This is a genomic window from Aquimarina gracilis (assembly GCF_035285365.1).
Taxonomy (GTDB): domain Bacteria; phylum Bacteroidota; class Bacteroidia; order Flavobacteriales; family Flavobacteriaceae; genus Aquimarina; species Aquimarina gracilis.
This window is the reverse complement of sequence record NZ_JAYKLX010000014.1, coordinates 1-56436: the sequence shown is the minus strand read 5'-3', so window position 1 is coordinate 56436 and position 56436 is coordinate 1. Positions and strand designations below refer to the sequence as shown.

47 protein-coding genes and 1 other RNA gene are annotated in these 56436 nt (G+C 34.4%); 21 read left to right on the top strand and 27 right to left on the bottom strand.

The genetic code is table 11. From position 1 onward, the window contains the following. The 5 genes from U6A24_RS23100 to U6A24_RS23080 all read left to right on the top strand — a co-directional run. On the top strand, positions 1-2479 hold a 2479-nt coding region (locus tag U6A24_RS23100; protein WP_324182402.1), incomplete at its 5' end, for a DUF7507 domain-containing protein. Positions 2480-2548: 69 nt separating this feature from the next. Further along, a complete protein-coding gene (locus tag U6A24_RS23095; RefSeq protein WP_324182401.1) occupies positions 2549-3505 on the top strand; it encodes a PorP/SprF family type IX secretion system membrane protein in 957 nt (318 codons plus the stop codon). A gap of 21 nt (positions 3506-3526) precedes the next feature. Beyond that, entirely contained in the window at positions 3527-5494 is a 1968-nt protein-coding gene (locus U6A24_RS23090; RefSeq protein ID WP_324182400.1) for an OmpA family protein, read from the top strand. Positions 5495-7111: 1617 nt separating this feature from the next. Beyond that, positions 7112-7768, top strand: a complete 657-nt coding sequence (locus U6A24_RS23085) for a TrmH family RNA methyltransferase (protein WP_324182399.1) — start codon at positions 7112-7114, stop codon at positions 7766-7768. A 24-nt stretch (positions 7769-7792) separates the two neighbouring features. Beyond that, positions 7793-8158, top strand: a complete 366-nt coding sequence (locus tag U6A24_RS23080) for a VOC family protein (protein WP_324182398.1) — start codon at positions 7793-7795, stop codon at positions 8156-8158. A 7-nt stretch (positions 8159-8165) separates the two neighbouring features. Here U6A24_RS23080 and U6A24_RS23075 read toward each other — a convergent pair whose 3' ends face one another. The 3 genes from U6A24_RS23075 to U6A24_RS23065 form a co-directional block, all read right to left on the bottom strand. Further along, a complete protein-coding gene (locus tag U6A24_RS23075; protein ID WP_324182397.1) occupies positions 8166-8921 on the bottom strand; it encodes a carboxypeptidase-like regulatory domain-containing protein in 756 nt (251 codons plus the stop codon). A gap of 83 nt (positions 8922-9004) precedes the next feature. Continuing rightward, positions 9005-10768 carry a DEAD/DEAH box helicase gene (locus U6A24_RS23070; RefSeq protein WP_324182396.1) on the bottom strand — a complete coding sequence of 588 codons (1764 nt, stop codon included), beginning with the start codon at positions 10766-10768 and terminating at the stop codon, positions 9005-9007. A 136-nt stretch (positions 10769-10904) separates the two neighbouring features. Next, the gene (locus U6A24_RS23065; protein WP_324182395.1) at positions 10905-11954 is read right to left on the bottom strand and encodes a glutaminyl-peptide cyclotransferase; all 1050 of its coding nucleotides are present in this window, start codon (positions 11952-11954) and stop codon (positions 10905-10907) included. Between the two features lie 89 nt (positions 11955-12043). On the opposite strand from U6A24_RS23065, the gene ffs reads away from it, so the two are divergent. From ffs to fsa, 3 genes are all read left to right on the top strand, one after another. Continuing rightward, positions 12044-12142, top strand: an RNA gene (gene ffs, locus U6A24_RS23060) — signal recognition particle sRNA small type. A gap of 97 nt (positions 12143-12239) precedes the next feature. Next, positions 12240-13064 carry an SDR family oxidoreductase gene (locus U6A24_RS23055; protein WP_324182394.1) on the top strand — a complete coding sequence of 275 codons (825 nt, stop codon included), beginning with the start codon at positions 12240-12242 and terminating at the stop codon, positions 13062-13064. 10 nt (positions 13065-13074) lie between these two features. Further along, positions 13075-13728 carry a fructose-6-phosphate aldolase gene (fsa, locus tag U6A24_RS23050; RefSeq protein ID WP_324182393.1) on the top strand — a complete coding sequence of 218 codons (654 nt, stop codon included), beginning with the start codon at positions 13075-13077 and terminating at the stop codon, positions 13726-13728. A 26-nt stretch (positions 13729-13754) separates the two neighbouring features. On the opposite strand, the gene U6A24_RS23045 is transcribed toward fsa, so the two are convergent. Further along, complete coding sequence (locus U6A24_RS23045; RefSeq protein WP_324182392.1) at positions 13755-15227, bottom strand: TlpA family protein disulfide reductase; 1473 nt, start codon at positions 15225-15227, stop codon at positions 13755-13757. 240 nt (positions 15228-15467) lie between these two features. Here U6A24_RS23045 and U6A24_RS23040 point away from each other — a divergent pair, with 240 nt between their 5' ends. After that, positions 15468-17093: an ABC-F family ATP-binding cassette domain-containing protein gene (locus U6A24_RS23040; protein WP_324182391.1), complete on the top strand. Its 1626-nt coding sequence runs from the start codon at positions 15468-15470 to the stop codon at positions 17091-17093. A gap of 48 nt (positions 17094-17141) precedes the next feature. Here U6A24_RS23040 and U6A24_RS23035 read toward each other — a convergent pair whose 3' ends face one another. After that, positions 17142-17741 carry a TetR/AcrR family transcriptional regulator gene (locus U6A24_RS23035; protein ID WP_324182390.1) on the bottom strand — a complete coding sequence of 200 codons (600 nt, stop codon included), beginning with the start codon at positions 17739-17741 and terminating at the stop codon, positions 17142-17144. Between the two features lie 209 nt (positions 17742-17950). Here U6A24_RS23035 and U6A24_RS23030 point away from each other — a divergent pair, with 209 nt between their 5' ends. After that, the gene (locus U6A24_RS23030) at positions 17951-19504 is read left to right on the top strand and encodes a GMC oxidoreductase (RefSeq protein ID WP_324182389.1); all 1554 of its coding nucleotides are present in this window, start codon (positions 17951-17953) and stop codon (positions 19502-19504) included. 1 nt (position 19505) lies between these two features. On the opposite strand, the gene U6A24_RS23025 is transcribed toward U6A24_RS23030, so the two are convergent. The 7 genes from U6A24_RS23025 to U6A24_RS22995 form a co-directional block, all read right to left on the bottom strand. Next, complete coding sequence (locus U6A24_RS23025) at positions 19506-19709, bottom strand: hypothetical protein (protein WP_324182388.1); 204 nt, start codon at positions 19707-19709, stop codon at positions 19506-19508. 4 nt (positions 19710-19713) lie between these two features. Continuing rightward, the gene (locus U6A24_RS23020; RefSeq protein WP_324182387.1) at positions 19714-19941 is read right to left on the bottom strand and encodes a putative signal transducing protein; all 228 of its coding nucleotides are present in this window, start codon (positions 19939-19941) and stop codon (positions 19714-19716) included. A 10-nt stretch (positions 19942-19951) separates the two neighbouring features. After that, a complete protein-coding gene (locus U6A24_RS23015; RefSeq protein WP_324182386.1) occupies positions 19952-20671 on the bottom strand; it encodes a hypothetical protein in 720 nt (239 codons plus the stop codon). 197 nt (positions 20672-20868) lie between these two features. After that, positions 20869-21984, bottom strand: a complete 1116-nt coding sequence (gene leuB, locus U6A24_RS23010) for a 3-isopropylmalate dehydrogenase (protein ID WP_324182385.1) — start codon at positions 21982-21984, stop codon at positions 20869-20871. A gap of 95 nt (positions 21985-22079) precedes the next feature. After that, the gene (gene leuD / locus U6A24_RS23005) at positions 22080-22667 is read right to left on the bottom strand and encodes a 3-isopropylmalate dehydratase small subunit (RefSeq protein ID WP_324182384.1); all 588 of its coding nucleotides are present in this window, start codon (positions 22665-22667) and stop codon (positions 22080-22082) included. Between the two features lie 2 nt (positions 22668-22669). Further along, on the bottom strand, positions 22670-24052 hold the full coding sequence (gene leuC, locus U6A24_RS23000) for a 3-isopropylmalate dehydratase large subunit (RefSeq protein WP_324182383.1): 1383 nt from the start codon (positions 24050-24052) through the stop codon (positions 22670-22672). A gap of 73 nt (positions 24053-24125) precedes the next feature. Further along, complete coding sequence (locus U6A24_RS22995) at positions 24126-25298, bottom strand: 2-isopropylmalate synthase (RefSeq protein ID WP_324182382.1); 1173 nt, start codon at positions 25296-25298, stop codon at positions 24126-24128. A gap of 208 nt (positions 25299-25506) precedes the next feature. Here U6A24_RS22995 and U6A24_RS22990 point away from each other — a divergent pair, with 208 nt between their 5' ends. The 3 genes from U6A24_RS22990 to U6A24_RS22980 are packed head-to-tail and all read left to right on the top strand — an operon-like array spanning position 25507 to position 28372. Further along, complete coding sequence (locus U6A24_RS22990) at positions 25507-27051, top strand: class I SAM-dependent methyltransferase (protein ID WP_324182381.1); 1545 nt, start codon at positions 25507-25509, stop codon at positions 27049-27051. 10 nt (positions 27052-27061) lie between these two features. Next, positions 27062-27919 (top strand): DMT family transporter, encoded by an 858-nt coding sequence (locus U6A24_RS22985; protein ID WP_324182380.1) that lies wholly within the window; start codon positions 27062-27064, stop codon positions 27917-27919. A gap of 9 nt (positions 27920-27928) precedes the next feature. Further along, positions 27929-28372, top strand: a complete 444-nt coding sequence (locus tag U6A24_RS22980) for a DinB family protein (protein WP_324182379.1) — start codon at positions 27929-27931, stop codon at positions 28370-28372. On the opposite strand, the gene U6A24_RS22975 is transcribed toward U6A24_RS22980, so the two are convergent. Genes U6A24_RS22975 through panB form a run of 3 tightly spaced genes read right to left on the bottom strand, consistent with a single transcriptional unit; the run spans position 28362 to position 30324 of the window. Next, a complete protein-coding gene (locus U6A24_RS22975) occupies positions 28362-29069 on the bottom strand; it encodes an RluA family pseudouridine synthase (RefSeq protein ID WP_324182378.1) in 708 nt (235 codons plus the stop codon). The two genes, U6A24_RS22980 and U6A24_RS22975, sit on opposite strands and share 11 nt — an antisense overlap. Before the next feature lie 35 nt (positions 29070-29104). Then, entirely contained in the window at positions 29105-29455 is a 351-nt protein-coding gene (locus tag U6A24_RS22970) for a four helix bundle protein (protein ID WP_324182377.1), read from the bottom strand. A 50-nt stretch (positions 29456-29505) separates the two neighbouring features. Next, a complete protein-coding gene (gene panB / locus U6A24_RS22965; RefSeq protein WP_324182376.1) occupies positions 29506-30324 on the bottom strand; it encodes a 3-methyl-2-oxobutanoate hydroxymethyltransferase in 819 nt (272 codons plus the stop codon). A 154-nt stretch (positions 30325-30478) separates the two neighbouring features. Between panB and U6A24_RS22960 the strand changes: the two genes are divergently transcribed. Beyond that, positions 30479-30958 carry a nuclear transport factor 2 family protein gene (locus tag U6A24_RS22960; protein ID WP_324182375.1) on the top strand — a complete coding sequence of 160 codons (480 nt, stop codon included), beginning with the start codon at positions 30479-30481 and terminating at the stop codon, positions 30956-30958. 463 nt (positions 30959-31421) lie between these two features. Here U6A24_RS22960 and U6A24_RS22955 read toward each other — a convergent pair whose 3' ends face one another. Next, positions 31422-32846 carry an L-serine ammonia-lyase gene (locus U6A24_RS22955; RefSeq protein WP_324182374.1) on the bottom strand — a complete coding sequence of 475 codons (1425 nt, stop codon included), beginning with the start codon at positions 32844-32846 and terminating at the stop codon, positions 31422-31424. Between the two features lie 317 nt (positions 32847-33163). On the opposite strand from U6A24_RS22955, the gene dnaK reads away from it, so the two are divergent. After that, positions 33164-35074: a molecular chaperone DnaK gene (gene dnaK / locus U6A24_RS22950; protein WP_324182373.1), complete on the top strand. Its 1911-nt coding sequence runs from the start codon at positions 33164-33166 to the stop codon at positions 35072-35074. A gap of 146 nt (positions 35075-35220) precedes the next feature. Further along, the gene (locus U6A24_RS22945; protein ID WP_324182372.1) at positions 35221-35955 is read left to right on the top strand and encodes a head GIN domain-containing protein; all 735 of its coding nucleotides are present in this window, start codon (positions 35221-35223) and stop codon (positions 35953-35955) included. Between the two features lie 118 nt (positions 35956-36073). Here U6A24_RS22945 and U6A24_RS22940 read toward each other — a convergent pair whose 3' ends face one another. From U6A24_RS22940 to U6A24_RS22930, 3 genes are read right to left on the bottom strand one after another with little or no spacing between them, the layout of a single operon-like run. Continuing rightward, on the bottom strand, positions 36074-36745 hold the full coding sequence (locus U6A24_RS22940) for a DNA alkylation repair protein (protein WP_324182371.1): 672 nt from the start codon (positions 36743-36745) through the stop codon (positions 36074-36076). 15 nt (positions 36746-36760) lie between these two features. Further along, complete coding sequence (ggt, locus tag U6A24_RS22935) at positions 36761-38467, bottom strand: gamma-glutamyltransferase (protein ID WP_324182370.1); 1707 nt, start codon at positions 38465-38467, stop codon at positions 36761-36763. 3 nt (positions 38468-38470) lie between these two features. Next, the gene (locus U6A24_RS22930; RefSeq protein WP_324182369.1) at positions 38471-39055 is read right to left on the bottom strand and encodes an acyl carrier protein phosphodiesterase; all 585 of its coding nucleotides are present in this window, start codon (positions 39053-39055) and stop codon (positions 38471-38473) included. A gap of 126 nt (positions 39056-39181) precedes the next feature. Here U6A24_RS22930 and glmM point away from each other — a divergent pair, with 126 nt between their 5' ends. Continuing rightward, positions 39182-40570, top strand: coding sequence for a phosphoglucosamine mutase (gene glmM, locus U6A24_RS22925; RefSeq protein WP_324182368.1), 1389 nt, complete (start codon positions 39182-39184; stop codon positions 40568-40570). A gap of 37 nt (positions 40571-40607) precedes the next feature. On the opposite strand, the gene U6A24_RS22920 is transcribed toward glmM, so the two are convergent. Together U6A24_RS22920 and U6A24_RS22915 are read right to left on the bottom strand one after the other, a co-directional pair. Then, positions 40608-41546, bottom strand: a complete 939-nt coding sequence (locus tag U6A24_RS22920; RefSeq protein ID WP_324182403.1) for a lysophospholipid acyltransferase family protein — start codon at positions 41544-41546, stop codon at positions 40608-40610. Between the two features lie 71 nt (positions 41547-41617). After that, positions 41618-42517 (bottom strand): lysophospholipid acyltransferase family protein, encoded by a 900-nt coding sequence (locus U6A24_RS22915; protein ID WP_324182367.1) that lies wholly within the window; start codon positions 42515-42517, stop codon positions 41618-41620. A gap of 143 nt (positions 42518-42660) precedes the next feature. Between U6A24_RS22915 and U6A24_RS22910 the strand changes: the two genes are divergently transcribed. Further along, the gene (locus U6A24_RS22910) at positions 42661-43311 is read left to right on the top strand and encodes a rhomboid family intramembrane serine protease (protein WP_324182366.1); all 651 of its coding nucleotides are present in this window, start codon (positions 42661-42663) and stop codon (positions 43309-43311) included. 63 nt (positions 43312-43374) lie between these two features. On the opposite strand, the gene U6A24_RS22905 is transcribed toward U6A24_RS22910, so the two are convergent. Then, a complete protein-coding gene (locus U6A24_RS22905) occupies positions 43375-44508 on the bottom strand; it encodes a TlpA disulfide reductase family protein (RefSeq protein WP_324182365.1) in 1134 nt (377 codons plus the stop codon). 335 nt (positions 44509-44843) lie between these two features. Here U6A24_RS22905 and U6A24_RS22900 point away from each other — a divergent pair, with 335 nt between their 5' ends. Further along, positions 44844-47210, top strand: a complete 2367-nt coding sequence (locus U6A24_RS22900) for a GAF domain-containing protein (protein ID WP_324182364.1) — start codon at positions 44844-44846, stop codon at positions 47208-47210. A 48-nt stretch (positions 47211-47258) separates the two neighbouring features. Here U6A24_RS22900 and U6A24_RS22895 read toward each other — a convergent pair whose 3' ends face one another. Continuing rightward, the gene (locus U6A24_RS22895) at positions 47259-48440 is read right to left on the bottom strand and encodes a Pycsar system effector family protein (RefSeq protein ID WP_324182363.1); all 1182 of its coding nucleotides are present in this window, start codon (positions 48438-48440) and stop codon (positions 47259-47261) included. A gap of 57 nt (positions 48441-48497) precedes the next feature. On the opposite strand from U6A24_RS22895, the gene U6A24_RS22890 reads away from it, so the two are divergent. Beyond that, positions 48498-52202, top strand: coding sequence for a metallophosphoesterase (locus U6A24_RS22890; RefSeq protein ID WP_324182362.1), 3705 nt, complete (start codon positions 48498-48500; stop codon positions 52200-52202). Here U6A24_RS22890 and U6A24_RS22885 read toward each other — a convergent pair. The 4 genes from U6A24_RS22885 to U6A24_RS22870 all read right to left on the bottom strand — a co-directional run bounded on the left by U6A24_RS22885 (position 52199) and on the right by U6A24_RS22870 (position 55318). Continuing rightward, positions 52199-53086 carry a hypothetical protein gene (locus tag U6A24_RS22885; protein ID WP_324182361.1) on the bottom strand — a complete coding sequence of 296 codons (888 nt, stop codon included), beginning with the start codon at positions 53084-53086 and terminating at the stop codon, positions 52199-52201. The genes U6A24_RS22890 and U6A24_RS22885 overlap by 4 nt on opposite strands. Then, positions 53064-53513, bottom strand: coding sequence for a Dps family protein (locus U6A24_RS22880; protein WP_324182360.1), 450 nt, complete (start codon positions 53511-53513; stop codon positions 53064-53066). Before U6A24_RS22880 ends, U6A24_RS22885 begins: the two co-directional genes overlap by 23 nt. 99 nt (positions 53514-53612) lie before the next feature. Then, positions 53613-54164, bottom strand: a complete 552-nt coding sequence (locus U6A24_RS22875; RefSeq protein WP_324182359.1) for an NUDIX hydrolase — start codon at positions 54162-54164, stop codon at positions 53613-53615. A gap of 62 nt (positions 54165-54226) precedes the next feature. Next, positions 54227-55318 (bottom strand): M42 family metallopeptidase, encoded by a 1092-nt coding sequence (locus U6A24_RS22870; RefSeq protein ID WP_324182358.1) that lies wholly within the window; start codon positions 55316-55318, stop codon positions 54227-54229. A gap of 119 nt (positions 55319-55437) precedes the next feature. On the opposite strand from U6A24_RS22870, the gene U6A24_RS22865 reads away from it, so the two are divergent. After that, positions 55438-56157 carry a DUF4294 domain-containing protein gene (locus tag U6A24_RS22865; protein WP_324182357.1) on the top strand — a complete coding sequence of 240 codons (720 nt, stop codon included), beginning with the start codon at positions 55438-55440 and terminating at the stop codon, positions 56155-56157. The last annotated feature ends 279 nt before the right edge of the window (positions 56158-56436 follow it).

The following is a 56436-nucleotide window of genomic DNA, read 5'->3' as shown; positions in this document are numbered from 1 at the left end:
TATTACGGCAGGTAGCTTTAGCAACCAGGCTACGGTGAGTGCACCAGATCCCTTAAACCCCACGGGTCCACCGATCACGGATGCTTCTGATGATCCGGATGATGGAACCAATGTAGATCCGAACAACGACGGTAGTCCAGATGATGCTACGGTGACCGATTTACGTCAACCGTTGTTGGATATCACCAAGATAGGAATGTTAAGTGATACAAACGGTAATGGTTTTGCTGATGTTGGAGAGGATATTAACTATGCCTTTGTAGTAACTAACACAGGGAATGTTGATATAACGGGAATAAGTATTACTGATGCTAACGCCACTGTTACTCCAACCACAACAATAGACTTAATCGTTGGAGCTAGTGATAGTACAACATACACAGCAGTTCATACACTTACACAAGCGGATATAGATTCAGGTACTTATACAAATCAGGCATTGGTTACAGGACTAGATCATAATGGAATAACCGTTACTGATGCTTCTGATGACCCTAATGATCCTACTAATGTAGATCCAAATAACGATGGTAGTTTTGATGATCCTACAGTAATTAGTATACCTGCAAATCCTTCTATAGCAATAACCAAAGCTGATAATACTCCGGCAGATGGTTCATTTGATACGCTGGGAGAAGTAATTACATATACCATAGAAGTTATAAATACCGGAAATGTAACCCTCTCCAATATAACACTTATAGACCCTATTGCAGATACGATTAGTCCAAATACTATAACAAGTATTGTTCCTGGACAAACAATTACTGTAACTGCGACTCATGTAATAACCCAGACAGATCTTGATTTAGGAAATGTTACCAATGTAGCTAGTGTGACAGCTGAAGACCCTAATGGAACAATAATTACCGATGACTCTGATGATCCCGATACAGTGATACCTGATGATGCTACAGTAACTACAATTGATCAAAACCCAGAGCTGACATTAACAAAACTTGATAACCCTGCACCCGATGGAGCATATGATACAGTTGGTGAGCTGATCACATATACACTTGAGGTAGTAAATACAGGAACCGTAACTCTTACCGATGTAATGGTATCAGATTCCAATGCAGATGCCGGAAGTATTATACCAGCATTGATTCCAACATTGGCCCCAGGAGATAGCGTAACTTTGGTAGCTGAGCATACCATTACACAAGTTGATCTGGATGCAGGAATAGTAATTAATCGAGCAGAAGTTACTGGAGAGGATCCTAATGGAATCCCGGTAACCGATATGTCTGATGACCCTACAACTCCTGATCCCGATGATGCTACAGAAACTGAAACTGGATTGATTACCGAAGGTAGACTAGCAGTTACAAAGGTAGCAGATCCTATAGTATTCGCAGGTGAAGGCGAAATAATTACATATACTATTGTGGTAGAAAATATGGGCACAATAACACTTAGTGACGTTACTGTATTAGACAATAACGCCACTATTATATCCGGTTCTCCAATTGCAACTTTGATTCCTGGAGAAATGGTAACAGTAATAGCAGAACATGTAGTTACTTTAAATGATGTCCTTGCGGGACAAGTTATAAATGTAGCAGAAGTTTCAGGGATAACACCGCTGGGTGATATCATTATTGAAACTTCAGATGATCCTAATAATCCTACAGATATAGATCCCGATGCCGATGGAGATCCTGATGATCAAACTATCAGCTTCATCGATAGCGATGGCGATGGAATTGCGGATCCAAATGATTTGGATGATGATAATGATGGTATTTTGGATGCAGAAGAACAAAACGGAGATCCAAATTTGGATACAGATGGTGATGGTATAGTTGATAGATTGGATTTAGATTCAGATGGCGATGGTGTACTCGATGTATACGAGTCTGGTGTCGATACCTCTGGACTAACAATTTCCCAAGATGGAAGGATAGATGGAATAGTGGGTACAGATGGTATTCCGGATAGTGTTCAGAATATTGGAGAAACAGATGGAGGTACAGTAAACTACCAAGTTCAAGATACCGATGGTGATGGAATCAATGATGCACAAGATGTAGATGACGACAATGATGGGTTACTAACCATTGATGAAAATGCCGACCCTGATGGAAATGGTAACCCAAATGATGCTTTTGATACCGATGGAAATGGAATTCCTGATTACCTTGATCCTAACGTAACCACAGAAGGAGGAGAAGATGGAATAACCGTATTTACTGGATTATCACCAAACGGAGACGGAGTAAATGATGTATTCGTAATTAGTGGGATCGAAAGATTAGAGAATACATTAGAAATTTATAACCGTTGGGGACTTAAAGTGTATGAATCTAAAAACTATGGTAGAGATAACAACTTCTTTAGAGGTATTTCGGAAGGTAGATCTACCATTGAAGAAAAAGATGAATTACCTGTGGGAACCTATTACTATGTGCTAGAATACATACTTGAATCAGGAGAACGCAAGAGCAGAGCAGGATACTTGTACATTAATAGATAAAGGTAAAAACTAAAGTACCCGCGGATCATATATCTGCGGGTTTAATTAAAAAATATTAAATTAGAGCGGATGAAAAGATTATACGCAAAAATTGCTGCATCACTTTTAAGTCTTGTGTTTTATTCTAATTACGCACAGCAAGATGCCCAATACACACAGTATATGTATAATACAATTAGTGTTAATCCAGCTTACGCGGGTAGTCGCGGAGTAATGAGCATTATGGGGTTGCACCGTAGTCAATGGGTGGGGCTTGACGGTGCTCCACGTACACAAACACTTACCTTAAATACACCAATTGGTGATAATGAGAGGTTGGGGCTCGGTTTTTCTGTTGTAAATGATGAAATTGGACCAACCGATGAAACATATTTTGGCATTGATTTTTCATACACAATTCCAACATCAGAAGAAGGGAAACTAAGTTTTGGATTAAAAGGAGGAGGACATTTACTCAATATTGACTTTCAAAGATTAACTCAGTTTAATGCAAATGACAACTTATTTGAAGCCAATATCGATAATAAATTTAGCCCACAAGTTGGAATAGGCGTTTATTACCATACAGATAAATTTTACTTTGGATTAAGTGCGCCTAATTTATTAGAGACTGATCATTTTGATGAGAGTACGACAAGTAGTGATAGTGATGCAATTAGTTTCTTGGCTGAAGAAAGAATTAACTATTACTTAATTACAGGACATGTGTTTGACCTTAGTGACGATGTTAAGTTTAAGCCAGCTGTGCTTGGTAAATTAGTTTTTGGTGCACCGTTACAAGTAGATCTTTCAGCAAATTTTTTGTTGTATGAACGACTTACCTTGGGAGCCGCATATCGATGGAGCGCTGCTGTGACAGGTCAAATTGGTTTCCAGATTTCTGATGCTATGATGATTGGTTTTGCCTATGATCGTGAAACTACAGAGTTAGGGCAATCACAATTTAACGATGGTAGTTATGAAGTAATGCTGCGATTCGAACTCTTTAAAAAATATAATAGAATGTTAACGCCTCGTTTCTTCTAGAAACAATAAAATTTGAACCCAATGAACTTAAAAAACTACGTTGTACACCTATCTTTATGTGTTTTGGTATCCAGTATGATGTACGCTCAGGATAAACGTCTTGAAAAAGCTGATGAGAGTTTTAACCGTTTTGCTTTTGTTGATGCACGTAAAATATATCTCAAGGTGGCTGAAAGTGGCTATGAATCTCTTGATTTATTTAAAAAAATTGGAGATTCATATTATTTCAATGCACAGTTAGAAGAAGCAGTGCCATGGTATGAAAAGCTAACTAATAATTATGCAGAAGAAATAGATCCAGAATATTTGTTCAGATACTCTCAAAGTTTGAAAAGTGTAGAACGCTATGATGAAGCTGATCAAATAATGGAGAAATTCAATACACTAACAGGAAATGATCAAAGAGCAGAGTTTTTTATGAATACTCGAGATTATTTGAAGTTTATCGAAATGCAATCCGGAAAGTTTCGACTCTTAAAACTGAGTGTGAACTCCAAATATTCTGATTATGCTCCTAGCTTCAATAATCAGGGGCAATTAATATTTGCTTCCTCTAGAGGTGGAAGCGGAATGAGTAAAACCGTACACGAATGGAATGAAATGCCTTTTTTAGATTTGTTCGTCTCAGATATGATTCAAACAAATGGAATACTACAAACACCTAAAAAATTAAAAGGGAAAATTAATACAAAGTTTCATGAGTCCTCAACTTCCTTTAGTCAGGACGGAAAGACCGTATATTTTACAAGAAACAATTATACAAAACGTAAGTTGGGATCAAATACCCAGGGAACTATACTTTTAAAAATTTACAGAGCGACCCTAGATGAGGATAAATGGACCAATATTGAAGAGCTACCTTTTAATAGTAACGAATATTCAGTTGCACATCCTGCGTTAAGTGCAGACGGAAAAAAGCTCTATTTTGCTAGTGATATGCCAGATAGCAGGGGACTATCTGACCTATATGTCGTTGATGTACATGAAGATGGAACTTTTGGGAGTCCAACAAATCTTGGGGATAAGATCAATACAGAAGGTAGAGAAACTTTTCCTTATGTAAGTAATTCAGGGCGACTGTATTTTGCCAGTGATGGTCATATCGGTCTTGGAGGATTAGATGTATTTGTAGCTGTTCCAGAAGAAAGTGGAGCTCTTTCAATACCGTATAATGTTGGGAAACCAGTAAATAGCGATGAAGATGATTTTACGTTTGTATTGAATGAAGATACAAAGATTGGATATTTTGCGAGCAATCGTTCCGGTGGAAAAGGAAATGATGATCTTTATAGTTTTAAACAAACTGACGAGTTAATAACTGAATGCAATCAATATGTAACCGGAATTGTCACCGATGCAACCTCAAAAGATAAATTGGTAGAAGCTGAAGTAATTCTGATGGATGATAGAAACAATGAATTACAGCGCACAGTAACCGATAACAAGGGAAGATATAAATTTGACCTCGAATGCGATACTCCATATATTGTAAGGGCAACCAAAGAATCTTATAATCCTACAGAAACAATTCTTGCAACTAATAATGTGTTAGAGTATGAGCACAGTTTGGCCCTTCAACTTACAGAAGGCGGCTTGGCTGGTAAAGAAGTTAAGCCTGGTGATGACCTTGCCAAATTATTACAATTACAAACTATTTATTTTGACCTCAATAAATCTTTCATCAGACCTGATGCAGAGATCGAGCTTCAAAAAATTATTGCTACACTACAACAATATCCCGATATAAAAATAGATGTAAGATCCCATACCGATAGCAGAGCGGATGATTCGTATAATATGAATTTGAGTGAACGTAGAGCAAAGAGTACTATCAAATATATTATAGAAAGAGGAGAGATCGATAAATCCCGTGTCACAGGAAAAGGATATGGAGAAACTAATTTGGTCAACAAATGTGCCAACGATGTAGATTGTAGTGACGAAGAACATCAACTTAACAGGCGAAGTGAATTTATAGTAATTAAATAGTATTTCGGTGATTAACGTATTTGGAAGAAACACTTTTTAAATATAAAAATAAAGTTGTTCTATTTAGCTATCGGATTACTAGGTTGTTACTGTTTTTTTTAACAATTTTTTTACGGCGTTACAATAGAAAATTGATGTTTTTATATGAACAGATTATCGGATAAAATGATCATAAAAATGTTAAATAGATCTTTTTTGTTTAAAAAAAGTAGAATATTCTTACAAATATAAACTTTTCATTCTTAAGTATAATTGATTTTAAGTAATTGTAAATCAGTTACTTGAAAATAATTTGTTATGATGATTAGCAGTGGTTACTTCCTTTTTTATAGATAAATTTTATTTTTATGGTAAAACCATAATAAATATGTGGTGTTACGTCATAAAGATTTAACAAAATGTGATTATCTTTAAACTGTAGTTTTTTGACATAATTAACAATTTATGTTTTAGTATTGAAAGGTCTATTTTCTAACCCCATCTTAAACCTGTCCTTTTTGATATAACAAACATAATACAACAAATAAATTCAGTTTTACTGTAATTGTCTTAGTATTAATGTAGAATTATAGTGATTTGAATAGCTTTAAATATAATATATGTTTATTCCTTTTCTTTGATAAGAATTTTGGGATTAAATAAAAACAACCCCGCAATTTGTGAAACTTTGGCGAGCCAACAAAAGCAGGGTCTGAATAACGATTAATATAATATTAACCATTATGATTGGATCAGTACTTTGTACGTATATTAGTTTTTTACTTTGTCTTCGTAAAATTCTTAATTCTTCTATAGAAAAAACGAATTTTTCTTTTCAGTTTTTTTTACATGCGAAATATAGAAATTCTATTGATCAATTACGGTCTTACCGTAAATTTTTTAAGATTTTCTTAACAAGAATTTTATCATCCAAAAATCATAATCATTTGGTGTTTATCCATTATGAGTATTCAATGTTCTGATAATGAGATTTTTAATTTTTATATGGTTAAGAAAACAGATTATTTCATTCTTTGCCTAGAAAAGTGTAACAAATTGTTTAGAACATAATGATTCATATTACTTACTCAATGCAGGAGTATTTGAGAATTTTTAAAATATAAATCAGTGCCTTTGAAGACTCTGATTAGCAGTACATTTTGACGATGTGTTTACTTTTAAACCCCCTGTTTTTAGGGGTAATTTCAGGGGGTTTTATTTTTGAAACAACGTCACAAAAAATTAAGTATCTGGTAAAATCCAGATAGTTGTAACGATACATTTTGACGATGTGTTTACTTTAATCCCCCTGTTTTTAGGGGTAATTTCAGGGGGTTTTAAATTTATCGTAGCAGATGCATGGTGAAATAGGAGTATTACCAAAACGGGTTAAAATCAATGTTTACGTAAATTGTTTATAGACTTTCTTGTAATAGATGTTAGTCAAGACAAGCTTGCTTTTGATAAACAATATGTTAAGGATTGATAAACCTTTTTTTCATGATGTGGCCAGTAAATAACTTGTCACTTTTTGAGTGTTTTTTTAATTGAATGTAGATTTCGGGAGTGCTGCCTGGGTTTTTATTAATCCGGCGGCACTATTTTATTTAATTAAATCCTATTAGTATTTTAGCGGCTATGATTGATCATAGACTATTAGAATATTTAGAGTCTTTCCTTACTCCAAGAAGGCTTGATTTGTACAAAAAAGTACTATCAAAAAGAACAAATCATTTTACAGTTGCTATAGAAGATGTTTATCAATTGCATAATACAAGCGCCGTGATACGAAGTTGTGATGTTTTTGGTATTCAAAATGTTCATGTCATTGAAGAAGTTAACAGAAAACGAATTGATCGTGAGATAGCAATGGGGGCACAAAAATGGGTCGATGTAAACCGATACCCAACTACCAGGGAGTGCCTTCGAGAGCTTAAAAAAAATGGATATCAAATTGTGGCAACTACACCACATGATGTTTCTATGGCGTTAACAGATTTTGATATAACCAAACCCTCAGCTTTTTTCTTTGGTCGGGAACAACAGGGACTTAGTGAAGTAGTACTCGAGGAAGCAGATTGTAGATTGCACATTCCAATGGTTGGTTTTACTGAAAGTCTTAATATATCGGTTTCGGCAGCGATAATTTTACAACACGTTACATCAGAATTGAGAAAAACTTCAATAGATTGGAAGTTGTCTGAAGAGGAAATGCTGGAAAAACGTTTCGATTGGACCAAGAAAGTCCTTAAAAGCCATGAACAAATTATTGCACGATACGAGCAAAATAAGTAAATTACTAAAAAAATAGCAAGTAGTATGGTTATTTGGTTCGAAATACCGGTTGTTAATATGGATAGGGCAAAGGCTTTTTATGAAAAGGTTTTTAATATTCAGATAAGTTTACATAAAATGGAAGGTATTGAAATGGGTTGGTTTCCTAATAATAATGAAACGGGTGTAGCGACAGGTACTTTGATAAATGCTGGAGACCACTATAAACCTAGTGATGATGGTGTGTTGGTGTATTTTTCCTGCCAAGATGTTGCAAATGAAATTGGTAGAGTAGAAGAGGCAGGGGGAAAAGTTGTTTCAGCCAAAAAGCAAATATCTGAAAGTCATGGTTATATGGCCTACTTCATAGATTCTGAAGGAAACAGAATCGCATTACATTCTTCAAAATAAATTGTTCTTACTTTCTGTCAAGAATTTTGTATTCTTCATAGCATTCACTTATGGCGTCCAAAATCTGAAGGTCATTTGCAAATTTTATGAAGTCTGTAGAATAGTTACAATTCCTTAAAATTTCATCAATATCCAAACGTTCAACTTGTAAAAGAGCCATAAGTGTCTCTCGATCAAACTTGGTTTCAAGTAGATTCCGGATTTCGTCATCCTTTTTCATTTTGCGTAACTTCCGGAGTTCTTTAGATCGTTTACTGAATATGTTGTAAAGAAAATCGGCCGGATTAAAGATAGCTCCCAATACTTTATTTACAGCACCAGGTTGTCTGTTTCCTCCTTCATATCCTGTGTTTAGACCAGAGATGCTATATCTGTAATTGTTATATACAGGGATTCTCTTTGCGTCAATTTCGAGATATCCAGTTAGTTGTACATCTGCTACAACAACTTCTTCAAGGGCAATACCGAGTTCGGTCATTTTAATTTTAACCTCTCCAAACTTGATCCAGTCATTTGTTACTCGCACTCTTAGGGGTTTGTATCCTATGTATGAAAAATACAAAGTATCGTTTACTTTTGCCTGAATTGTAAAATCCCCTTCATTGTTGGTAATAGTACCAATTACCTGGGTAAGGTTTACAATATGAACATTTTCAAGTTTTTGATCGGTTGATGCATTAAGAACCTTTCCTGAAACCGTTTCTTCTTGGGCATAAGCAGTTATGCCAAGTATAAGTAATATGTATAATAATTTTTTCTTCATACAATAATATGACGTTCAATATATATTAAGATAACATAAAAATCGCGCCAAAAATCATATTACTATGTTAATTAATATATGATTTATCTACGATCACTACGTTTTCTGCGATCTCTTCTTTTGTTTCCGCTGTCTCGATGGTCTTTGCCAGAGTCAAAATGTTTTCTGCCTTTGGGCTTAAAACCTTCGCTTCTTCTTTTTCCTTTAAAGCCACCGTTACCGTCTCGACGACGTTTTCCACCTCTTCTACCGCCAGAGCCTTTAGAAATCTCAACGTTTACTTTACGCCCCTCCATTTTGAAATCTTCAAAAATAGTAAGAACTCTCTCCTGATACTCGGCACTGGTATTAAAAAATGAGAAACTCTCTTTTACATCTACACGGCTTAAAGAATCACTTCCTAATTCTAATACTTCTTTAAGGAAATCCTTAAGAGTCATCCAATCGAATCCGTCTCGTTCCCCTACATTAATAAAGTATCGAACACTTCCATCTCCGCCAGAATCTCTTCCTCCGTCTCCAGCTGTCGCATTTAGATCTCTTGCATTTTTGTAGTAATTATGGAAACGTGAAAACTCAACAGAAAAGAATTTTTTGATCAATTCTTCTTTTGTAAATTCTTCTAAAACTTCATTTATCGATGGAAGATATGTATCTATTTCGTGGTTAATTTCAGCTTTTGCGATATCACTTGCCAAATGAAACAATTGTACTTGACATATTTCTTCTCCATTAGGAATTTCTTTTCTTTCGAAACTCTTTTTTATAATTCGTTCTACCGACTTTATTTTTCTAATTTCACTTTTGGAAACGATGACCATGGAAACGCCACTTTTCCCGGCACGGCCAGTTCTTCCGCTGCGGTGGGTATAAGTTTCTATTTCATCGGGAAGTTGATAATTGATAACATGAGTAACATCATCTACATCAATTCCGCGAGCTGCCACATCTGTTGCTACCAACATTTGTATTTGTCGATTTCTAAAACTTTTCATGACCAAATCACGTTGATTTTGACTTAAATCACCATGCAAAGCAGCAGCATTATATCCATCTCCTATGAGGTTTTCGGCAACTTTTTGAGTATCTCTTTTGGTGCGACAAAAGACAACAGAAAATATATCGGGATTGGCGTCTGCCAGGCGTTTTAAGGCCGCGTATCGATCACGAGAGTTAACTACATAATATTCATGAGAAACGTTCTTAGAACCTGTGTTTTTATGCCCAACAGTGATCTCAAGAGGGTTTTGCATAAAGCGTTTTGCAATAGTGGCAACCTCTTTAGGCATTGTTGCCGAAAATAGCCAAGTATTTTTATCTTCGGGAGTATGGGATAGAATCGCATTGATGTCTTCATAGAACCCCATGTTTAGCATTTCATCGGCTTCATCCAAAACGCAATAACCAATATTACTAATATCAACCATTTTACGATTGATCATATCTTGCATACGTCCAGGAGTAGCAACAACTATTTGCGCTCCACGTTTTATTTGCTTGGCTTGCTCTGTAATACTGGCTCCACCATAAATAGCTACTGTATTAAGCCCCGGAATAAATTTTGAGTAGTTTTTAAGCTCATTGGTTATTTGTAGACAGAGTTCTCTGGTAGGAGAAAGGATAAGTCCTTGTGTAATTCTACTTTTGCTATCAATTTTCTCGATTAAAGGAAATCCAAAAGCAGCTGTTTTTCCTGTTCCGGTTTGTGCCAAGGCTACAATGTCGGTATCCTTATCTAGTAAAACAGGAATGGCCTTTTCTTGTACTTCACTTGGGGTTTCAAACCCCATTTCGATCACCGCCTTTATAATGGCTTCACCTAGGCCTAACTCTTCAAATTTGTTCATATAGTAAAAATAAGCCGCAAAGGTACGGTTTATTATTTGTCTATTACAATAACGAGGTAGTTATTATCATGTTGCAGTATATTGCACCGAAATTAAGAATCGAAATTTGTTTATTATTTGCTATCCAGGTAATCTGTTACTTTACTATTTCGATCTCAAAAAGTTTGTTCCAGTTCTTTCCTGTTACAAACAATTGTTTGGTGTCTGCCTTATAGGCGATACCATTTAAAACATCTAGATCATCATGACGAGAAACTTTGTTTCGTAAGCCAGATAGGTCGATTACGGCTTCTAAGGCTCCATTTTTAGGGTTAATTATAGCAATTCCATCTTTTTGCCAGGTATTTGCATATATTTTACCTTCTACCCATTCTAATTCGTTAAACTTTGATTTTACTCCTTTATTTGTGGTAACTTCTATATAATCCTTTTCGGCAAGTGTTGTAGCATCGAGTGTCCATATTTTTTTGGTGCCATCACTTTTATAGATGTGTTTACCATCGTTACATAATCCCCAGCCTTCTTTACTATTATTATAGGCAAAACCACCTATTTTTTCTAGGGTACTTAGGTCATAAATAAACCCTTCTTTTGATTGCCATGTTAATTGAAAGATTTTATTGTCTAGAATGGTAATTCCTTCAGCAAAAAATTGTTTTGGGATATCTTTCTTGATCAGGATTTCACCGGTTTTGTAGTTTATTTTTCGCAATGTGGATTTACCTTTGTGTCCTGTGCTTTCATACAAAGTGTCACCGTAAAACTCTAATCCTTGCGTAAAAGCATTTCTATCATGTGGGTATTCTGCAACAATTTTGTATTTATATAATTTAGGCGCGACGTTGTTAAGAAAGACTATTTTTTTTGTAATCGTGTCAATATTCCCATCATAAAAAACCTGAGCAGTGAGGATATGAGTTCCTAATTTCTCATTATCTATTTTTTCATTGTAGACAAATTTATCATTGGCTCTGATTCGTTTATTATTGAGTATATATGCAACAGAGTCAATTTTGAGATTTTGATTGTTTTTTATGGATGCTTTTATGGTTTCTCCTAGCTTAAATATGGTCTGATTATTCTCTGTAACTATAGAAAAGTATTTTTTTTTCTTACTTTGATTGCTTCCACAAGAAAAAAGTAATGTGCTTAAAATAATGATGACGAAGGAGTTACGAATATTCATTTTGGTAATTAAATTTTGAAGCAAGATATTTATTTTAATTGGCTTTGAAAAATGATTGTAATATTAACTAAAGGTTGTATCTTTGCACCCGGCAAGTCCTACACAACCAGCTCCTGTTGAATCCTCCAGGGCGGGAACGCAGCAAAGGTAAATGGTCGTAGCGGTGTGATGTAGGTAGCTTGCCTTTTTTTGTACCCAATAGTTATCTGCATATTTTTGATTTCTTATTAATAATTCAAAGATCTTTAGTCAAAATTCGCAAATCATAATTGTATATTTGCGACCATGAATACAGAAAATAATACTACTGTAGTTTTAATTACCGGGGGCTCTTCGGGCATAGGAAAATCAATTGGGACATTTTTGGCAAATAAAGGGTATATTGTATATGGTACTAGTCGTAATCCTTCAAAATTTGATGATTTCCAGCCATTTCGGCTCTTGCAATTAGATGTTGCAGATACCAAAACAATAGAATCTGCAGTAAATGAAATTGCAGAAAAACACGGTAGATTGGACATTTTGATCAATAATGCTGGGGCAGGGATTATGGGAGCAATTGAAGAAGTACCACATGATGAAATCCTAAAGAATTTTACTACAAATTATTTTGGACCTATTAACGTAACAAAGGCTGTTTTACCTTTAATGCGTAAACAAGGGAATGGATTGATAATCAATGTTACTTCTATTGCCGGTTATATGGGATTGCCTTACCGCGGAATTTATAGCGCATCAAAAGCAGCTCTTGAAATTACAACCGAGGCTTGGCGTATGGAGTTGAAGAGTTTTAATATTGAAATGACCAATGTAGCACCAGGGGATTTTGCAACCAATATAGCTGCAGGACGATATCATGCACCAATTCTTGAAGGTTCTCCGTATGAACAATCTTATGGAGATGCTTTAAAATTAATGAATGAACATGTTGATGCAGGAAGTGATCCCCAGGAAATGGCAAAAGTGGTTTATAATATTATTAAGACGAAAAAACCAAAAGTGCATTATAAAGTAGGAGCGTTTATGCAAAAATTTTCAATTGTATTAAAACGTATTCTACCTGATAAAGTATATGAAAAACTATTAATGAATCATTATCAAATTAAATAAACACAACAAAATGAAATTTTTTATCGACACAGCAAATCTTGACCAAATTAAAGAAGCGCAGGACCTAGGTGTATTAGACGGAGTAACTACAAACCCTTCTTTGATGGCAAAAGAGGGTATTACCGGTAAAGAAAATATTATTAATCATTATAAAAAGATATGTGAGATTGTTACTGGAGATGTTAGTGCAGAAGTAATTGCTACAGATTATGAGGGGATTATCAAAGAAGGAGAGGAGTTGGCAAAACTTCATGATCAAATTATAGTAAAAGTTCCTATGATCAAAGATGGTGTAAAAGCTATCAAGTACTTTAGTGATAAAGGAATTAAAACTAATTGTACTTTGGTGTTTTCGCCAGGGCAAGCGATACTGGCAGCAAAAGCAGGTGCGACATATGTTTCGCCATTTATTGGAAGATTGGATGATATCTCTACAGATGGGCTTAATTTGATTGCCGAAATAAGAATGATTTATGATAATTACGGGTTTAATACTCAAATTTTGGCAGCTTCAGTTAGGCATACAATGCATGTAATTGATTGTGCAAAAATAGGTGCAGATGTAATGACAGGTCCTCTGTCTTCGATTGAAGGATTGTTAAAACATCCTTTAACTGATATTGGATTAGCCAAATTTCTGGCAGATTATAAAAAAGGAAACTAAATAATTGTAATTATTTTAAAGAAGAGCTACTTTTTGACTAAAGAGTAGCTTTTTTTATTTGCGATACTTGCTAATCTCGAATATTTCATAAGTTGTTTCTCAAGTTTAGAAGAAAACAATTCTGCCATGGCGTTTATAATTTTTCCTTCATGATCAACAAGAATTACTTTATCACGATTGTAAATCACAAGTTCTTCTGAAGAACATTTGGGATATTTAAATTCATATTCTTTTCCTAAATTGTAATGGTGTCGTTTGATTGTTTTTAACCAGTTTTTTGTTTGTTCATCATCTGTATTAATGGCAATAAAATCAATTTCGGGATACAAGGCATTTAGGTAAGAAGCTTTTTTATGTGCTTTTATAAAGTGATCTTTTCTATCCATTGACCAAAAATATAAAGCAGTAATGGGTTTGTTAAAGAGTGATGAAAGTTTAATAATTTCTCCATTCGCTGTAATGAGATCCTGATCTGGAAGATGATTACTGGGTCTAAGCCTGGATATTGATCGATATAATCTTCTTAATTCTTTTTGCGACTTTTTATTAGAACTTACAGACAGGTAATGTTTCAATACTTTGTTAGAACTATAATCATTTTTACTTTCCAGAAGAAAATTGGTGGTAACACGTCTCAATAAATTATTTTTAATGTAGGGGTTTTGTACCAAACTGTCTACCAAGTCTAACTTATAAACAGTACTTCCTATTTTTCCTTTATACCGAGAGAACTCATTGTTATAGTCGGTAAGCGAGGAATTTGTAAAGTAATAATTAAGGTATCTATTGTATGAGTATAAACGCTTTAACTCATCATCATTAAAATCAACACTCCTTCGGTAATCGAAAAAAGACTCTGGGAGATCCTTTGCAGCATCCAATCCACCAATTCCATAACGACTATGAAAATATAATTCATGCCTGGTAAAATAATCAAACATAAAACTCGCGTACGAAGTCTTTTTAGCCAATGGGCTCAAAGTATATTTATTTACAAGTTTTTCGTAGGCATTTAATTTGCTTCTTAGCAAAGAATCTTGTTTTCTTTTAAAATAAGCTGGGGATAATTGTAGTTCACTTCTTCTTAATTTTTCCCTTTCTTCTTCATTTTGGAGGTACATGTCTATTAAGAAGTTGTTTTTTCTTGCCCCATCCCCTGTAAAAACAAGAGATTCATCGAACTCCAGCGTATTTAATCGAATTAAAATACTGTCACCTTTTTCTAAAAGAACAATTTGATTTTCGGGATTATGTCTAAAGAAGTAAAGGCCATCATCAATATCTTCTAGTTTATGAAGAAACCTATTGTTCCTATCTAATTGAATGGTGTCGTTTACTCCGTTTTCTTTATATAGAATAACATAATTCGTATTGGGATTTACAATTTCTCCTCCAAAATAAGTGTATTCTCTTGTCGTTTTTTGAAGGTCATTACAACCACAAAAAAAATAACACAGAAAAGATACTTGAACAAGATATGTTAATGAAGAAAATCGCATTTTGGGAACGGTAATTAACTAAATTGTTTTGCCCAAAAGTAACGGGAAACCATTGTTACACTTGTTAATTATACGTTAATTCTTTAGATATTAGCATATTATTATAAGTCTCGTTTTACAATTTTATGTTCTCAAAATAAGATTATGCAATATGTATTCAAATTAATCGTAGATTTCTTCTAGTTCTAGATGCAATTGTCTACTTTTGCGGCAAATTCAAATTTTACAACTTTTTTAATCATGTTATCAGTTTCTAATTTATCGGTTCAATTTGGTAAACGAGTGCTTTTTGATGAAGTAAATACTTCATTTACGCAGGGTAATTGTTATGGGATTATTGGCGCTAATGGTGCAGGAAAGTCCACTTTTTTAAAGATACTTTCAGGAACGTTGGAAGCTACTTCCGGACATGTTCATTTAGAGCCGGGAAAACGTATGTCGGTTTTAGAACAAAATCACTACGCCTATGACGAATATACTGTGCTTGAGGCAGTAATTATGGGTAATAAACCCCTTTATAAGATTAAAAAAGAAATTGATGCGCTTTATGCAGATTACACCGATGAAAATGCCGAAAAGATAGGAGAGCTTCAAGTTCAATTTGAAGAAATGAATGGTTGGAATGCAGATAGCGATGCTGCTGCCATGTTATCTAACCTTGGTATTAAAGAGGATTTGCATTATACTCAAATGTCAGATCTCGATACCAAACAACGTGTGCGTGTATTATTGGCACAGTGTCTTTTTGGTAGCCCCGATGTTTTGATCATGGATGAGCCTACAAACGACTTGGATTATGAAACAATTTCGTGGTTAGAGGATTTCTTGTCAAATTATGAAAATACGGTTATTGTGGTTTCTCACGACCGTCACTTTTTGGATGCCGTATGTACTCATATTTCTGATATTGATTTTGGAAAAATTAACCATTACAGTGGTAACTATACTTTCTGGTATGAGTCATCACAGTTGGCGGCAAGACAAAGAGCGCAACAAAACAAAAAAGCTGAAGAAAAGAAAAAGGAACTACAGGAGTTCATCGCTAGATTTAGCGCCAATGTTGCTAAGTCTAAACAAGCCACATCTCGTAAAAAAATGATCGAGAAACTTAATATCGAAGATATTAAACCTTCCAGCCGTCGTTATCCCGCTATCATTTTTGAAAGAGATAGAGAAGCAGGAGATCAGATCTTAAATGTAGAAGGCCTAGAGGCTAGTCTTGAAGGCGAAACATTATTTAAGGGTATAGATATAAACCTTGCCAAAGGTGATAAAGTTGTTGTTTTCTCTAAAGATTCGAGAGCAACAACTGCTTTTTATCAAATTCTGAATGATAAACAAAAAGCTGATTCTGGTAAGCATTCCTGGGGAATCACAACCACACAGTCTTATTTGCCAGCAGACAATAGCGAGTATTTTCAAAATGACTTAACGTTGGTAGATTGGTTACGCCAATGGGCAACTACCGAAGAAGAACGTGAAGAAGTCTTTATTAGAGGATTTTTGGGAAAAATGATCTTTAGTGGTGAAGAAGCTTTGAAGAAATCGAATGTACTATCGGGTGGAGAAAAAGTACGTTGTATGCTTTCTAAAATGATGATGACCAGAGCGAATGTATTGATGTTGGATGAACCGACGAACCATTTGGATCTTGAATCGATTACAGCGTTTAATAATTCACTTAAGAAGTTTAAAGGAACTGTATTGTTTACTACACACGATCATGAATTTGCCCAGACAGTGGCCAATCGTGTCATCGAATTAACGCCCAACGGAGTTATCGATAGGTATACTACCTTTGATGAGTATATGAATGATGCAAAAATCAAAGACTTGAGAGATAAAATGTATGCTGTTAATGTATAAGGAGCAAATACTATTTGATAAATATAAATCCCGCCTTTGCGGGATTTTTTATTTCATAAGACCTTCAAATTTTAGAAACATATAATCTTTTATTGTCGACTCTAACGTTTCTTTGCTATTCGAGAAAAAAGCATCATCTGTAATTAACTGTAAAATGAAATACTGATCTAGTTTAATCATTAGATCGACAGAAATAGGTTTAAAAAGATTGTTTTTTATTCCATAAACATAAAATTGTCTTAGGTCTTCCAAAAGATCTTGCATGAAATCCTCGATGATTTTCCAGGCTGTTGGATAATGTTTCTGTAATTGCTTTAAATAAAAAGCTGATATGTCTTTTGCGCCCTCGGTAAGAATGGTGGCAAGCGTTTCATATTCATAATTAAGTTGTAAAATTTCCGAAGTTATTTCATTTTTATAATCATACAAACGATTAATTCTTACCTGCGTTATGTATTCGAATACTTCTTCCTTGGTTGTGAAGTATTCATAAATAGTAGATTTACTTTTATTCATTAATAGGGCAAGGTCATCCATAGTAAGATTTCCAAGGTCGGTACGTTTCAATTTTGGTAGTATGGCCTGTGTCCATTGTTCAACCTTTTTACTTTTTTCCTTTCTTTTTTTGGCAATAGATTTTCTTCCCATTCTTGGTATTTAATTAAAAGCGAACTATATTTGAAAAAATAGTTCGAAAAATACAATTCCTTTTTCAAACTTAATCATTTAGTTTATGAACAATCAAGCACTATGGTAAAAATATTCGGGAAACGAAGCTTTCGGAAATATATTGCTATTTTTTGCTTGTATAATTTATCCTGAATATGTAAACCAAAAATAAGGTTAATCTTAAAGTTATGAATGAAGAATATGACTATGTTATCGTAGGTAGTGGTTTTGGAGGATCTGTAAGTGCTTTACGGCTTTCAGAAAAGGGATATAAGGTACTTGTGATTGAAAAGGGAAAATGGTACGATTCTAAAGATTTTCCAAAATCAAACTGGAACCTTAAAAAATGGCTCTGGATGCCTTTTTTTAGATGGTTCGGGATCATGAAAATGTCTTTTTTTAGGCATGTGGTGGTAATCTCGGGAACCGGAGTTGGTGGAGGATCATTGGTATATGCAAATACATTGCCTGTGCCAAAAAAAGAATTCTTTACCTCGGGTAGCTGGAATAAACTTACCGATTGGCAAACAGAATTGGCACCGTTTTACAAAACAGCTTTGACCATGTTGGGTGCACAGAAAAACCCTAAGTTTTTTGATGGTGATAAGGCACTGAAAGAACTGGCCTCTAAACTGAATATAAAAGAGAACTTTGAGCCTACTGATGTTGCCGTTTTTTTTGGAAAACCTAATGAAACAGTACCTGATCCATATTTTGATGGTAAAGGACCAGATCGTACAGGTTGTAACTATTGTGGTGGATGTATGACAGGATGTAGGTTTGGAGCAAAAAACACCTTGGATAAGAATTATTTATACCTCGCTCAACAATTAGGGGCCCAGATTTTGGCAGAGAAGGAGGTCTATGATGTTACCCCTTTGGGAGAAGGATATGAGGTTAAATTTAAGTCTTCTACCCGGTTTTTTAAATCCAAAAAATCTGTAAGAACAAAGGGTGTGATTTTTTCTGGAGGTGTACTAGGTACAGTAAAACTCTTGCTTAAACTTAAGAAAAAGTCTTTACCAAAAATTTCTGATAGATTGGGCTATGATATCAGAACCAATAATGAAAGTTTAATAAGTGTTACCAATCTGGATGGTAAAAAAGATATGTCCAAAGGAGTTGCCATTGGATCTATTCTTAATACAGATGAAAATAGCCACCTAGAAATAGTGCGATATGCCAAGGGCTCTGGTTTTTGGAGATTATCTCATCTACCGCTTACTCATGGAAAAAATACTATCGTAAGAGTGACCAAAATGATTACCAGTTTTATTAAACATCCTGTTGCTTATATTAAACTGTATACGACCAGGGATTGGAGTAAAAGCACGGTAGTTCTTTTGTTTATGCAAACATTGGATAGCACTCTTAAATTCAAGCGAAACAAATTTGGAATCATGAATACCAGGGTAGCCGAAGGGAAGAAACCATCTGCATTTATTCCAGAATCTTTGAGTTTGGCAAAACAATATGCTGCTATTGCCAAAGGAAAAGAAACAGTTTTTGGTTTGGAACCTTTGGCTGGCATACCATCGACAGCTCATATTTTGGGTGGGGCTGTAATGGGAGCAAATGCTACAGAAGGCGTAATCGATAAGAACAACAAAGTATTTGGGTACGATAATATGTATATTTGTGATGGTTCTATGATATCTGCCAATCCCGGAGTAAATCCATCATTATCAATAACAGCAATTTCTGAAAGAGCAATGAGTAAAATTCCCGAAAAGAAAAGTTAGCTTAATCTTTTGGGTTATTTTGAAAATATCTAAGAATCAAATAAAGTCCAAAAACAATAAAAAAAACAATAGAAAGAGTACCTATACCCCAATCTGGAGCTTCTTTTAATCTATTGTATAATCTTAAACTACCTAGAAGTACGATCGAAATTCCAATCATCAAATTCCAGGTTCTTCGCGAAGGATTATGATCTTGATCCTCCATAATATTATGAAAGGCTTTTTTCTATAATAGGAATGGCTTCTTCTACATCAGTCTTTTTTACAAACAGTTGGATATGGTCCGGGATTCCGCCTCCAAAACCTGCTATCATACCCGATTTCATGTCATCTCGAGTAATAGAATTAATTCCTCTGTCTTGAAGCATGGTCTGTAAAAATTGAACATTGATCAAACTACCGGTATATACTCTTTCGTATTCGCTTTCGGGGAACATAATTTCCTATTTATGCATTAAAATATTTGCTATTCCAAATCGCAGTATTAAAGTTTTTACCAAGTGCAAAACCATAAAAAATTACAATCGCAGCAACCGATTTAAACATGAACAAAAATACCATGATAAACGTTGCGGTGTTATTGGTTTTACTAAACAAACCATTTGGAACCATAAATGTAAGCAAAAGACTTACTAAAAAGGTAAGGAAGAGTAAATTTTCAAAACTTTTAAAGAACCACATCATAATTTTACGAAGCGGATGCAAATCATTACCCCATTTTTCAACAAGATAGAAATAATCATTTCCCATTGGTGCAAATAGGAGAGGATCATCTGCATTTTCTAATTTAAATAGCTTTGATGGGGCTATAATTTTAAACCCTTTAAGTTCTGTTTTATGTTTCTTTTCTAATTCTTTTATGGATGATAAAGCTTTAGAAGGAAGCTTTCCCTTGAAATATTTGGCATCCAAAAAACGCAAGCGGTAATCAATACAGATTTTCTTGATTTGATCCAGGTGATATATTCTATGGGTTTCCAATTGATCAAAATCAAAAGTGTTTGTAACCAAATCAGGTGTGGTATTTAGATTTTGAACAATACGCTCTTCATGCCTTAGATCTTCTTTAAAAACCTGTTCTATTTGAGTTTTCCAGCCGGACGGGTCAAACTCTTTGTCTCTTCGCTTACTTAGTTTATCCTGAATATTTGTTCTGGGAAATAGCATTTTCTTTTTTCTTTAGCCCTACTAAATTAAGAATTTAGGTCTAGGTTTGAAAATATTAACTAAGCTAATGTTTTGATGTAGAGCAGTTTTAACGATTGTTGAAGTAAAGAAATATTAAACAACAGGAGAGTAATATTATAAAAAAGCAACCATGACTTTTCATGGTTGCTTTTTCAAAACAGAAATATTACTAAAAACTAGATAATCGTAGATTGCCCTACGTGTATATTTTCAAAATTAATATTAGAATCCTCTGGATTCAAAATGTAATCTGCAATGAAATCTCCAACTTTTTCTGTAGTAAGAGGGTTTTCATTATTTAAATCTGGTGTGGTAAGATTCAATTCTAGTGCTTTCTCTACCGCATCTCTAATGGCTTTAGCTTCTCCCAAAAGATCGAAGTGTTCTAATAGCATAGCTGCAGACAATATAGCGGCAATAGGGTTGGCGATACCTTTACCTGTAGCTTGTGGATATGACCCATGAATAGGTTCGAACATACAACATGTATCTCCAACAGAAGCTGATGCTAAAAGGCCTATAGATCCCCCAATCACACTAGCTTCATCAGAAATGATGTCACCAAACATATTTTCAGTAAGAATTACATCAAACTGGCTAGGATTCAATATCATTTGCATAGCGGCATTGTCTACAAATAAAAAGTCCAAAGTGACATCCTTATATTGCTTGGCAATTTCACCAACTACTTTTCTCCATAATCTTGAGGATTCTAAAACATTGGCTTTGTCGACCAAGGTTAATTTCTTTCTTCTTTTTTGTGCTGCTTTAAACGCTAGATGAGATATACGCTCAATTTCTCCTTTAGAATACTCACATAAGTCTGATGCGACAGTTCCGTCTTCACTTAAACTTTTCTTTCCAAAATATATTCCTCCTGTAAGTTCTCGGTAGATAGAAATATCGGTTCCTTCAATAATCTCACGTTTAAGAGGAGATTGGTCAAGAAGAGTACTATAAGCTTTTACAGGACGTATATTGGCGTAAAGGCCAAGTTCTTTGCGTAATTTAAGTAACCCTTGTTCTGGGCGCACAGGTGCACTAGGGTTGTTATCGTATTTTGGATCTCCAATAGCTCCAAACAAAACTGCATCTGTATTTACACAAAGTTCCAGAGTTTTGTCGGGTAGGGGATTTCCGGTCTTATCGATAGCAATAGCTCCTACTAATGCTTCTTTAAATATAAAAGAATGGTCAAAGCTATGGGCAACCGCTTCTAACGCTTTAATAGCTTGAGCAGTTACTTCTGGACCAATTCCGTCTCCTGATAATACAGCTATGTCTAGTTTCATATTTTTGTTTTTTTGTAACACCAAATGTGTCGAAGTTTTTTATTCTATTATTATTTAGGCTTCGACAAGCTCAGCCTTACAATTTTTCTATTTGCTTATACTCTTGAGTCCTCAAAAGCTTCTATTTCGGTTTTATTACTTATTAAAAAGTCTATATCATCATAACCATTAATAAGACACGTCTTCTTGTAAGGATTAATTTCAAACATTGAAGAATTGCCAGTAGCAAGAATTGTTATTTTTTCTTCTTCAAGATCTACTTCAAATCTGGTATTAGGATCTTTTTCAATTTCATTGAACAGTTCTTTTAAGAAATCTTGAGATACCTGTATCGGTAATACACCATTGTTAAGTGCATTTCCTTTAAAAATATCTGCAAAAAAACTCGAAACAACTACTTTAAATCCATAATCATGAATTGCCCACGCAGCATGTTCTCGGCTTGATCCACAACCAAAGTTATCTCCTGCTACCAAAATTTTACCACTATATTTGGTATTGTTCATAATGAAATTTTGATTTAGACTACCGTCTTTATTATAACGCCAATCTCTAAAAAGATTTTCGCCAAAACCATCACGATTGGTGGCTTTCAAAAAACGTGCGGGAATGATCTGATCTGTATCTACATTTTCAATAGATAATGGTATTGCAGAGGATGTTAGTTTTGTAAACTTATCCATGATTAATTCAAATGTTTAGTAATATCAATAATTTTTCCTTCAATTGCAGTAGCTGCAGCTACCAGTGGACTGGCAAGAATCGTTCTCGAACCTTGACCTTGGCGTCCTTCAAAGTTTCTATTTGAAGTCGACACACAATATTCGCCTTCAGGTATTTTGTCATCATTCATGGCAAGGCATGCAGAACAACCGGGCTGGCGTAATTTAAAACCTGCTTCTTCAAAAACTTCATTAAGACCTTCTTCTACAATTTGTTGTGCCACTTGTTGTGACCCTGGTACGAACCAAGCCGTTACGTTATCGGCCTTTTTCTTCCCTTTTATATAACTGGCAGCGACCCTAAAATCTTCAATTCGACTATTGGTACAACTTCCAATAAATACGTAATTAATTTCCTGATTAATGAGAGATTGTCCCTTTTCGAAATTCATATAGGCCAATGATTTCTCGAAAGAAGCATTATTCTCTGTCGGAATGTTTTCTGAAATTTTGATTCCCATTCCTGGATTCGTTCCATAAGTAACCATTGGTTCGATATCTGCAGCGTCAAAGTGGTATTCTTTATCGAATACAGCGCCTTCATCTGTAGGTAAAGTTTTCCAATAAGCTACTTTTTTATCGAATTCATCTCCTTTTGGAGCAAATTCTCTTCCTTTTATATATTCGAAAGTAGTTTCATCTGGAGCTATCATCCCACCTCGAGCTCCCATTTCAATACTCATATTACAAACGGTCATACGTCCTTCCATAGACATTTCTTCAAAGACGTTTCCTGCATATTCGCAGAAATAACCCGTACCGGCATTGGTGCCTAATTTTGCAATGACGTATAGAATAACATCTTTGGGTAGAACACCTGCCTTTAGTTTTCCAGTTACATTTACTCTAAGGCTTTTAGGTTTTTGTAATAACAAGCTTTGGCTTGCAAACACTTGAGCTACCTGACTAGTACCAATTCCAAAAGCGATAGCACCAAAAGCTCCGTGTGTCGAAGTATGGCTATCTCCACACACCATGGTCATTCCGGGCTGAGTGATCCCCAATTCTGGAGCCATTACATGTACAATTCCATTATATTTATGACCCAAACCGTAAAGAGTAATATCGTTTTTCTTACAATTTTCTGTAAGTTGTGCCAATTGATTTCGGGATAACTCATCTTTTACTGGTAAGTGCTGATCTACAGTTGGTGTATTGTGATCTGCGGTAGCCACTACTTGGTCTGGTCTAAAAATTGGGATTCCACGTTGTTCTAATTCTGCAAATGCTTGCGGACTAGTAACTTCATGGATCAAATGCTTGTCTATATATAATATTTGTGGACCGTCTTGTATTTCTTTGACCACATGCGCATCCCAAACTTTATCGAATAAGGTTTTCTTCATCTATGTAATTTAAAGATACCTCCTAGGTTTTACAAGAACTTAGGAGGTATATTTCATAATTGTATACTTTTATTTATGCAACAACAGCAGCTGTTACATTTGTGTTTTTCATAATTTGATGGATATCCTCGTCGATGACTTCTTTCTTCTTGTCTGCAAAGTTCAAAAATTCTTTATACACTTTATCCAACTGAAGTTTTGTCAATTCATATCCTACCTTTTTGGCTCTATAAGCCAACGCTGCTCTACCACTTCGGGCCGTAAGAACGATAGCAGATTCGGTTACGCCAACTTCTGCAGGATCGATGATTTCATACGTTTCCCGATTTTTAATTACTCCATCCTGGTGTATTCCTGAACTATGTGCAAAAGCATTGGCTCCAACTATGGCCTTATTTGGTTGCACAGGCATACCCATATTTTCTGAAACCATGCGACTGGTATCATACAATAATTTGGTGTCAATATTGGTGTTTAAATTTAAGTAAGGGTGTTGACTCATAATCATCACCACCTCTTCTAAGGCTGTATTACCTGCACGTTCTCCGATACCATTTATTGTACATTCTATTTGTCGAGCTCCATTTATTGCTCCAGAGATCGAATTTGCAGTGGCTAATCCTAAATCATTATGGCAATGACAAGAAATTATGACATTATCAATTCCTTTTACATTTTCTTTTAAATATTTGATCTTGGCCCCATATTCTTCAGGTAAACAATATCCTGTTGTATCAGGAATATTAAGAACGGTCGCTCCGGCTTTGATCATAGCTTCACAAACTCTTGCCAAAAACTCATTGTCGGTGCGACCGGCATCTTCAGCATAAAATTCTACATCTTCTACAAATGATTTTGCATATTTCACAGCGGCTATACCACGCTCGATTACCTTTTCCTGAGTAGAGTTGAATTTATATTTTATATGAGATTCTGATGTTCCTATTCCAGTATGAATTCTAGGTCTTTTGGCGTGCACGAGAGCTTCTGCAGCTACTTTTATATCATTTTCTACTGCTCTTGTAAGTCCGCAAACAGTAGCATTTTTTACAATCTTGGCAATTTCGGTTACCGAAGCAAAATCACCAGGGCTAGAAACAGGAAATCCTGCTTCGATTACATCGACTCCCAAAAGATCTAATCGCTCTGCAATAATTAACTTTTGTTCGGTATTAAGTTTACAACCAGGGACCTGCTCTCCATCCCTTAAAGTAGTATCAAATATTTGGACTTTATTATCGCTCATGAGAATTCTATATGTTATTAGTTTTCTACTTTTAAGAAATGATCATCTTTTTTTAAATAATCTTACAAGATGTTTCTTAAATCTCTTACGAATTTATATTTTGGGAATTCAAAAGGGAAGTATTTGGATATTAGTTTTACAATGCTAAACTATTTTAATAACAATATAACTTTCTTTTAATCAATTAATTACAATATATTTTCTTACAATGACTACTGATCAAAAAGATCCTTTGTTTGTTTTAATTAAATCGCTTTCTAAATCTGAAAAAAGGCAGTTTAAAGTATATGTAGGTCGATTAGGAGTAAATACGGATTCAAAATTTTTGGCACTTTTTAATCATTTAGACAAGAGTGACATCTTGGATGAAGAACTTATTATAAAAAAGGGGATCGTAAAAAAGCAACAACTTTCTAATCTAAAAGCTCATCTATACAAACAGATTTTGATTAGTATGCGATTAAGTCCGTTGCATCAAAATATTCGGTCTCAAATACGAGAACAGTTGGATTTTGCTTCAATTTTGTACCATAAAGGACTATACAAACAAAGTTTGAAGATGCTTGAAAAATCTAAAGCATTGGCTAAAGAAAATCAGGAACACAATATTGCATATGAGATTGTAGAGTTAGAAAAAATTATCGAAACGCAATACATAACAAGGAGTATAAATAGCAGAGCAGATGAATTAACTGTTGAAGCCAAGATGTTGAGTATGAAAAATGTACTCACCAGCAGGCTGTCTAATTTGTCTCTTCAACTTTATGGATTAATGCTCAAGAGCGGATATGTAAGAAGCGATAAAGAACATAATGTAATTACCAACTACTTTCACAGCAAGTTACCCAAGTATGAATGGAGCATGATGGGTTTCAGAGAGAAACTATGGTTATACAAAGCGCATTTGTGGTATAGCTTTATAGTACAGGACTTTTTGTCTTGTTATAAATACTCCAAAAAATGGGTTGATTTGTTTTATGAGCACCCGAAAATGATGACTCAAAACCCTGTTTTCTTTTTAAGAGGAAATCATTATTTATTAGAATCCTTATACCTAATCAAAGATAAAACACAGCTTCAAGCAACATTATCTGAGTTTGAAGAGGCAATTACTAGGGATACTTTTCCCAAAGATGATAATATTGAAGTATTGTCATTCCAGTTTATTTATAACAATAAGCTTAATATTCATTTTTTGGAAGGAACTTTTGATGAAGGAGAGTATCTCGTTGAAGAGATATTACATGGGATTGAAAATTATAAGAACAGAATTGATGATCATCATATCATGGTATTTTATTACAAGATTGGTTGTTTGTATTTTGGCATGGGCAATCATAGAAAGTGTATAGAATATTTGGCAAAAATTATCAATAATAAGTCCTTGAAAATGAGGGAGGATCTTATGTGTTTCTCCAGAGTGTTAAGTTTGGTAGCGCATTATGAGGCCGGAATGGATTATCATCTTGAGACGCAATTAAAAGAGACATATAGGTTTCTTATTAAAATGGATGATTTGTACGAAGTACAAAAAGAGATGATCAAATTTCTAAAAAATCTGGGAGATATTTTTCCTCATCAGATCAAGGATGAATTCAAAAAACTTCATAAAAGACTGAAGCAATATGAGGATCACCCTTATGAGAAAAGAGCATTTTTGTATTTGGATATTTTGTCATGGTTAGAAAGTAATATTGAAGGAAGACCTGTTGCCGATATTATTAAGGAAAAAGCTAAAAAATCGGTTCGATAAATCATTCTACATGCAAAAAAGTCTACATCTACGTAATATTCTAGAATTAAATTTGGCAATGCTCTTAATAAGTACTTCGGGAGCATTAGGAAGGTATATTGATATGCCAGTGCCCGTTATTATTGGCTTTCGTGCTTTGATGGCTGGAGTCTTATTGTTTATTTTTTGTAAATGGCAAGGAAATTCGTTTAGAACAAGTAGCAAGGATCGACCTACAATCATCCTGAGTGGTATATTAATGGGGCTTCATTGGATTACCTATTTTTATTCGCTTAAATTATCAAATGTTGCCATAGGGATGTTGTCTATATTTACATACCCTGTTATTACTGCTCTTTTAGAACCACTGCTGCTTAAGACAAAATTTCAAAAAGTACACCTGTTACTGGCGTTATTAGTATTGTTGGGAATCTATTTTCTAGTTCCTGACTTGGATTTTTCAAACTCATATACAAAAGCTGTAATCCTTGGTATTATTTCGGCATTATGTTACGCATTGCGTAATATCATCATGAAAACCAAAGTGGGGGATTACAATGGTTCTGTTTTAATGTGGTATCAACTTGTGATTGTAAGTATGTTTTTGCTTCCTTTCTTATTTATAATGGATAGCTCTGGTATCAAAGATCAATGGCTCCCAACATTAACTTTGGCATTATTGACTACGGCGATTGGACATACGCTATTTTTGGCTAGCTTTAAGCGGTTTTCTATTACAACTGCGAGTATTATTAGTAGTGTGCAACCTGTCTATGGGATCATTATTGGAATAATATTTTTAGGAGAAGTCCCCGTGTTATCAACCATTATTGGTGGGATTTTAATTTTAACTTCGGTGGTTATTGAAAGTGTACGAACCTATAAATAATGCTATTTTATGAAAGATCTATTAGAGAAATTAGAAAAACTTATTGTAAAAGGTCGTCAAACCATAATAGAAATGGATGGCGAAATTCTGGAATACAAAGAATCAGAAATGAAATGGTCGAAAAAAGAAATTTTAGGTCATCTTATAGATTCTGCTATTAATAATCTACAGCGTTTTTGTGAAGTTCAATTCATACCAGAACCTTACGAAATAAGAAAATACAACCAGAATGAACTGGTTAAAGTAAATTTATATCAAGAACTCGATATAGAAACCTTGTTGACACTATGGATTTCTTTAAATCAACAAATTGTTGTGGTTACCAGTAATATAGACAAAAAGACATTAGATCACTCTATTAAGCTTGACGGAAATGTTGATAAGACGGTTCGTTGGTTAGTAGTTGATTATATTGATCATATGGAACATCACATGAAACAAATTAAAGAATAGATGATAAGCAATCATCCCAAATAGGATCAGACGGAGGAGGAGCGACGATAGTAATAGGTTCTTTTTTAACTGGGTGAACAAAAGATAGTTTACGAGCATGTAAATGAATGCTACCATCTTTATTACTTCGATTAGCACCATATTTTAAGTCCCCTTTAATTGTACAATCTATAAAGGACAGTTGCGATCGTATTTGATGATGCCGACCAGTATGTAAATCAATTTCTAGGAGATAATAATTATTTAATTTTTTTATGATCTTATAATCCAGAACTGCCTTTTTGCTATCAGGTACCTCATTTTTATGTGCATAGGATTTGTTTTGTTTTGGATTACGTTTTAACCAATGGGTTAGTGTGTCATTATCTTTTGGAGGTTTATTTTTTACTACTGCCCAATACGTTTTTTTTGCCTCTTTGTTGGCAAACAGTTTGTTGAGCCTAGGTAATGCCTTACTCGTTCGGGCAAATACAACAATACCACTGGTAGGACGATCCAAACGATGTACTACACCAAGATAAACCGCACCGGGTTTGTTATATTTTTCGGCTATGTATTCCTTTACAACCTCACTTAGTGGTTTATCTCCGGTTTTATCGCCCTGTACAATATCTCCAGCACGTTTGTTGATGATAATGATATGATTATCCTCATAGAGAACTTGAAGATTGTTTTTATTGGAGAGCGTTTTGGGCATTGATTTTTAGATTCTTGGATTTTTAGATTGTTGGATTATTTTAAAGTAGAATTGAATTTTGAAGTCATTTTAATGATAGCCTCTAATTCCTTTGAAAGTGAGTCAAGTTCTTCTTTATTAATAAAGCTTAAATCATAAGAAATTAACAATTGTGTTTCTATTTCATAGGCCGACCCCAAAGTAATTTGCAAGAATCTAGAAAAATCTTTGTTTGACTTTCTTGAGGAACCTTCAGCTATATTAGATGGAATTGAAACAGCAGCCCTTCGTAGTTGATTTGTTATTCCGAACTTTTCGGATTCTGGAAATTTAGAGGTGGTAGAGTAAATTTTAGAACAGAACTCTCTACTTTTTTTCCAAATTTCTAAATCTCTAAACCTGTGCATAGTAATAATTCTAGAAATCTAACTTGTCCAAATATCGAAATGCTCTAGAACTAATACTGTTCATTTTCATTAGGAAAATCGACAGATTTTACATCACTTACATATTGTTTGAAGGCATTTGTCATTTCTGTATACATATCCAAGTAACGTCTTAAAAAACGAGGATTAAACTCATGAGTCATACCCAACATATCATGGGTAACCAATACTTGCCCGTCAACACCGTTACCCGCACCAATACCAATAATTGGAATTGTAAGGCTTTCTGCTACTTCTTTGGCCAATTTGGCAGGAACTTTTTCTAAAACAATGGCAAAACAACCGATTTTCTCAAGCATCAAAGCATCTTCCTTTAATTTATGGGCTTCTTCTTCTTCTTTTGCTCGTACTGTATAGGTTCCAAATTTATAGATAGATTGTGGTGTAAGTCCTAAATGTCCCATCACAGGAATACCCGCATTTAAGGTTCGTTTGATAGATTCTTTTACTTCTTTTCCTCCTTCCATTTTAACCGCATGGGCTCCCGATTCTTTCATGATTCGAATAGCAGACCTAAGTGCTTCTTTAGGATCACTTTGATAACTTCCAAAAGGAATATCAACAACAATCAATGCTCTATCTATAGCTCTTATTACCGAAGAAGCATGGTAAATCATTTGATCCAATGTAATAGGTAGGGTAGTTTCATGACCTGCCATTACATTAGAGGCCGAATCACCTACCAAAATTACATCTATCCCAGCACCATCCACAATTTTGGCCATTGTATAATCGTATGCTGTTAACATTGATATTTTTTCGCCGTTGGATTTCATTTCCACCAAAGACTTTACCGTAACGCGTTTGTAATCTTTTTTTGCTGTTGACATTTGCTATCGTTTTTTAAGGATTGTAAAAGTAATCATTTAACAATATCGTAACAAGTCTATTTTTATATTGATTTTCTTTTATACTCCCTCTGGGGAAATTAAGAATTCCATAAATTAATTAAAGTCTTACATTTATAAACCAAAAACCATCATTATGTATAAAATATCGACAGCAATAGTTTTGTTTTTCTTTTTGAATTTGGGCTACTCGCAAAAGGATATGTCTAAAGATAATAGTAGGTATAAAAATGAAGTGAAGACTACAATTTTAGAGTTTTTTGAGGGCTTTCATGCCGGAGACACATCAAAAATCAATAAAACCATAGACGTAAATATGACGTTGCAAACGGTAGTCAAAACTAAAGATGGGACAATCAAAATAGTGAAAACAGATACTCAGAAGTTTTTAGATGCCATTCATAATAGACCTGTTGAGCAACGTTGGGATGAACGATTGTTACTTTTTAAAATTGAAGCAGATTCATCAATAGCCAATGTGTGGACTTCATATGAGTTTTATCTTAATGACAAATTTAGTCACTGCGGTGTCAATGTTTTTCAATTGTATAATGATGGTACATCTTGGAGGATTCTGGCTCTTACAGATACTAGAACAAGAGAGGGATGTAAATAATAGGTTTGAGGTTTGAGGCTTGGAGTTTGAGGAAGTCTGGATGCACTTTGTAGGTGTTCAAACTAATTTGGTCGCTGCTTGGATGTACTTCATCGATGTATAAATGGGGTTGGTTTCTGCTTGGATGCACTTCATCGATGTATAAATAGGGTTGATTGCTACTTGGATGCACTTCATCGATGTATAAATGGGGTTGGTTGCTACTTGGATGCGCTTCATTGATGTATAAATGCAGTTGGTTTCTGCTTGGATACACTTCATCGATGTATAAATGGGGTTGGTTTCTGCTTGGATGCACTTCATCAATGCGTAAATAGGGTTGGTTGCTACTTGGATGCACTTCATCGATGTATAAATGGGGTTGGTTGCTACTTGGATGCGCTTCATTGATATTTGGAATTACAGCATACCTTTGTTAGGTATGGTCATTGCTGTTTGTACTTTGTGCCTTTGCAACTTACACTTAACAATCACTCAAACTCACTTTTACCGCCAAGCCACCTTCGCTGGTTTCTTTGTATTTGGTATGCATATCCTGAGCCGTTTCCCACATAGTTTCAATAACCTTATCAAGAGGAACTTTGGCATTTGCAGCATCGGTATCCAATGCCATTTCACAAGCATTGATAGCTTTGATAGCGCCCATAGCGTTTCTTTCTATACAAGGAACTTGTACCAACCCGGCAATAGGATCGCATGTTAGCCCCAGGTGATGTTCCATTGCGATTTCACTTGCCATAAGAACTTGCTCGGGGGTTCCACCCATAAGTTCGGTCAAGGCACCAGCAGCCATGGCTGAAGAAACTCCTATTTCAGCTTGACAACCTCCCATCGCAGCAGAGATTGTAGCACCTTTTTTGAATAAACTGCCAATTTCTCCTGCGACCAACATAAATTGTTTTACATCGTCAAAGTTGGCATCGTGGTTTTCGATTACCATATAATACATCATGACAGCGGGGATAACTCCGGCACTTCCGTTAGTGGGAGCAGTAACTACTCTTCCTAGTGAAGCGTTTACTTCATTTACAGCCAAAGCGAAACATGAAACCCATTTTAGGATTTGTCTAAATTTTACTTCAGTATCTCTAATGGCCTCGATCCATTCAGTAGGATTATTGTAAGGGGTATCACCGATTAGTTTTTTATGAGTGTCATAGGCTCTTCGTCTCACGTTAAGCCCTCCTGGCAAAGTACCTTCGGTATGACATCCTGTATACATAGATTCTAGCATGACATTCCATATTTTAGAAATGCGCTCATCTATTTCTTGATCATTAAGTAACGATCGTTCATTTTCAAGTACAATTTCAGAGACTTTTTTGTTTTTGGTATCACAATACCTTAATAAGTCAGTTGCCTTTTGTATAGGAAGCGGAAATTGTTTAAAAGCAGTAAGTTTTTTTTCTTTTCTTTTTCGTTCTTCCTTGACTACAAAACCACCACCAATAGAATAGAACGAAGATGAAACTTTGGTTCCGTTTTTTAAAGTGGCATGATATGTAATGGCATTGGGATGAAAATCTTTAAATTCTCTGTTAAAAATTATTTCAGTTTCAGGGTCAAAAGAGACCTGTTGCTCATTATTCAAAAGAAGTTGTTTCTTTTCTTTAATCGTATCAATAATTAAAGAAATTGATGATACATCAATAGTTTGAGGATCGTAACCGCACAATCCTAAAATTACAGCAATGTCTGTGGCATGTCCTTTTCCGGTAAGAGACAAAGAACCAAAAAGGTCTACCTTAATAGATATTACAGATTCAAATAGTTTTTCTTTTTTTAATTCTGCTATCCATCTGCGTCCAGCGCGCCATGGTCCTAACGTATGTGAGCTGGATGGACCAACCCCTATTTTCAGCATATCAAAAATACTGATACATTCCATAATTCGTAATTATTGAAATAATTTGAGGGGTAAATATAGTTTTTTGATAGATATGAACCGTATTTTTTATAGAATACTTAAGACTATAGCTTATGAGTATGTGAGAATGTGAGTGGATGAGTCAGTTGTAATTGAAAACTAAAGCCAAAAGTTAAATATGAATAATTGGTAGACAATGAATAGTAGTAAAAGTTGTTTTAATTTGCTAACAACTAATAACTAATAATGACATCCTGTCAGACAAACTGCAATGGCATAATCATTGACCTAAGAGGAGTAAATTATTATGAATAAAATTATAACAATTAAGTATAAAGATGAGTAAAATAATAGGAATAGACTTAGGGACAACCAACTCTTGTGTTTCCGTAATGGAAGGTAATGAGCCTGTAGTAATCCCTAATGCTGAAGGTAAAAGAACCACTCCTTCTGTAATTGCTTTTGTAGAAGGAGGAGAAATTAAAGTGGGTGATCCTGCAAAGCGTCAGGCGGTTACCAATCCAACTAAGACTATCTCTTCTATAAAGAGATTTATGGGTAATAAATTCTCTGAATCGGCAAAAGAAGCTGAAAGAGCTGCTTACAAAGTTGTAAAAGGTGACAACGATACGCCACGTGTAGATATCGATGGGCGTTTATATACTCCTCAAGAATTGTCTGCAATGACACTTCAAAAAATGAAGAAAACTGCAGAAGATTATTTAGGACAAGATGTTTCTAGAGCAGTGATCACTGTGCCTGCTTACTTTAATGATGCACAGCGTCAAGCTACAAAAGAAGCTGGAGAAATTGCAGGCCTTAAAGTAGAAAGAATTATTAACGAGCCTACTGCTGCTGCATTAGCATATGGACTTGATAAAAAAGGAACTGATCAAAAGATTGTTGTATTTGACTTTGGTGGAGGTACCCATGATGTATCGATCCTTGAGTTAGGAGATGGTGTATTTGAAGTATTATCAACCGATGGTGATACACACTTGGGAGGTGATGATGTTGATCAAAAAATTATTGATTGGTTAGCTGAAGAATTTAAAGCCGACGAAAATATGGACCTTAGACAAGATCCAATGGCTTTACAACGTCTTAAAGAAGCTGCAGAAAAAGCGAAGATCGAATTGTCTTCTTCTGCACAAACAGAAATCAATTTACCCTATGTAACTGCCACTGCGTCTGGACCAAAACACTTGGTAAGAACGTTAAGCAGATCTAAATTTGATCAATTGATCGATGACTTGGTAAAACGTACTATCGAGCCATGTCGTACAGCACTTAAAGCAGCTGGATTATCAACTAGTGATATCGATGAAATTATACTGGTAGGAGGATCTACTCGTATCCCTGCAGTACAAGAAGCGGTTCAGAAATTCTTTGGAAAAGCACCAAGTAAAGGTGTAAATCCAGATGAGGTTGTAGCCATTGGGGCCGCTATCCAAGGTGGTGTACTAACAGGAGATGTAAAAGATGTATTATTATTAGATGTAACACCGCTTTCTCTTGGTATCGAAACTATGGGGAATGTAATGACCAAACTTATTGATGCCAATACTACGATCCCAACCAAGAAATCACAGATTTTCTCTACCGCAGCAGATAATCAGCCATCTGTAGAGATCCATGTGTTACAAGGTGAGCGTCCTATGGCAGCAGATAACAAAACAATTGGTCGTTTCCACTTAGATGGGATTCCACCTGCACAACGAGGGACACCGCAAATCGAAGTTACTTTTGATATTGATGCCAATGGTATTATCAAAGTATCTGCTACAGATAAAGCAACTAACAAGTCTCAGGATATTCGTATCGAAGCATCTTCTGGATTAACAGAAGAAGAAATCGAAAGAATGAAACAAGAGGCAGAAGCCAATGCTGAAGCTGATAAAGCTGCAAAAGAGACTGCAGATAAGCTTAATGAAGCTGATGGAATGATCTTCCAAACTGAAAAGCAATTAACTGAATTTGGTGATAAATTATCTGATGATAAGAAAAAACCAATCGAAGAGGCTTTAGAAGAATTGAAGAAAGCTTATGAGTCTAAAGACCTGGCAGTTATCCAACCAGCACTTGATAAAATCAATGAAGCTTGGAAAGTAGCTAGCGAAGAGATGTACAAAGCACAAGCCGAAGCACAACAAAACGGACAACCTGGTCCTGATGCCGGAACAGATCAATCTGGCGGAGGTTCTGAAGGTAGCGATGTTGAAGATGTTGACTTCGAAGAAGTGAAGTAATACATAAGTAAATTATTTTTATATAGAATGCACGGTGTAAAGCCGTGCATTTTTTTTATAAAAAATAAAACTGTAACAAAAAATACCTTTTATAGTCTATTCTTATGTAGTAACACTTATTTAAAAATCAATCAAAAAACTATATCATGCAAATCACAAAAGAAATTCACAAAATACTAATCTTCACAATGCTTTCTCTGTTTTGTGTAAGCACTACTTTTAGTCAAAAAAATATCAAAGGAAATGGTAATGTAATCAAACAAGAAAGAACCGTATCATCGTTTGATGAGATTATCATTAAAGGAGTGTTCAATGTTCATTTAGCGCAAGGAAATGAAGAATTTGTAATGGTTGAAGCTGACGAAAATCTGCAGCCTATTATTACAGTGGAGAATCAAGGCAACGCGTTAGTTTTAGGCTGGAAAAAAGGAAAAAATGTTAGAAATAAAACTAAAATGAATATTTATGTTACTTTAAAAGATATCCAAAAATTAAAAATAGAAGGAGTGGGGAGTGTTAAGACTGCATCAACACTTTCATTAAAAAAACTAAAGCTAATGGTTAGCGGCGTAGGAAATACAGCGTTGAAACTTAATTGTGATACTTTAGATGGAAACATTAACGCTTTAGGAACCTTGACATTGGAAGGAAATGTTGATCGGGTTACATTAAATAATAGTGGAATAGGGTATGTAAAGGCCTTTGACCTTATTGCCAAAAAATTAGAGCTCAATAATTCGGGTATAGGAAAAGTTGAAGTTTATGCCGATGAAACTATCGATATAACTTCATCCGGAATTGGAAGTGTTCGTTATAAAGGAAACGCTCAAAATAAAAATATTGATTCAAAAGGATTAGGGAAAGTAACCAAAGTGAATTAAATCATCTCTATTAGGTGAATGAACAAAAAAAGCTTTGATTGAAGTCGTTTTATAGTGTATTTATACTCTGTGTAATGCTATAAGATAATGCCTTGAGTTTTTATTGTGTCGTTTTACTTTAAGTAATTCGTTTCAAGGCTTCTTTTCTTGATAGAGGTTTTAGGTCGGTTTTTGAAACAAATTCTTTTATCGCCTCTGGATGTACTTTTGAATATTCTCGTAGTGCCCATCCAATTGCTTTTTGGATAAAGAATTCATCTGATGATTTATGTTGATCGCAAAGTTTAAATAACAATTTTGAATCTGTATTTTCTTTATATCCTAACTGGAACAAAATGGCACTTCGGTTGAGCCACATATTTTTTGAAGAAGAAAAACTTGTAATTACCGTACTAATTTGATCGGGATATTGAAGTAAATAATTGCCTAAGATATGCTTTGCAATTATATCAACCGAATCCCACCAGGAATTTGTCGTGATTAACTTTTCGATGAATTTTATATCTTCTTTGCGATACTTTTTCTTAAGAAAACGGTCTACCAGTTCTATGGCACAATAATGTAACTCTCGATGAAGATTTTGGTATAATGCATTAGCTATTTTTATTACGTTTTCTGGTCTAAGTTCTTCCTTAAATTCATTAATCACTTCTTTTAATAAAGCTTTTCGCATCGGTGCTTTTATTCCATAAAAAGAGAAAAGATCCTTCATGTAAGCTTCCATTGCCCGAGCTTCTTCGGCATTTGCCTTACGTTCAAATTGTTTGATTAATGTAGCAACGAACTTCATTTTCTTATTTCATTATTAAAAACCTATGGCAGTATCATCTCCTCGTTTATCGGCACCACCTTCCAATGTGCCATCGGGAAGCGCTAAAATCCCATCAACTTTTCCAATGATTCGGGATTCTTCTTCATTGATTTTATATCCTTTGGCTTTTAAATTATCCAAAAGCTTATTGTCAAACGAATTGGGCTCAAAAACAACCACATCAGGTAACCATTGATGATGAAAACGAGGTGCATTTACAGCATCCTGCATGGTCATACCATATTCTCTTACATTAAGTATGGTTTGCAACACTGAAGTAATTATGGTCGAACCCCCAGGCGTACCCACAGACATCCAAAATTTTCCATCTTTTTCTACTAGGGTAGGCGTCATAGAACTTAACATTCGTTTTTCTGGAACAATAGCATTGGCTTTGGCACCAATTAGTCCAAACATATTAGGTACTCCGGGTTTAGCACTGAAATCATCCATTTCATTATTTAAAAAAGTACCTACTTCGGGTACAAAAAGTTTAGAACCGTAAGCTCCATTAAGCGTAATAGTAACCGAGATTGCATTTCCAAATTGATCTACAATAGAGTAGTGGGTGGTCTCATCACTTTCATATCCAGTAATGACTCCGCAGTTGATTTCATTTGAAGGAGTAGCTTTGTCAAAGCGAAAGTCTTCTATCCTTGTGGTTAAATATCCTTTACTTATAAGAGTGTCAATGGGTATGTCTACAAAATCGGGATCACCAAGGTAATATGCTCTATCGGCATATGCTCTTCGCTCTGCTTCTGTGATTATCTGTATGCTTTCAAGTTGGTTATGACCATATTGTGAGATGTCAAATGGCTCTATCATTTTCATGATCTGGGCAAGACAAACGCCACCGCTGGACGGTGGAGACATTGAAATAACAGACAAATCTTTGTAGTCAAACCGAACAGGATCTCGCCATCTTGCTTCGTATTTGCCAAGATCTTCCATAGTAATAATACCACGATTGGCTTGTATATGTTCTACAATTTTTTTTCCGGTTTCACCTTGGTAAAATTCAGATTTTCCGTTTTTAATAATCCGTTTTAGTGTTTGGGCAAGTTTTATATTTTTTATAGTGTCACCGGCTCTATATTCCTTAGCAAATAGTATAGTATCTTTATTAACTTCAAAAAATAAATCTCTCTTTTCTTCAAATCGTTTTTGCTGTTTTTTAGTAATTGTAAAGCCATTATTAGCCAATTCTACAACAGGTGTTAGAATTTCTTCAATCGGCATAGTGCCAAACTTTTCATGAACTGCAAAAATTCCTGCAATGGTCCCAGGGACACCAATTGCCAGGGCACCTAACTGACTTTTTTCGGGGATGGGATCACCTTTTTCATCCAAATACATATCTCGATGTGCAGCCAAGGGTGCTTTTTCTCTATAGTCTAAAGCACCTATTTCTCCGTCGGCTTTGCGATACACCATAAAACCACCACCACCTAAACTCCCTGCAAAAGGATAGCTAACTGCCAGAGCCATTTCGGTGGCAACCATTGCATCAAAGGCATTACCTCCTTTTTTCATAATAGCCGCACCAATCTTTGAAGCTTCTTTCCTAGCCGACACCACCATTGCTTTTTGTGTAATTACACCACGAACGGGTTTATAAACCTTGACTTCTTTCTTTGTACTGGTTTTGCACGAGATGAAAAATAAAAAGGAAAGTAATAGGTATAAGTAGCTTTTCATGATTTAAAGTTTTCTCATTTCATTTTTGGTAAACAGTTCAAGTTCTTCAAAAAAAGAACGAAACTCTTTTTCGAAATCAGTGTAGTACTCTTCAAGTTCGATAACTGCAAAATTCATTTTGGATCTATTTTTCGTTCTTCGATTCATACCCGATAATACCGAACCAATACCTGCAACTGTCGCATAACTTAATAACCAATTATCCCTAATCATATACGGCAGAAAATGTTGAATTGGTTTGGGAAGAATTTTATAATGATCCTGGAGTAAATCATAGAAACTTAAGGTGTAATCTTCCAAAGGAATACTAGAATATTCTTTCCAATTGGCAGCCAAAAAATGATCATATAGTATATCTACAATGACAGAGCTATAACGACCGTATTTTGATGATAATCGACTTATACTTTGTTTTACAATTTCATGCGAATCTGTATAAGAGTCTATTTTACGATGTAATTTTATCCCTTGGGAAATTCGTCTTGGGTATTCTAGAAATTTTTTGCCTTTTACAGAATCGGCAATAAAATTACCTATTTTGAGTTCGGGGTCTTCATAAGAAAGATAGATGTGAGCAAGGAAATTCATTAGTGAAATTTACAATTTTTTGATAAGTATGTATTGTTTTTTTGTAAACTTTAATAGTAAAGTTGTACTAGTGTGTTATAGCTTGTACATTTGCGACCAAATTTGGACCAATCAATCAATAATAATATGACATTAATAAAATCAATATCTGGAATTAGAGGGACTATAGGAGGAGGAGTAGGAAATAATCTTACACCAGTAGATGCAGTGAAATTTGCTTCTGCCTATGGGAGTTGGCTTAAAAAAGAAACTAATAAAGAACATCCTATTGTAGTGGTGGGGCGTGACGCGCGTATTTCTGGATCTATGATACAACAATTGGTAATGAACAGTCTTGTTGGATTAGGAATACATGTTGTCGACCTTGGGCTTTCTACTACACCGACTGTAGAGGTGGCAGTACCTCTTGAAAACGCAGATGGAGGAATTATTTTGACCGCCAGTCACAACCCAAAACAATGGAACGCCCTAAAACTTCTGAATAACAAGGGAGAGTTTCTAAATGCCGAAAATGGAAAGAAGATTCTTGATATTGCCGAAAAAGACGCATATATCTTTGCAGAAGTAGATGATTTAGGAAGTATTACCGTAAATAACACCTATATTGATAAACATATTGAAGAGGTATTAAATCTTACTCTGGTAAATGCAGATATCGTAAAAGAGGCTGGTTTTAAAGTTGTTGTAGATGCGGTTAACTCAACCGGTGGAATTGCAATTCCCAAACTTCTTAAAAAAATGGGTGTGGATGTAGTGGAACTTTACTGTGAACCTAATGGGCATTTTCCACATAATCCAGAGCCTCTGAAAGAGCATTTAACAGATTTGTCTGAATTGGTGGTTAAAGAAAAAGCAGATTTTGGACTTACTGTTGATCCAGATGTAGACCGTTTGGCATTTATGAGTGAAGACGGTGAAATGTTTGGAGAAGAATATACGCTGGTAGCATGTGCAGATTTTGTATTGGGGAAAACTCCTGGTAATACAGTTTCTAATCTTTCTTCGAGTAGAGCCCTCAGAGATGTTACTCAAAAGCATAATGGAAATTATGAAGCAAGTGCAGTAGGAGAAGTAAATGTTGTAGAAAAGATGAAAGCCAATAAAGCCGTTATTGGGGGAGAAGGTAATGGAGGGATTATTTATCCGGAATTACACTATGGACGAGACTCACTCGTTGGAGTAGCGTTGTTTTTGACGCATTTGGCAGAAAAAAAATGTAGTGTAAGCGAATTAAGAAATAGCTACCCGTCTTATTTTATGAGCAAAAACAAAATTCAACTTACTCCCGATTTGGATGTTGATGCAATTTTGGATGGTTTTCATAAAAAACATGCATCCGAAGAAGTTTCAACTGTAGATGGCGTAAAAGTAGATTTCGCAGATCGTTGGGTACATTTAAGAAAAAGTAATACCGAACCAATAATTCGTATTTATACCGAGGCTTTTAGTCAGGATAAGGCAGATCAATTGGCTCAAGATACCATTTCAACTCTAAAAGAAATTGCTGGTATTTAAGACTTAAAAAAAGCGAGATTTTTCAATCTCGCTTTTTTTAATCTATTGTAGCACCTTCGGGTTTTTCTGCATTGCGATGTTTCCATCGTTTATGTGACCAAAGGTAATATTCGGGATTGTTTTTAATTTGCTTTTCGAGCATTCGCAAATAGCTTTTTACAATGAAGTAATCTTCACAGTTTTTCGAATCTTCGGTAATTGGTACAAATTCTGCTTCATAATATCCCCGCTTAATTTTTTCTACTTTCAAGTAGTATACATTCATACCCGATCTTTTAGCTAGTACTTCGGCACCTAAAAAGGCAGGCACCTTGATCCCCATAAAGTCGGTCCAATACATGGCATTATAAATCTTTGGGGATTGATCTGAAACCAGGCCATACATGTACAGGCCATCATTCATTTCCTGATCTTTGGTGATTTCTTTCATTGCATTTTTTGTAGTAACCACACGAGAACCAAAACGAGCTCTTATTCGACGTACTAAACGGTCAAAGTATTTGTTTTCAATTTTTTTATAAATACCTACTGCTTGAAAATTTGTTTGTATATCAACAACATTAGACCACTCATAACTGGCATAATGTGCCATAAAGACCATGATGTTTTCTCCTTTTTTCTCAAGTTCGTGTATTTTATCAAGGTTCGTGATCTTAAAACGCTTTTTCATCTCATCATTAGAGATAGAGATTGATTTTATCATTTCTAAAAACATGTCACACATATGCCTGTAAAAACCTTTTCGTATTTTTTTGATTTCATCATATGCCTTTTCAGGAAAGACAAGTTGCATGTTTTGAGTAACTGTTTTTCTTCGGTACCTAAAGATGTAATAAATCAAGAAAAAGATGGAAGTAGAAAAAGCATAAAACAAACGCCATGGTAGTTTTGAAATAAACCATAGTAGTGGATAAACCAAACAATAAACAAATAACTGCATATAAGGGTAGGATTTGGACCGCGAAAATACATGTATTTTGTTAAATACCTCTTATAAGATGTTAAAAAAAACTAAATAAATTGAATTAAACAAGAGTATTAGTATTCCTAATCGAGTATTGCTCCTTTTGGAATTTCGGCGTCTCGATGTTTCCATCGTTTGTGAGTCCAGAGGTATAATTCTGGTCGATTTCTAATCTGTTCTTCGAGCATTCTGATGTATGTTTTGGTTATGTAATGCTCTTCGCAGCTTTTAGCATTATCAGTTATAGTAACAAATTTTGCTTCATAATATCCACGTTTTACTTTTTCGACTTTTAGATATGCTACTGCCATGTCTAATCGCTTGGATAGTACCTCGCCTCCAGTAATCACGGGTATTTTGATTCCCATAAAATCTGTCCAATAATGTGCGTGTTTTAATTTGGGAGATTGATCAGATAGCATGCCATAAGCACATAGGTTTTTGTTTATTTTATCTCTTGTGATTTCTTTAATTACCTTGTGACTTTCAATAAGCCTGTTATTAAACTTACCACGAATTTGATGTGCCAATTGATCAAAATATTTATTCCTAATTCTTTTATATACGGCTACTATAGGAAAATCTAATTCAAACTGAGCTGCTATTGCCCATTCATAATTCGCATAATGCCCCATCAAAACAACGATACTCTTGTTTTTTGCTTGTAAATTCTTGAAATCTTCGGGCTCTATAATTTTAAACCTTTTAATCATTTCTTCTTTAGAAATCGACATACTTTTGATCATTTCCATGAAGAGATCACACATATGCTTATAAAAATCTTTCCGTATTTTTTTGATTTCCTTTGCCGACTTTTCGGGAAATGCTAAAGAAAGATTAGTGCTAACGATTTTTTTTCGATAACCAATTATATAATAGATAAGAATATAGATGCAAGAAGAAAGCATATAAAATAGTCGCCAAGGCAGTTTAGAGATAAGCCACAAAATGGGATATACCAAACGATATACTATAAGTTGCATGAAGAATTAAATTAAGCCCACAAAGATAAAATTATTCAATTTTTTAAATCATAAAGGAATGCTAATACATGATTTTAAATCAAAATAGATTTTATGTGGTTTAATACGGCGGGATATTTATATTTGAATAAAAATACAAATACATGGGAAACCTTGATCTTGTTGTAATTATTATTATTGGAGCAAATATATTGATGTCGTTAAAGGGATTTAATGATTTTTCTTTTTTTGAAAAATATAAATTTAACATAGGAGGGATACGAAGGGGAGAACAGATAAGAATGTTAACCTCTGGGTTTTTACATGTGGATTTAACTCACATGTTCTTTAATATGTTTACACTGTATTTTTTTGCGCCGGTCGTGCTTAGTTTTGTGGGGAATGTTAAATTCTTAATTGTCTATTTCGGAAGTTTGTTGATGGGGAATTTGTTTTCACTTTTTTTTCATAAAGATGAATACTATTATAGTGCGGTAGGAGCTAGTGGAGCAGTTTCTGGGATAATATATGCAGGTATTTTGTTTCGCCCGGATATGAGTTTATATTTGATGTTTATACCCATTCCGATTCCGGCTTATGTTTTTGGAATAGCGTATTTGCTTTATTCTATTTTTGGTATGAAGAAACGTTCAGATAATATAGGTCATGATGCTCATTTTGGAGGAGCAGTAGGCGGATATATTATTACATTGATTTTGGCGCCCTGGCTTTTTCAGGAAAATTTATTAATGATAGGATTGTTAGCAATACCCATTGTTATTCTTTTTGTTTTACAGAAATTAGGAAAGCTATAAAAAGAAAAAAATGACCCGGAGAGGGTCATTTTTTTTTCTTATTCTTAAGAGTGTTTTTTTTATTTACAATGATCCTCCCAGTAATTCAGAAATCTTTTTTTCTAGCGCAGGACCACGAAGGTTCTTTGCAATTACATTGCCTTTCTCATCCAAAATAAAAGTAGCAGGAATTGAACGAACTCCATAGGCTCTTGCTATTGGATCTTGCCAGAATTGTAAATTTGATACGTGGTTCCATTCTAATTTATCATCTGCAATAGCTTTTACCCAGGCTTCTTGTTTTTTATCCAATGAAACTCCTATAATATTAAGACCTTTGTCGTGATACTTGTTATAGACTCTTACTACATTTGGATTTTCCATTCGGCAAGGCTTACACCACGACGCCCAAAAATCGATAATAGTAACCTTCCCCATAGATTCTTTCAAAGAAAGTGTTTTTCCATCTGGAGTAGGGCCAGAAAAGTCCTGAGCTTCACTGCCAATATCAATTCTTTTTTGAGAAGCGCTTGCTATAGCATTATTAATACGGGCATTGAGGTCTTTTCCAATTCTTGAACTTTTTAATTCATCGCTTAAAATGTCATATTTTTCTTTTGCATCTTTTGGAGTAAGAATTTTCATATTCATTAAATCTCCTAATGCTATTAAACCAACCAAAGAATTAACATTCTTCTCTGCTATTTCTGTTCGGTATTCTTTCTCTTTTTCATTGATCTCTTGTTGCTGAATAGCTATTTTGGCTATTTTTTCTGCTTCATTTAATTTTGCTGCAATTTGATATTGAGTGTTTAACTTTATTTTTTCATCAGAAAATGCTCGTATTTTTTTGATATACCCAAAGAATAGCTCGTTTTCTGATCCGCCTTTTACAACTGAAGATCTCAGGCTATCCTTATAAATAGTAATTTTGATAGGATTGTTCTCTGCTAGATATAGTACATTTCCTCTAACATTTTTAAAAGTAAGATAATTGAAATCATGACCTTCTGGAGGGGGTAGTTTGATTTCAAACTTCTCTTGTTTAATAACCGCAGTATCTATAACTACAGGTCTATTGGATTGGCTAATGGCATTAATGTAAACTTCGGTGCCATCATCAAATCCGGCCGCATCTGCAGATATGATATATCCAGTTTCTTCTTTTTGACATGAGGCAATTAGCATGATTATAGCTAGTAGGGCTATTCTTTTCATAGTTCTTACTTTTTTTAGTAGGCGTAAAAATAAAGAATCCTAGGTATATACTCCAAAAATTAACTTTTTGATATCACATTTGTTAATGACTTCTAATAAACACTTAAAAAAGATTAAAAATTAGGTTAGGGTGTAACAAAATTCTAAACTATTTAGTCTTACTTTTAATAGATTTTCTATGTTTAATTAAAAAAAATATGGACTGGGGTCTGGTTTTTGACAAATAATTCGTCATTATATTGAATGATCTTGAAATATATTTTAATTAATTGTTAATGTTTGTTTAAGCAAATTTGATTATATTATTTTTGTTAAATATTTGTAAATAGGGGCATATGAGGGTGTTAGAGCAGGATTTTCCGCTAGACATATGGATAAGTTTTTCAAAGTTTTTTGAACAGTATAGAAGTTTTTTAAAAAGTGATAATGAACTTCTTAAGGATCGTGCTACGCGTGTTTTAAAAATCCTTGAAGAATATCCAGAGCTCGAAGAAGGGATTAAAACTGAAGAACGTGTGCAAGAATTGTTACCTCAAATTCATTTGGTGCTAGAAGACTCTTTTGCACAGATATTACAATCAAACGAAATTAAAATAGCTACAATACCCTTTAATAATACAGTGTTACAATCTTCACTACGTTATAAGAACATCGTAAAAGATGCAGGTGAAAATTTTGAGCCTCAAATAAAAAATCTTGATGAAGATCATTATTTTATAATGGGATGTAGTATTATCCTAAACAATTATTATGGTTATAATATAGATTTCAGAAGGCCATTTTTTTATGACATACCAGATGCAAATGGTATAATGAGACACTACAGAATAATGTATAATGCCGATTTTATAGAAATAATAAAGACTGAAAAGGCAAGGGATATTACCAAAGAAGATGTAGCAGAGCTATTAGATAATTTTGATAACGTAGATATCTGGAAAGAAAAATTCACTCCAAATAGTTGGGTGTTTAAGGGTATTGTATTGGCCAATATGTTTGATGTAACCACCGATGTTTCCTTATCAGATTTTAAAACCAGTCTTATACGTTATGATAAAACACAAGGAGATTTTGTTGGTAGTTTTCAGGAAATTTTTAGGGCAATATTTAATCTGAGAGAGATTAAAGTTGGTTTCTCAAATTATAATCCTGAAGAAGAAGTCATCGAAAGAGTGCCTCTTAAAAATATTGATAGTTATATTCTATATAATAAATTCTCTGATAAGTGTGATAAAGCACTATGTGGTGGAACATTCCATTATTTGTTTGAAGAATCGAAGTATTTTGCTATTTCTGATGTAAAAAAATATCAGAAATCCACTCCAGATGAATTGATGTATAAAAATTTGGTAGCTCAAGGTATTAACAGTGCAATTCTTGCTCCTATAAAGAGTGAAGGGAAAATGTTAGGTATTCTTGAAATAGTTTCGCCAAATATTCATGAATTAAATAGTATCAATGCAAATAAATTACAAGATGTAATGCCGTATTTGGTTGATTCTGTATTACGCAGTAAGGCAAAAGCCGAAAATGAATTAGAGCTTATTATTCAGCAAGAATGTACCTCGATACATCCTAGTGTACATTGGAAATTTAGACAAGAAGCAAAACAGTTTATTAGGGCTATGGTTGAGGAAGCACCGGTTTCTTTTAAAGAAGTTGTATTTGATAATGTCTACCCTCTATACGGTCAGATTGATATTAAAGGTTCTTCTGAAGCTCGTAACCAAGCCATACAAAAGGATCTTGTATTACAACTTAATGGTATCTCAAGAGTGATTAATAAAGTGTTAGAAGCAGATACTTTACCAATCTATGAGCAGCTGAAATATAGAACTACACGTTATATTGAATCTATAACAGAACAGTTACAAGTTGATAGCGAGCAAAAAATAATCAATTTTATTAAAAAGGATATCACTCCTTTATTTAAACATCTAAGAAGAAAAAATAAAGACCTTGAAGTTGCGGTAGAAAAGTATAATACGTTACTAGATAATAATTTAAAAACTGTTTATAAGCATCGCAAAGCCTATGATGATTCTGTGATGATTATCAACAAAAAACTGGCAGCATTACTTGATCAAAAACAGGATGAAGCTCAGGGAATGTACCCTCATTATTTTGAGCGTTTTAAGTCTGATGGAGTAGAACACAATATGTATATTGGAGAATCTATTACTAAACATAATACCTTTAACAAGGTATACCTATATAACTTGAGATTGTGGCAATTGCAGATAATGTGCGAAATGGAGAATGCATATTATCAAATGAAAAAGGATCTGCCTGTCGCTTTGGATGTCGCTTCTATGGTATTGGTGTTTAATACCTCTTTGTCTGTACGATTTAGAATGGATGAAAAACGTTTTGATGTAGATGGGACATACAATGCCAGGTATGAAGTTGTTAAAAAACGAGTAGACAAGTCAAAAATTAAAGGTACAGATCAACGTATAACAGAAAAAGGGAAACTGGTAATAGTGTATTCTCAAAGTTCTGATGAGAGAGAGTATATCAAGTATATTAATTTCTTGCAATCCAAGAATTATCTCGAAGAAGAAATAGAAATTGTAGAAGTAGAAGATCTTCAGGGGGTAACGGGGTTAAAAGCTTTACGTGTTAATATTCTTTATCATAAAGACGAAGAAGACAAAGAATATTATACTTATGAAGATTTGATGAAAGAATTAAACCTATAAACCATATAAAGTCCCGCTTTTATAGCGGGATTTTTTTGTCAGAAACTTTTATTGCAAGGTATTAAAAGCTATTACAAATGAAATTACAGAGGATACAATTCCAATCATAAAAACGGTATACGTAATTCGAAGAATCTTATATTTTTTGTGTAATACTCTACCCAAGAAGTAAAGATCTTTAATCATTGTGTCATAGATATATTCTTTATCCATCATAAGTTCTGTCATGGCAGACTTATATTCATTCAAAGGCATTTTGTGAAAGTTTCCGAAGAATAGTAAGTTCACTTTTTTCTCTTCAATCTCCTTACGCGTAAATTCTCCACTAGTCACGTTTGGGCGCGTTGCCAGAACCGATAGTACAATAGAGGCTATACTAAAGATTAAGAAAATCATGGTTGGATAAATAAGATATTGATTAGATGGGTTATCCAATTTTGGGATAAGATTTGATAATGCAAGTGAAATAATAATAGCATTTACCGAAAGTAAAATATTGGCTTTCGTATCAGCAATATCACTTAATTTTAAATGGTTTCTAAGAGTAACTCTAAATAATGTTTGAATACCTTTTTCAGGGCTTTCTTCTTTGTACAGTTTTTTTAATTTTTCTTTCTCTTTTTTCTTTTCTTTTTTAAGCTTTGCTTGCTCTTCCAGCATTTTGGAAAGATTTTCTTCCTTTTTGGGTTGCCAATGTGTTAAGGCATATTCTGTATAGTAATGATGCTTATTTTGAAACAAATCGATATTGGCTTTTAACCATTCAGAAGCACTTAAATTGTTTACATTGTTAAGTTTAAACTCTTTACGTAAAAGTTCGCTGGTCTCGCCATAGTAATCTTTTGCAAAATGAGAGGCATCAGCATCTCTAATAATTTCTTCCATCAAATTAGTGGGTGCATGTTCCATTTTAGTGGCCATAATTTGTTGGCACACTTTTTTAATAATTTCAGAAGAAACTCCGTTTTTTGATAAAAATTCTTTTGCTATTTCTACACTGTGTTCTTCGTGATTTTCAGAGCTTTTAGAGTATCCCGTATCATGCAACAAGGCAGTTAACAATAAAACTTCTTTATCTTCATTAGATATATTAGTATTATCAAGGATTTCTTTTGTACTTTTAAATACTCTTTTGGTATGATCGTAATTATGATAAATACACGAGTTAGGTAGCTCTTTTTCAAAAAGCTCCAATACAAAGTGATCTGTTTTTTCAATTAATGAAGACATGCTTTTATTTTTTCGATAACCAAAATAACTAAAAAAAAGAGATTGTACTCCGCAACAATGAATAAATATAATAAGATTCTATTTATTTGCACAGCTTTATTATTTGCATCATGTGCAACATATTCTCCTCAGTATAAAGTCGAAAATTTTTCACAAACATTACCAAATCAGGAAATTGAGAAAACTTTTTTTCTGGTTGGCGATGCAGGTTATGCCAAATTAAACAAAAGTACTGAGGGTTTGTCTACCTTGACCAAGATAATTGACACTGTTCAGTCAAAGGATGATTATCTGATTTTTTTAGGAGATAACATTTATCAAAAAGGGATGCCAGATAAAAATTCTCCTGAAAGAGCATTGGCCGAGCATAGAATTAATGCACAAATCGATGCGGTAAAAGATTTTGATGGGAAAGTGATTTTTATTCCAGGAAATCATGATTGGTATAACGATGGATTAGAAGGTTTAGAAAGGCAAGAAAAATACATTAAAAAGAAAATGGGCAGAGATGACGTCTTTTTACCGTCTAGTGGGTGTCCTATAGAAAGTGTCGAAATAAGTGACAAGGTACATTTGTTAATACTTGATACACAATGGTACTTGGTAAATTGGGACAAGCATCCAACTATAAATGATGATTGTGAAATTAAAACTCGCGAAAAATTCTTTATTGAGTTGGAAGGAGAGCTAAAAAAGCATAGCAAAAAAACTATACTTATTGCTATGCATCACCCTTTGCTCACCAATGGACCACATGGGGGTAAATTTAGTTTTGACAAGCACATTTTTCCTTCAAAAAAGAAAATTCCATTACCAATTTTGGGATCTCTGGCTAATATGATTCGCGCTCAAGGAGGGGTAACAGCACAAGATATATCAAATAATCGCTACAATATTTTAATAAGAAGGCTTAAAACTATGACCAAAGCTATAGATAGAGTAGTTTTTGTGTCTGGGCACGAACATTCATTACAATATTTGGATAGTGATGGGTCAAAACAGATTGTGTCGGGGTCAGGAGCCAAAGTTTCACCGGCTTCTTTGGGTAAAGATGGCCTGTTTTCATACCCCGGTCAAGGATTTGCGATCCTTGATGTTTATAGAAACGGATCTTCAACTGTTCGTTATTATGGTAACGAAAATGGAAACTCTAAGCTGGTGTATCAAACCCAGGTTCATGAAAAAGAAGAAGAATTCGATTTTGGTGGTCTCTCGAATACTTTTGATGACGAGATATCTGCTTCTATTTATAAAAAGGATGAAGTTGAGAAATCAGGTTTTTTTAGATCAATGTGGGGAGATCATTATAGAAGTATTTATGGTAAAAACATCAAGGTCCCAATAGCTACGTTGGATACCCTCATGGGGGGCTTTACTATCGAAAGACAAGGAGGGGGGCAGGTGACCAGATCATTGCGCCTTATAGATACTCTAGGGAAACGTTATAGTTTAAGAGCTATGCGTAAAAGTGTTACTCAATTCCTTCAAAAAGGAGCATTCAAATATACCTATCTTGATGGTGGATTTGACAATACATACACAGAAGATGTGCTTTCAGATTTTTATACCTCCAGCTATCCATATGCCTTTCTTACCGTAGGTCCTTTGGCCGATGCAATTGGAGTATACCATGCAAATCCAGAATTGTATTATGTGCCCAAACATCCAGCTTTGGGCAAGTATAATGAAAGTTTTGGAGATGAAATTTACTTTCTTGAAGAGCGACCAGGTAAAGAATATGGGGATGAAATTTCTTTTGGGCAACCAGATGATATCGAAAGTACAGATGATCTTTTAAGTAAACTTCGGAAAGATGAAAAATATAAGATAGACGAAGCGCATTATATAAGAACCCGATTATTTGATATGATTCTTGGCGACTGGGACCGCCACTCTGATCAGTGGAGATGGGCACGTTTTGATACTGAAGAAGGAAAAACATATAGACCAATTCCTAGAGATAGAGATCAGGTGTTTTCTAACTATGACGGACTAATTTTAGATTTAGTAAAATTTGTTTCTCCGCTATCACGCAAGTTTCAGGTTTATGATGAAGAGCTTAAAAAAGTAAGATGGATCAATCAATCAGGTATGCCTTTGGATCGCGCACTTATTCAGAATTCTGGAAAAGAGGTTTGGCTAAAAGAAGCAAAGTATATTAAAGAAAATCTTTCAGATTTAGTAATAGATCAAGCGTTTGCGAATCTTCCAGAGGAGCTTCAGGATGATACCGCCAAAAAGATAAAAAAAGATTTAAAAGCCAGAAGGGATAATGTTGTAGATATTGCAGATCGATACCAAAAATATCTTTCAAAGCATATTGTAATTACGGGGACAGACAAAGATGATTTTTTCGAAGTTATTAGAGAGGACGATAAAACCAGGGTAAGAGTTTCCAGAATAAAAAAAGGAGCTGTAACAACATCGTATACAGAAAGAGTTTTTGATTCGAACCTTACCAAGGAAATTTGGATTTATGGTTTGGATGATGACGATCAATTTGAAGTAAAAGGAAAAGGAAAGAACCCAATCAAAGTAAGAATTGTTGGCGGGCAAAATAATGATATTTACACTATTGAAGATGGCAGGAAATTAAAAATATACGATCATAGGTCTAAGCCCAATACTATTAAGAATAAGGGAGGAGCAAAATTTAGGTTTACCAACATTTATAATTATAATATTTACGATTATCGAAAGCTTAAAGAAAAGACCAATGTAGTAGCTCCATTTATAGGTTTTAATCCAGATGATGGACTTAATGTTAATGTTACCGACACATATACAGTCAAAGGTTTTAAAAACAATCCCTATCAGAGCAAGCATAGATTTAGAGCAGCATATTATTTTCAGACTGAAGGTTATGATCTTTCTTATTCTGGAGAATTTATGAATGCATTAGGAAACTGGAATATTTTGGCTACAGGATTGTATACAAGTGAAAATTTTGCTCAAAATTTCTTTGGATTGGGTAACGAGAGCACGAATGACGATGACGAACTTGGTCTTGATTTTAATAGGGTAAAAATAGGTACTTGGGCAGCGGGTATAGGCATTTCCAAAAAAGGATTTTATGGTTCCGAGTTTTCGGTGAAAGCAAATTATGAAGGTATCGAGGTGCAAGATACCCAAGGAAGGTTTATTACTTCTGGGCTTGGTATTGTTGCGAATGACGCAGAATTTTTTGAGCGTAAGTTTTTTGCCAACCTGGATGTGAAATATAAATTTGAAAACTATGACAATGCTGTAAACCCAACACGGGGGATGTTATTTAGTCTTCAAGCAGGAGCAAGGATGAATCTTGATGATACCGATAGAACCTATGGGTATATTATTCCAAAAATGGGATTTTATAATGCAATTACTCGAAACCGCAAACTAGTTTTAAAAACCGATGTTATCGCTCAAATAAATATTGGAGACGACTTTGAGTTTTACCAAGGTGCTACCTTGGGTGGGCTTAATGGTTTAAGGGGGTATCGAGAAGAGCGTTTTACAGGTGAAAGTGCATTGGCTTTCAGCGGTGACCTGCGATACAGTTTTAATAAGTTTAAGACGGGTTTATTGCCATTGCAAATAGGGGTATTTGGGGGTTATGATATTGGTAGAGTTTGGTTGGATGGAGAAGATTCTGATACCTGGCATGATTCTATTGGTGGAGGATTATGGATCAATGCAGTAGATACTATAGGTGGGCAGTTAGGCTTGTTTAATAGTGATGATGGATTAAGATTTACCTTTGGTTTTGGATTGAGTTTTTAGTGCGCTATTGGGGGTAGTTTAAATTCGTATAGTTTCGCCTTTTTATGCCTGGTCTTTTCATCGGCAATAAAAAAGGTAGAATCATTTTTAAAACAAATACTTTCTTTTTGAGAAGTATGGCCTAATTTTATTTTTGTTACATCTCCCTCAAGTATGTGATCTCCCTTAAACTTATGAAACAAAAATATTTTGTTATGTGTAAGAAGGGCAATTTTATTTTGCGACTTATTGATAGATGCACCTGTTACCAAACAATCTGAAGGATCTTTACAGGTTTCATATCGTCCTATAAGTTTTGCAATGTGTTTTCCAGGAGTTGCCGGTATTTTATAGATTTTAGTCGTTTTTATTGATTCTTTTGCTCGATTTTTGGTGAACAAATATAAATTTCCATTGAAATGAATGAATGCTTCAACATCAAAATTGAAATTTTTCTTTTTTGGCGGAAATTTTTTCTGGTCTTCAAAGGCGAATTTGATTTTGGAAACAACGATCGTATCAGATAGAATTCCCGATACTTTGTAGATTTTTAAATCTTTTCTGTCATTATTGTTGTTCCCGAAATCACCAATATAAATGTTGTCCTCTAGATCATAGGCTAGATCTTCCCAGTCTTTATTTTTTGCATTTGGGACGTTAATTTCAGAAAGTATTTCTCCTTTTTGATTTAGACGAAATAGTATTGGGGCATTACCAGAATCATTGATTGCATACAGCTTGTTGTCAGATAACATAACAATTCCCGATATTTCATGTATCGCATTAGGTAAGCTAGAGATCTTAATGAGATTAAGGTTTTCATTCTTTTGACAACTTACAGATAATGTTATCAAAAGAATGAAATAAGATAATTTTGATATGTTAATTTCTTTGATTCCAGGCATTAAGCATCCAGCTAGTTTTTTCTAATTCACCAATATAGGTTCCTGTTATATCAAGAGTTCCATCGTCATTAGCATTATCCGCCGTCTTGGTTACTAGTTTCAGTTGTTTTAAAAGAACCTCATGATCTTCCAGGACTGCCGATACCATTTCTTGATCCCTAAGATTAATATCGGATTCTTTAATATTTGAGGTGCTTAAATAAGAACTAAAGTTACTTATTGGTTTTCCTCTTAATGTTAATATTCGTTCTGCAATTTCGTCTATTTTTAGTTTTGCTTCCTCATAAAGTTCTTCAAATTTTACATGCAATTCAAAAAAATGAGGTCCGGTAATGTTCCAATGAAAATTCCATAGTTTTTGATAATGCATATGATAATCCGCTAGCAATATATTCAATGCTTCTATAGTTTTTTGATTTGAATTCATTATAGTTTTTGTTTATTGGTTTTTGATATTCTATACAAAAATACTATAGTTTGGTGTTTCCTTTTCAAATTACAATAGTTAGTTCTAATACCAATATTATTATAGTCGATTTGTGATTTCCTTAAGAACTAATGTATAATAAGCTTTATCATGGGGTACAAATTCATTATTACGCTCTTTATTATTTACAATGTCTTTGAAAGTTTTAATTTCAAAAAGAGATACCGCTGCAACTTCTTCTTCTTGTAGTACTAGGGTGTGAATAGGTGTACTTAGTTTTGATAAATAGATATGATGAAATTCGTTATCAAAAATATCAGGTTTAGGAGTTTTTTTGGACAAATATATTGTAACAAATTCTAGATCATTCTTTGTAATCTTAAGCCCTATTTCCTCTTCAATTTCTCGAATAGCAGAATTCAAAGGAAGTTCTCCCGTTCCGATATGTCCAGCTACAGAAACATCCCATAAATTTGGGAAGGTGTCTTTGTTGGATGCTCTTTTTTGAAATAAAACTTTTCCATCGACAGTATAAAACCAGACATGTATACTAGCATGATAGAGCCCTAGCCTGTGGGCTTCGGTTTTTAGTTTTATATCTCCCGTGGGTTTTCCGGTTTTATCCAGAACATCTATAAATTCATCTGCCATGTTCTAAAAATAAAATAAATCCCGCTCATTTTGAGCGGGATTTATTTTATTTATACTTTAATTTACTTTCCAAAATAACTGAAGGTTTCTCCAGCTTTTATATTAAGTAAACTTTCGTAGATAAGTTTGATTACGTTTTCAACGTCATCTTTGTGTACCATTTCTACAGTAGTGTGCATATAACGAAGTGGTAAAGATATTAAGGCAGAGGCTACACCTCCGTTACTATAAGCAAAAGCATCGGTATCTGTACCCGTCATTCTGCTCGACGCCATACGCTGAAAAGGAATTTTTTTATCCTCGGCCGTAGAAATAAGCAATTCTCGTAATCTGTTCTGCACTGCCGGCGCATATGATATAACAGGGCCATCACCGATTTTGGTCTCACCTTGTGTTTTCTTTTCGATCATCGGAGTAGTAGTGTCGTGGCAGACATCTGTCACAATAGCAACGTCTGGTTTAATAGTGTGAGTGATCATTTCTGCACCCCGTAGTCCTATTTCTTCCTGAACAGAGTTGGTAATATATAATCCAAACGGAAGCTTCTTTTTATTTTCCTTAAGCAAACGAGCTACTTCAGCAATCATAAAGCCACCCATTCTATTATCTAAAGCGCGACATACAAATTTATTTTTATTAAGAATAAAAAACTCATCCGGATAGGTGATGACACAACCAACATGTACTCCAAGTTTTAAAACTTCTTCTTTGCTAGAGCATCCTACGTCTATACATATATTATCTAGCTTCGGTGGTTGTTCTTTTGCTTTATTTCTTGTATGTATCGCTGGCCAGCCAAAAACACCTTGTACAATTCCTTTTTTGGTATGAATATTTACACGTTTTGAAGTAGCTATTTGGTGATCGCTGCCTCCATTTCTGATAACATAAATTAATCCATTGTCTGTAATGTAATTTACATACCATGATATTTCATCGGCATGACCTTCAATTACGACTTTGTATTTTGCCTTGGGATTAATTACTCCAACTGCAGTGCCATAGGTGTCAGTAATAAAATCATCAACATATGGTTTTAAATAATCCATCCATATTTTTTGACCTTCCCATTCATATCCGGTCGGAGCTGGGTTATTCAAATATTTTTCAAGAAAATTTATTGACTTTTTGTTTAATATGCTTTTTTTAGCCATAGTTTTTAATGCTGTAATATTGTTTTTTTACGAAATTAACAATATTCACAAAGATTTCACGCTTTAGAAACTGTTAATTATTAATTTTGGTACAATAATAGAAGACCTCATAATTTATTATGGTAAAATATTTATCTTACATACTATTAATATTCTTTGGTTCTTTTGTGAGTGCACAAAATGATACTCAAAAATCTATTGATTCCTCAAAGATTGATACAACTGGTTATGTGCAATATTATATAGTTGAAGGAGATACGATTCCACATGAAGCCATAGATCTTGATGAAGTAATAATATTAGGAAGGCTTAATTTTAAGGATAAATTAGCAAGAAGGAAATATCTTATACTAAGACGTAAAACCAGGAAGGTATATCCCTATGCAAAATTAGCTTCAGAAAGGTTGTCGACATTAAATGAAAGGTTAGAGGGTATTACTTCCAAAAGAGGAAAAAAGAAATATATAAAGATACTCCAGAAGTATATGGAGGAAGAGTTCACTACAGAATTGAAAAAGTTGACTCGAACCGAAGGGCAGATATTGGTCAAGTTAGTTCATCGACAAACTGGGAAAACGATGTTCAATTTGGTTAAAGAATACCGTAGTGGTTGGAGGGCCTTTTGGTATAATAATACGGCCAAAATATTCAATATCTCTCTGAAGAAAGAATACGATCCTATTAATGTAGAGGAGGATTATTGGATTGAGGATATACTACAACGTAGCTTTCAATCTAATATTTTAGAAGAGCAAAGAACAGCTTTAGATTTTAGTTTTTATGATTTAAGGAATAAATGGACAGATACTATTAAAACAACTAATACAATTAAGAACTAATACATTTTTCTTTTTTGAATATAAAATAGTTCATTTTTTTTCTCTTCGTTTTGATTAATTTTAGTATCTTCGTTTTCTATCTTTTTTAAAATCAAGTGTTTCCAATTCTGGAAAAAAATAGATTAAAAAAGTCATTGTTATTTATTGAAAAGATTATATGTTTGCACCCGCAAAACGGGGTTTATGTTTTGTGTTGTTCATGAGGTTTTGTGGTTAGGGGGAAACTTTTTCAAAAATAATTTAAAAAAGTTTTGGTGGTTAAAAAAGGGGTTGTATATT

Excerpts from the sequence above, each read along its gene's own strand:
- U6A24_RS23035 (WP_324182390.1), bottom strand. The coding sequence starts at position 17,741 with ATGGGAAGAAAATCTATTGCCAAAAAAAGAAAGGAAAAAAGTAAAAAG.
- U6A24_RS23095 (WP_324182401.1), top strand. The coding sequence starts at position 2,549 with ATGAAAAGATTATACGCAAAAATTGCTGCATCACTTTTAAGTCTTGTG.
- U6A24_RS23080 (WP_324182398.1), top strand. The coding sequence starts at position 7,793 with ATGGTTATTTGGTTCGAAATACCGGTTGTTAATATGGATAGGGCAAAG.
- U6A24_RS22940 (WP_324182371.1), bottom strand. The coding sequence starts at position 36,745 with ATGAAGTTCGTTGCTACATTAATCAAACAATTTGAACGTAAGGCAAAT.
- U6A24_RS22955 (WP_324182374.1), bottom strand. The coding sequence starts at position 32,846 with ATGGAATGTATCAGTATTTTTGATATGCTGAAAATAGGGGTTGGTCCA.
- U6A24_RS22865 (WP_324182357.1), top strand. The coding sequence starts at position 55,438 with ATGGTAAAATATTTATCTTACATACTATTAATATTCTTTGGTTCTTTT.
- U6A24_RS22905 (WP_324182365.1), bottom strand. The coding sequence starts at position 44,508 with ATGAAAAGAATAGCCCTACTAGCTATAATCATGCTAATTGCCTCATGT.
- U6A24_RS22930 (WP_324182369.1), bottom strand. The coding sequence starts at position 39,055 with ATGAATTTCCTTGCTCACATCTATCTTTCTTATGAAGACCCCGAACTC.
- U6A24_RS22885 (WP_324182361.1), bottom strand. The coding sequence starts at position 53,086 with ATGCCTGGAATCAAAGAAATTAACATATCAAAATTATCTTATTTCATT.
- U6A24_RS22910 (WP_324182366.1), top strand. The coding sequence starts at position 42,661 with ATGGGAAACCTTGATCTTGTTGTAATTATTATTATTGGAGCAAATATA.
- U6A24_RS23040 (WP_324182391.1), top strand. The coding sequence starts at position 15,468 with ATGTTATCAGTTTCTAATTTATCGGTTCAATTTGGTAAACGAGTGCTT.
- U6A24_RS22985 (WP_324182380.1), top strand. The coding sequence starts at position 27,062 with ATGCAAAAAAGTCTACATCTACGTAATATTCTAGAATTAAATTTGGCA.
- U6A24_RS22870 (WP_324182358.1), bottom strand. The coding sequence starts at position 55,318 with ATGGCTAAAAAAAGCATATTAAACAAAAAGTCAATAAATTTTCTTGAA.
- U6A24_RS22945 (WP_324182372.1), top strand. The coding sequence starts at position 35,221 with ATGCAAATCACAAAAGAAATTCACAAAATACTAATCTTCACAATGCTT.
- glmM (WP_324182368.1), top strand. The coding sequence starts at position 39,182 with ATGACATTAATAAAATCAATATCTGGAATTAGAGGGACTATAGGAGGA.
- U6A24_RS22995 (WP_324182382.1), bottom strand. The coding sequence starts at position 25,298 with ATGAGCGATAATAAAGTCCAAATATTTGATACTACTTTAAGGGATGGA.
- U6A24_RS23055 (WP_324182394.1), top strand. The coding sequence starts at position 12,240 with ATGAATACAGAAAATAATACTACTGTAGTTTTAATTACCGGGGGCTCT.
- ggt (WP_324182370.1), bottom strand. The coding sequence starts at position 38,467 with ATGAAAAGCTACTTATACCTATTACTTTCCTTTTTATTTTTCATCTCG.
- U6A24_RS22890 (WP_324182362.1), top strand. The coding sequence starts at position 48,498 with ATGAATAAATATAATAAGATTCTATTTATTTGCACAGCTTTATTATTT.
- leuB (WP_324182385.1), bottom strand. The coding sequence starts at position 21,984 with ATGAAACTAGACATAGCTGTATTATCAGGAGACGGAATTGGTCCAGAA.
- U6A24_RS22975 (WP_324182378.1), bottom strand. The coding sequence starts at position 29,069 with ATGCCCAAAACGCTCTCCAATAAAAACAATCTTCAAGTTCTCTATGAG.
- U6A24_RS22880 (WP_324182360.1), bottom strand. The coding sequence starts at position 53,513 with ATGAATTCAAATCAAAAAACTATAGAAGCATTGAATATATTGCTAGCG.
- U6A24_RS23015 (WP_324182386.1), bottom strand. The coding sequence starts at position 20,671 with ATGCTATTTCCCAGAACAAATATTCAGGATAAACTAAGTAAGCGAAGA.
- U6A24_RS23065 (WP_324182395.1), bottom strand. The coding sequence starts at position 11,954 with ATGAATATTCGTAACTCCTTCGTCATCATTATTTTAAGCACATTACTT.
- fsa (WP_324182393.1), top strand. The coding sequence starts at position 13,075 with ATGAAATTTTTTATCGACACAGCAAATCTTGACCAAATTAAAGAAGCG.
- U6A24_RS23020 (WP_324182387.1), bottom strand. The coding sequence starts at position 19,941 with ATGTTCCCCGAAAGCGAATACGAAAGAGTATATACCGGTAGTTTGATC.
- U6A24_RS23070 (WP_324182396.1), bottom strand. The coding sequence starts at position 10,768 with ATGAACAAATTTGAAGAGTTAGGCCTAGGTGAAGCCATTATAAAGGCG.
- U6A24_RS22960 (WP_324182375.1), top strand. The coding sequence starts at position 30,479 with ATGTATAAAATATCGACAGCAATAGTTTTGTTTTTCTTTTTGAATTTG.
- leuD (WP_324182384.1), bottom strand. The coding sequence starts at position 22,667 with ATGGATAAGTTTACAAAACTAACATCCTCTGCAATACCATTATCTATT.
- U6A24_RS22980 (WP_324182379.1), top strand. The coding sequence starts at position 27,929 with ATGAAAGATCTATTAGAGAAATTAGAAAAACTTATTGTAAAAGGTCGT.
- U6A24_RS22895 (WP_324182363.1), bottom strand. The coding sequence starts at position 48,440 with ATGTCTTCATTAATTGAAAAAACAGATCACTTTGTATTGGAGCTTTTT.
- U6A24_RS22990 (WP_324182381.1), top strand. The coding sequence starts at position 25,507 with ATGACTACTGATCAAAAAGATCCTTTGTTTGTTTTAATTAAATCGCTT.
- U6A24_RS22875 (WP_324182359.1), bottom strand. The coding sequence starts at position 54,164 with ATGGCAGATGAATTTATAGATGTTCTGGATAAAACCGGAAAACCCACG.
- U6A24_RS23045 (WP_324182392.1), bottom strand. The coding sequence starts at position 15,227 with ATGCGATTTTCTTCATTAACATATCTTGTTCAAGTATCTTTTCTGTGT.
- U6A24_RS22970 (WP_324182377.1), bottom strand. The coding sequence starts at position 29,455 with ATGCACAGGTTTAGAGATTTAGAAATTTGGAAAAAAAGTAGAGAGTTC.
- U6A24_RS22900 (WP_324182364.1), top strand. The coding sequence starts at position 44,844 with ATGAGGGTGTTAGAGCAGGATTTTCCGCTAGACATATGGATAAGTTTT.
- U6A24_RS23025 (WP_324182388.1), bottom strand. The coding sequence starts at position 19,709 with ATGGAGGATCAAGATCATAATCCTTCGCGAAGAACCTGGAATTTGATG.
- U6A24_RS23085 (WP_324182399.1), top strand. The coding sequence starts at position 7,112 with ATGATTGATCATAGACTATTAGAATATTTAGAGTCTTTCCTTACTCCA.
- U6A24_RS23030 (WP_324182389.1), top strand. The coding sequence starts at position 17,951 with ATGAATGAAGAATATGACTATGTTATCGTAGGTAGTGGTTTTGGAGGA.
- U6A24_RS23075 (WP_324182397.1), bottom strand. The coding sequence starts at position 8,921 with ATGAAGAAAAAATTATTATACATATTACTTATACTTGGCATAACTGCT.
- U6A24_RS22915 (WP_324182367.1), bottom strand. The coding sequence starts at position 42,517 with ATGCAACTTATAGTATATCGTTTGGTATATCCCATTTTGTGGCTTATC.
- leuC (WP_324182383.1), bottom strand. The coding sequence starts at position 24,052 with ATGAAGAAAACCTTATTCGATAAAGTTTGGGATGCGCATGTGGTCAAA.
- dnaK (WP_324182373.1), top strand. The coding sequence starts at position 33,164 with ATGAGTAAAATAATAGGAATAGACTTAGGGACAACCAACTCTTGTGTT.
- panB (WP_324182376.1), bottom strand. The coding sequence starts at position 30,324 with ATGTCAACAGCAAAAAAAGATTACAAACGCGTTACGGTAAAGTCTTTG.
- U6A24_RS23090 (WP_324182400.1), top strand. The coding sequence starts at position 3,527 with ATGAACTTAAAAAACTACGTTGTACACCTATCTTTATGTGTTTTGGTA.